The sequence below is a fragment of the Paenibacillus sp. Y280 genome (genome assembly GCF_056786335.1).
This window is the reverse complement of record NZ_JBXCIW010000032.1, coordinates 1-54,355: the sequence shown is the minus strand read 5'-3', so window position 1 is coordinate 54,355 and position 54,355 is coordinate 1. Positions and strand designations below refer to the sequence as shown.

At 40.1% G+C, this 54,355-nt stretch carries 31 protein-coding genes and 2 pseudogenes; 22 read left to right on the top strand and 11 right to left on the bottom strand.

Annotated features, from left to right (window positions below):
- Window positions 1-717 precede the first annotated feature (717 nt).
- The 11 genes and pseudogenes from AC1TPC_RS25165 to dptH form a co-directional block, all read left to right on the top strand.
- Window positions 718-1,896 (top strand): annotated as a pseudogene (locus AC1TPC_RS25165) (family 8 glycosyl hydrolase); the annotation flags it as partial.
- A gap of 21 nt (window positions 1,897-1,917) precedes the next feature.
- Complete coding sequence (locus AC1TPC_RS25160) at window positions 1,918-2,562, top strand: galactose-binding domain-containing protein (RefSeq protein WP_482069482.1); 645 nt, start codon at window positions 1,918-1,920, stop codon at window positions 2,560-2,562.
- Window positions 2,563-2,920: 358 nt separating this feature from the next.
- Complete coding sequence (locus AC1TPC_RS25155) at window positions 2,921-4,195, top strand: family 8 glycosyl hydrolase (RefSeq protein WP_482069479.1); 1,275 nt, start codon at window positions 2,921-2,923, stop codon at window positions 4,193-4,195.
- A gap of 252 nt (window positions 4,196-4,447) precedes the next feature.
- Complete coding sequence (locus tag AC1TPC_RS25150; protein WP_482069478.1) at window positions 4,448-5,842, top strand: amidohydrolase family protein; 1,395 nt, start codon at window positions 4,448-4,450, stop codon at window positions 5,840-5,842.
- 114 nt (window positions 5,843-5,956) lie between these two features.
- Window positions 5,957-6,769 carry an XrtA system polysaccharide deacetylase gene (locus AC1TPC_RS25145; RefSeq protein WP_482069481.1) on the top strand — a complete coding sequence of 271 codons (813 nt, stop codon included), beginning with the start codon at window positions 5,957-5,959 and terminating at the stop codon, window positions 6,767-6,769.
- An 84-nt stretch (window positions 6,770-6,853) separates the two neighbouring features.
- Window positions 6,854-7,618, top strand: coding sequence for a class I SAM-dependent methyltransferase (locus tag AC1TPC_RS25140; protein ID WP_482069477.1), 765 nt, complete (start codon window positions 6,854-6,856; stop codon window positions 7,616-7,618).
- Window positions 7,619-7,923: 305 nt separating this feature from the next.
- Window positions 7,924-8,076, top strand: a pseudogene (locus AC1TPC_RS25135) (DNA/RNA helicase domain-containing protein); the annotation flags it as partial.
- Window positions 8,077-8,136: 60 nt separating this feature from the next.
- Window positions 8,137-8,328, top strand: a complete 192-nt coding sequence (locus AC1TPC_RS25130) for a phage antirepressor KilAC domain-containing protein (protein WP_482069476.1) — start codon at window positions 8,137-8,139, stop codon at window positions 8,326-8,328.
- 1,147 nt (window positions 8,329-9,475) lie between these two features.
- The gene (dptF, locus tag AC1TPC_RS25125) at window positions 9,476-11,737 is read left to right on the top strand and encodes a DNA phosphorothioation-dependent restriction protein DptF (protein WP_482069475.1); all 2,262 of its coding nucleotides are present in this window, start codon (window positions 9,476-9,478) and stop codon (window positions 11,735-11,737) included.
- A gap of 2 nt (window positions 11,738-11,739) precedes the next feature.
- The gene (dptG, locus tag AC1TPC_RS25120) at window positions 11,740-13,116 is read left to right on the top strand and encodes a DNA phosphorothioation-dependent restriction protein DptG (protein WP_482069474.1); all 1,377 of its coding nucleotides are present in this window, start codon (window positions 11,740-11,742) and stop codon (window positions 13,114-13,116) included.
- Window positions 13,097-18,499: a DNA phosphorothioation-dependent restriction protein DptH gene (gene dptH, locus AC1TPC_RS25115; protein WP_482069473.1), complete on the top strand. Its 5,403-nt coding sequence runs from the start codon at window positions 13,097-13,099 to the stop codon at window positions 18,497-18,499. Before dptG ends, dptH begins: the two co-directional genes overlap by 20 nt.
- 33 nt (window positions 18,500-18,532) lie before the next feature.
- On the opposite strand, the gene AC1TPC_RS25110 is transcribed toward dptH, so the two are convergent.
- The 8 genes from AC1TPC_RS25110 to dndB all read right to left on the bottom strand — a co-directional run bounded on the left by AC1TPC_RS25110 (window position 18,533) and on the right by dndB (window position 27,333).
- Window positions 18,533-18,895: a hypothetical protein gene (locus tag AC1TPC_RS25110; RefSeq protein WP_482069472.1), complete on the bottom strand. Its 363-nt coding sequence runs from the start codon at window positions 18,893-18,895 to the stop codon at window positions 18,533-18,535.
- Between the two features lie 7 nt (window positions 18,896-18,902).
- Complete coding sequence (gene dndD / locus AC1TPC_RS25105; RefSeq protein ID WP_482069471.1) at window positions 18,903-20,918, bottom strand: DNA sulfur modification protein DndD; 2,016 nt, start codon at window positions 20,916-20,918, stop codon at window positions 18,903-18,905.
- Window positions 20,893-21,111 carry a DNA modification system-associated small protein gene (locus AC1TPC_RS25100; RefSeq protein WP_482069470.1) on the bottom strand — a complete coding sequence of 73 codons (219 nt, stop codon included), beginning with the start codon at window positions 21,109-21,111 and terminating at the stop codon, window positions 20,893-20,895. The genes dndD (AC1TPC_RS25105) and AC1TPC_RS25100 overlap by 26 nt, the downstream gene beginning before the upstream one ends.
- Window positions 21,112-21,234: 123 nt before the next feature.
- Window positions 21,235-22,353, bottom strand: coding sequence for a cysteine desulfurase family protein (locus AC1TPC_RS25095; protein ID WP_482069469.1), 1,119 nt, complete (start codon window positions 22,351-22,353; stop codon window positions 21,235-21,237).
- Between the two features lie 15 nt (window positions 22,354-22,368).
- On the bottom strand, window positions 22,369-22,740 hold the full coding sequence (dndE, locus tag AC1TPC_RS25090) for a DNA sulfur modification protein DndE (protein ID WP_482069468.1): 372 nt from the start codon (window positions 22,738-22,740) through the stop codon (window positions 22,369-22,371).
- Complete coding sequence (gene dndD / locus AC1TPC_RS25085) at window positions 22,741-24,735, bottom strand: DNA sulfur modification protein DndD (RefSeq protein ID WP_482069467.1); 1,995 nt, start codon at window positions 24,733-24,735, stop codon at window positions 22,741-22,743.
- Between the two features lie 14 nt (window positions 24,736-24,749).
- The gene (dndC, locus tag AC1TPC_RS25080; RefSeq protein WP_482069466.1) at window positions 24,750-26,243 is read right to left on the bottom strand and encodes a DNA phosphorothioation system sulfurtransferase DndC; all 1,494 of its coding nucleotides are present in this window, start codon (window positions 26,241-26,243) and stop codon (window positions 24,750-24,752) included.
- Complete coding sequence (dndB, locus tag AC1TPC_RS25075; protein ID WP_482069480.1) at window positions 26,233-27,333, bottom strand: DNA sulfur modification protein DndB; 1,101 nt, start codon at window positions 27,331-27,333, stop codon at window positions 26,233-26,235. Before dndB ends, dndC begins: the two co-directional genes overlap by 11 nt.
- Window positions 27,334-28,028: 695 nt before the next feature.
- Between dndB and AC1TPC_RS25070 the strand changes: the two genes are divergently transcribed.
- Both AC1TPC_RS25070 and AC1TPC_RS25065 read left to right on the top strand, forming a co-directional pair.
- Complete coding sequence (locus AC1TPC_RS25070) at window positions 28,029-29,957, top strand: 3'-5' exonuclease (protein WP_482069465.1); 1,929 nt, start codon at window positions 28,029-28,031, stop codon at window positions 29,955-29,957.
- Window positions 29,958-30,109: 152 nt separating this feature from the next.
- The gene (locus tag AC1TPC_RS25065) at window positions 30,110-30,487 is read left to right on the top strand and encodes a hypothetical protein (protein ID WP_482069464.1); all 378 of its coding nucleotides are present in this window, start codon (window positions 30,110-30,112) and stop codon (window positions 30,485-30,487) included.
- Window positions 30,488-30,568: 81 nt separating this feature from the next.
- On the opposite strand, the gene AC1TPC_RS25060 is transcribed toward AC1TPC_RS25065, so the two are convergent.
- Entirely contained in the window at window positions 30,569-32,959 is a 2,391-nt protein-coding gene (locus tag AC1TPC_RS25060) for a lamin tail domain-containing protein (protein WP_482069463.1), read from the bottom strand.
- A 269-nt stretch (window positions 32,960-33,228) separates the two neighbouring features.
- Between AC1TPC_RS25060 and AC1TPC_RS25055 the strand changes: the two genes are divergently transcribed.
- Genes AC1TPC_RS25055 through AC1TPC_RS25040 form a run of 4 tightly spaced genes read left to right on the top strand, consistent with a single transcriptional unit; the run spans window position 33,229 to window position 40,927 of the window.
- Window positions 33,229-34,275, top strand: coding sequence for a Wadjet anti-phage system protein JetD domain-containing protein (locus tag AC1TPC_RS25055; RefSeq protein WP_482069462.1), 1,047 nt, complete (start codon window positions 33,229-33,231; stop codon window positions 34,273-34,275).
- Window positions 34,263-35,786, top strand: a complete 1,524-nt coding sequence (locus AC1TPC_RS25050) for a replicative DNA helicase (protein WP_482069461.1) — start codon at window positions 34,263-34,265, stop codon at window positions 35,784-35,786. Before AC1TPC_RS25055 ends, AC1TPC_RS25050 begins: the two co-directional genes overlap by 13 nt.
- Window positions 35,773-36,528 (top strand): DUF6063 family protein, encoded by a 756-nt coding sequence (locus AC1TPC_RS25045; RefSeq protein ID WP_482069460.1) that lies wholly within the window; start codon window positions 35,773-35,775, stop codon window positions 36,526-36,528. Before AC1TPC_RS25050 ends, AC1TPC_RS25045 begins: the two co-directional genes overlap by 14 nt.
- Window positions 36,512-40,927, top strand: coding sequence for a coiled-coil domain-containing protein (locus AC1TPC_RS25040; RefSeq protein ID WP_482069459.1), 4,416 nt, complete (start codon window positions 36,512-36,514; stop codon window positions 40,925-40,927). Before AC1TPC_RS25045 ends, AC1TPC_RS25040 begins: the two co-directional genes overlap by 17 nt.
- Before the next feature lie 353 nt (window positions 40,928-41,280).
- Here AC1TPC_RS25040 and AC1TPC_RS25035 read toward each other — a convergent pair whose 3' ends face one another.
- Window positions 41,281-46,623, bottom strand: coding sequence for a M4 family metallopeptidase (locus AC1TPC_RS25035; RefSeq protein ID WP_482069458.1), 5,343 nt, complete (start codon window positions 46,621-46,623; stop codon window positions 41,281-41,283).
- Between the two features lie 387 nt (window positions 46,624-47,010).
- Here AC1TPC_RS25035 and AC1TPC_RS25030 point away from each other — a divergent pair, with 387 nt between their 5' ends.
- The 5 genes from AC1TPC_RS25030 (at window position 47,011) to AC1TPC_RS25010 (ending at window position 53,999) form a co-directional block, all read left to right on the top strand.
- Window positions 47,011-47,715, top strand: a complete 705-nt coding sequence (locus tag AC1TPC_RS25030; RefSeq protein WP_482069457.1) for a response regulator transcription factor — start codon at window positions 47,011-47,013, stop codon at window positions 47,713-47,715.
- A gap of 14 nt (window positions 47,716-47,729) precedes the next feature.
- Window positions 47,730-49,160, top strand: coding sequence for a sensor histidine kinase (locus tag AC1TPC_RS25025; protein ID WP_482069456.1), 1,431 nt, complete (start codon window positions 47,730-47,732; stop codon window positions 49,158-49,160).
- A 96-nt stretch (window positions 49,161-49,256) separates the two neighbouring features.
- Window positions 49,257-50,015 (top strand): ABC transporter ATP-binding protein, encoded by a 759-nt coding sequence (locus AC1TPC_RS25020; RefSeq protein WP_482069455.1) that lies wholly within the window; start codon window positions 49,257-49,259, stop codon window positions 50,013-50,015.
- Between the two features lie 5 nt (window positions 50,016-50,020).
- Window positions 50,021-52,432 carry an ABC transporter permease gene (locus AC1TPC_RS25015; RefSeq protein ID WP_482069454.1) on the top strand — a complete coding sequence of 804 codons (2,412 nt, stop codon included), beginning with the start codon at window positions 50,021-50,023 and terminating at the stop codon, window positions 52,430-52,432.
- A gap of 256 nt (window positions 52,433-52,688) precedes the next feature.
- Complete coding sequence (locus AC1TPC_RS25010; protein ID WP_482069453.1) at window positions 52,689-53,999, top strand: anti-phage deoxyguanosine triphosphatase; 1,311 nt, start codon at window positions 52,689-52,691, stop codon at window positions 53,997-53,999.
- A 72-nt stretch (window positions 54,000-54,071) separates the two neighbouring features.
- On the opposite strand, the gene AC1TPC_RS25005 is transcribed toward AC1TPC_RS25010, so the two are convergent.
- Window positions 54,072-54,355: hypothetical protein (locus AC1TPC_RS25005; RefSeq protein ID WP_482069452.1), on the bottom strand; the 284-nt coding region annotated here is incomplete at its 5' end.

The following is a 54,355-nucleotide window of genomic DNA, read 5'->3' as shown; positions in this document are numbered from 1 at the left end:
TGGCGGAATTGATGATGTTACGTTTACAGCTAAAAGCGGAAGATATGTAAGAGTACTTGGAACAGCAAGAGGCACCGCATATGGATATTCACTCTTTGATTTCGAAGTATATGGTTCTTAATTAGTAAAATAGTGCAAGGCCTGACGGGATAACCCGTCAGGCTTTTTAAAACAGAAGAATGTGGAGCCCCCCTTGCAGGCTTGGAAATCTATTTATATCAAGTTTATTTGATTTATATAGCTGAAATACTACTTCCACTAAAACTTTAATACCAAAATAAGTAAATATTTTTCGTGAAATTTTTCTGTAGACAGAAACAAAATCAATGTGTTACATTTACTCACATAAGAAGTGATGTAAATATCTCAATGAAATTTGAGGGTGATAAAGTAAGTTGGTTGATGCAGATGCGTACCATATGCACTCCGTATCATCTAAAATACTTTTTTCCATAAGCAACTTACTTTTTCCACCCTAAAAATTAAAACGATTAAACTTTGGTTATCTGAACGTTTAATTGTTTTAATGATTATTAATTGGGAAAGGAGCAATTAGTAGCGTCGAAAATCGTTGAATTATTATTAAAGGAGGAGTTTTATTTGAACACTTTAAAATCAAACAAAAGTACGACGAAACTGATGGGCCTCATTCTTCTCTGTCTAGCAATGCTTGTTACACTGCTGGGTGCGCCTGCTAAATATCAACCGACAGCTCATGCTGCAGGTGAATTGAAACCATTCCCTCAGCAAGTTAGCTATCCAGGTATTATTAAGCCTAATCATGTGAGCCAAGCATCTATGAATAGCTCGGTTGCATCATACTATGACTACTGGAAATCCGCACATCTAAGAAATAACCTAGCATCATTGCCTGGCGGTTACTATGTAAAAGGCGATATAACTGGTGATGCTGACGGATACAATCCACTTGGTACCTCTGAAGGACAAGGATATGGAATGATTATCACTGTTCTGATGGCGGGCTACGATTCAAATGCTAGAACGATCTACGATGGTCTATTCAAAACAGCAAGAGCGTTCAAAAGCCCGAACAACGCTAATCTAATGGGTTGGGTTGTAGCGGATAGCGCTGGTGCACAAGGTCATTTCGACTCCGCAACTGACGGAGACCTCGACATCGCTTATTCTCTGATTCTTGCTGATCGCCAATGGGGATCTGCAGGTACAATCAACTATTTGGCAGAAGCGAAGAAAATGATCACGAACGGAATTAAAGTTAGCAATGTAACGACTAACAACAGACTTAACCTTGGTGACTGGGATACGAAGGATGCTTTGAACACTCGTCCTTCTGACTGGATGCTTTCCCACTTGAGAGCTTTCTACGATGTTACAGGCGATCAAACTTGGTTGAATGTCATTAACAACCTGTATACCCTGTACAGCCAATTCACAGCATCTTATTCGTCAAGCACGGGTCTGATCTCTGACTTTGTTGTTGGCAATCCGCCACAACCGGCTCCACAAAACTATTTGGACGAGTTCCCTGAAACAAATGAGTACAACTACAATGCAAGCCGTGTTCCATTAAGAATCGTTATGGACTACGCTTTGTACGGAGATGCTAGAGGCAAGACTATCGCTGACAAAATGGCGGTATGGATTAAAGGCAAAACAGGCGGTAACCCGAATAACGTAAAAGACGGATACCAACTGAATGGTAGCGATAGAGGAACATATGCAACTGCGGTATTCGTATCGCCATTTATTTCGGCAGCTACTACGAGCAGCGCTCACCAAGCATGGGTAAATGCTGGTTGGGACTGGGCGAAGAACAAGCAAGAATCTTACTTTAGCGATTCCTTCAATATGCTTAACCTGCTCTTCATTTCAGGAAACTGGTGGAAACCAAACTACAGCGCCTCCGATACACAAGCACCAACAGCTCCAACTGGTCTGACTGCAACAGCAGCATCAAGCAGCCAAATTAACTTGAGCTGGACAGCTTCGACGGATAACGTTGGTGTAACAGGTTACCGCGTATTCCGCGGCGGCGTTCAAGTTGGCACTCCAACAGGTACTACTTTCAGCGACACAGGTCTAACGGCATCCACATCATACAGCTACACGGTAAAAGCTGTTGATGCAGCAGGCAACCTATCAGCTAACAGCAATACAGCAAGCGCAACGACAAGTGCAGCTTCATCCGGCACTAACTTTGCTCTTGGCAAGACGGCTGTAGCAAGCTCAGTAGAGGGAGCAGGATTTGAAGCTTCCAAAGCAACTGACGGCAATTCAACTACAAGATGGGCAAGTATTGAAGGAAGCAACAACCAATGGATCTATGTTGACCTTGGTACAACAAAAAGCGTTAACCGAGTGAAATTGAACTGGGAAGCTGCTTACGGCAAAGGCTACAAAATCCAAGTCTCCGCAGATGCAAGCACTTGGACAGATGCTTTTACAACAACTACCGGCAATGGCGGAATTGATGATGTTACGTTTACAGCTAAAAGCGGAAGATATGTAAGAGTACTTGGAACAGCAAGAGGCACCGCATATGGATATTCACTCTTTGATTTCGAAGTATATGGTTCATAATTAGTAAGATCCGATTAAGCCTGACGGGTAACTCCGTCAGGCCTTTAAAAACAGAAGAATGTGGAGCTCGTTTTGATTTATAAAATAATGATATAGAACAGAAAGTTTGCTGAAAGATATTATAAATCTCTCAATGAAATTTGAGGGTCATAAAGTAACTTGGTTGATACAGATGCGCGTTATGCAGCCTTGTATCATACCAAATGCTTTTTTCCATAAGCATGTTATCTTTTGACCAAAAGTTAAAGCGCTTAAACTTATAGTGTTTAAAAGTTAAAGCGCTTTAATAATCAAAAAAGGGAAGGAGCAATTTTTAGAGTCAAAAAATTTTGAAGTATAATAAAAGGAGGAGTTTTCATTGAATATTTTAAAATCAAACAAAGGTATTATGAAATTAATGGGCAGTATTCTTCTCTGTACAACTATGCTGACGACAGTACTGGGTGCGCCTGCTCAAATTCAACCTACGGTGCATGCAGCTGGAGAAAAGAAACCTTTCCCTCAGCAAGTTAGCTACCCTGGTATCATTAAGCCAAACCATGTAAGCCAAACATCTCTTAATAACTCAGTTAAAGCTTATTATGACTACTGGAAATCAGCACATTTGAGAAATAACCTGACATCATTGCCTGGCGCTTATTATGTAAAAGGCGATATTACTGGTGATGCTGATGGATTTAAGCCGCTTGGTACATCTGAAGGACAAGGATATGGAATGATTATCACTGTTCTGATGGCTGGCTACGATACGAATGCTAGAAAGATTTACGATGGTCTATTCAAAACAGCAAGAGCTTTCAAAAGCCCGAACAATGCTAACCTGATGGGTTGGGTTATAGCGGATAACAAAAACGCTCAAGGTCATTTCGACTCCGCAACTGACGGAGACCTCGACATCGCTTATTCCCTAATTCTTGCAGATCGCCAATGGGGATCGACGGGAACAGTCAATTATTTGGCAGAAGCGAAGAAAATGATTACAAACGGAATTAAAGTTAGCAATGTAACGACTAACAACAGACTTAACCTTGGTGACTGGGATACGAAGGATGCTTTGAACACTCGTCCTTCTGACTGGATGCTTTCCCACCTGAGAGCTTTCCATGCAGTTACAGGAGACCAAACATGGTTGAATGTTATCAATAACCTGTACAGCCTTTACAGCAAATTCTCAACTAAATACTCGCCTAGCACGGGTCTGATCTCTGATTTCGTTGTTGGCAACCCGCCACAACCGGCTCCACAAAACTTTTTGGACGAATTCCCTGAAACAAATGAGTACAACTACAATGCAAGCCGTGTTCCGTTAAGAATCGTAATGGATTACGCTTTGTACGGTGATACTAGAGGCAAGGCTATCGCTGACAAAATGGCAGTATGGATTAAAGGCAAAGCAGGCAACAATCCGAACAACATCAAAGACGGATACCAATTGAATGGCAATGTTAGAGGATCTTATGCTACAGCTGTATTCGTATCGCCATTCATCTCCGCTGCTACAACTAACACTGCTCACCAAGCTTGGGTAAATGCTGGTTGGGACTGGATGAAAAATAAGAAAGAATCATACTTCAGTGATTCCTTCAATATGCTTAACCTGCTCTTCATTTCAGGAAACTGGTGGAGACCATAGGTTAGCGGTAAGACAGAGACATCAACTGTTTCTGTTAACCTGATTGCAGCAGCCTGACGGCGTAGTTCCGTCAGGCTTTTTGCTTCTTTTTAAAAGAGCTTTCCTGTTGTTGTGTCATACACCTTTTGTGAAAAAAGCTCATATACTGGGTCGAATACCTAGGGGGAAAGTATGACCGGATCATGTTGAGATCTTCTTAAAGCGCGTATTAATCGCACCGGGATCGTTTTTGTCGAGAAAGTAGGTTTTGTTATGGCGGGAATAAAAATAGAAGTGGATAAACGCATTTTAATTTGTGGCGCAACGATTGTCACGATGAACCCTAATCGAGAAGTCCTATTGGATCAGGATGTTCTCATTGTGGGAAATCGTATTGAAGCGATTGGCGATTTGGATGAAATTGTTGACAAAGCTGACGAAGTTGTTCATGCCGAAGGCCAAATACTTATTCCGGGGCTTATCCAAACCCATATCCATCTTACACGGACGCTTTTTCGAAATCTGGTGGCTGACAAAAATCTCAATCAATGGCTTGACGAAATTCTAAGCCTAGAAGCTGCACATGATAGAGATTCAAATTATTGGTCCGGTATGCTGGGAATTGCGGAGCTATTTCTTGGCGGCACTACAGCGATCTACGATATGGAGTCCGTTAACTATACAGATAGCGCCTTCGAGGCAATCGCGCAGACAGGAATCAGAGCCTTCTCGGGGAAAAAAATGGCAGATAGGAAGAGCCCAGGAGGAATTGATCAGAGCGACATGGTTGAGCCCACCTATATAGCATTCGAAGAGAGTCTGAAGCTGTTTGAAAAATGGGAAGGACGCGATGGGGGGCGAATTCGGTATTGCTTCTGCCCAGCCTCCTCCTTGACTTGCACGATGAAGCTTCTGAAGCTAACGGCTGACTTTTCCTATAAATACAACGCTCGTGTTCATATACATGCATCGGAAACGAAAGAGGAAGAAGCGATCGTTATAAAGCAGACAGGCATGCGGGTAATCGATTATTTGGATTCTATTGGACTGGTAACTCCAAGGACTGTTTTGGCTCATTGCGTTCACGTGAACGATCAGGAAATCAAAATCATAGCGAAGCGTGGTGCCCATGCGGCTCACTGTCCTACAGCCAATCTGTATCTAGCTTCCGGGATAGCCCCCATTCCAAGCATGATTGAACACGGAGTCAATATTGGCGTTGGGGCAGACAATGCGGCAGACCATACCAATATGGACGTTTTTCAAGAAATGAAGCTGGCTGCTTTAGTTCAAAAAGGTCTTCATCTCAATCCGACAATTCAGCCTAGTGCGCAAAAGGCATTCGAAATGGCAACTCTTGGCGGAGCCCGTTCCCTTGGATTAGAAAAAGAGATTGGCAGCATTGAGGTTGGAAAGAAGGCGGATATGGCTATCCTTGATTTGAGAAAGCCACATGCGTGGCCGAGTCAAGCGCAAGTGAATACCGAACAAAGCATTTATACACGAATTGTATACTCAGCAAAATCTTCGGATGTTGTTCTGACAATGGTAAACGGGCGTATCGTCATGAAGGATAGGCGATTACTCACCATGGATATAAACGAGGTTTTGAAGAAATCAAACGAAGCGATCACACGATTGTTACAATCCACAGCATTTGCGAGGTAAGGTTAGCTGGCTTTCATGCATAATTCGCTGAATGGTTGTACTTTACTAGTAAATACAAATCTTGCCATATGATAGAGATTGATGAATAATAGATAAGGGGGGATGTCTTTGAAAATGGCATTTACTGTTGATGTGGAGGATTGGTTTTGCAGCCCGCAATTATCACTATCGAACTGGGAGAACTACGAATTAAGGCTGGAGCAGCCTATTCATCAAATTTTGGATTTGTTGGACGAAAATGATTCGATCGGAACTTTTTTTGTCCTGGGATGGATCGCAGAAAAAAGGCCGGATTTGATTAAAGAAATACATCGAAGAGGTCACGAAATAGCTTCGCATGGTTATTCCCATCGTTTGGTTTATCAGCAGTCACCTGAGCAATTTAAACAGGACATTATAATGTCAAAGGACATCTTAGAACAATTAGTCGGTTCAAAAGTGCATGGCTATCGGGCACCCTGTTTTTCGATGACGGAGTGGGCGCTTGAAATTTTAATAGAAGAAGGTTTTTCTTACGATTCCAGCATAATTCCAAATACATATAACAATCTATATTCCAAATTCAATTTGGATGCATCCGTTTCTCATTCTTTTAAAATAAAAGAGGAGCTATGGGAAATACCGCTGCCTGTATATCGCTTAGCTGGAGTTAATTTCCCATGGGGAGGAGGCGGTTATTTTCGCATATACCCTTATCGTTATTTTCATTTAGGAGCAAGCCGAATTATAGGAAATAACGGTTCCTTTGTGTTTTATATTCATCCTTATGATTTAGACCATGACCAACCTCGAATCTTTAACACTTCTTGGTCAAATAACATTAGAAGATACTATGGGCTCGGGGATACTTATACAAAAATAAAAAGCTTGCTGTCTGATTTTAAATGTACTTCTATAAGCAAATATTATCCTCAAATTGGGGGATAGGGTGAATTGAGCATAAAAGCGGACATTATTTTTAATAAACGGTTGCTGGGATGCGCAGCTTATCTTTATTGCAGAGAAAATGGTATGAGCAGAACAAACATTCAACGACCGACTGCTGAGGAAATGAATACTATGATTTCGCTCGGTGTTGTATCTAGTGATCTGAAGATTATAGATAATCAGTTTGGCTATGCCTGTTACGAGCATTATAGGCAGGTATATGATCCTGATTTTTTTGATGCACTTCTATTGAAGGAAGCCAAATACCAAAAAAATATACTAGATTTGTGTTGCGGCGGTGGGGCGACGATAATCTCTCTCCTCCAAAACGAACCTGACATCATATATGGATTTGATTCAAACGCAAATCAGATCGAGCTGTTAGAATCGCTAGTTGGACAATTAAAGGATGTTAATTGCAACATTATGGCAAAGGTGGCAGATGCACATCATATCCCGCTTGAGAGTCACTCCGTCGATTTTGCGGTGTGCAGAGTGGCGCTGCAGTATCTAAACGCAGAACAGGTGCTGAAAGAAATGAATCGTGTGCTTTCCCTGCAAGGGAAGGTGTTTTTGCTCGTTCATGGTTCAGGATATATATTTGATTATTTGTTCTCTAGAAAAGGAATATTTAGAACAAAATATATCCAATATGCGGTTCATAAGCTTTTTAATTCGAGCAGCTCGAATAATAAGTTCAACCGCTCACAAGCAAATTATCTATTCATGAAGGATGTAAAGAAAAAGCTGGAAGACGCAGGGTTTAGAGATATTAAAGTGCATACCTGTAATAAGTGGTTGAAATTCGGGATATTCCCCGTGTATTTCGCGGTAACTGCAGAGAAGTGAGCGTTCGTATGTACAAGACGTTAGAAGCCGGTACCTTAATCAACGAGGGTATTGGTTTTTTTTAATTACTCGAAAAGCAGGTGGGATTAGGTGAAGTATGTTGAGGGGTTTCGGGCTTTTGGTCGATAGGAGTGGGGTGGGATTTGTTTCAATTTAATTGTCGAATAAAGGAATTTATAGGACTTTTGTAGAATAAGACCTAAGCACTATACAAGGATGGATCCTGAATCCGTGACACCACAGTAATCTCAACCGTATGGCACATGGATCATCTTCCAATCTGACCCAAGAAGGCACTTAAAAACAGTCCTGATCTACTTAATGTTCTCGTTAAAAATATATACAAGATTTTAATATCTCGTGGCATGAAGGGTTGTTACGTTTTCTGTAGAGATCAAGTGCTTCAAAGGTATTTTATTGAGAGATTGGGTAAAGTAGTAAGCAGTGAATGTAGATAAGGACAAGAAGGAACAGTCAAAATGTAGGGCTTAAATGGGAAAGATAACTAGGAGGTCCAAATGAGCGAGAAGCAAATATCAACTACAGCTTTAGCAAAGGAATTAGGTATACAAGCAAAGCATCTATTTCAATCCTTAATGGACGCAGAATGTATTCTGAGAGAAAATGATTCTTGGGTCTTGACAGATAAAGGAATTGACTTAGGTGGAACAATCTGTTCATCGCTAACGGACTTGCCGTCTTATGTATAAGAATAACCAGGTGCGGGGTGAGCGACCCTTTGAATATGTTTTTTGGGTCCTGTTGCTCTCAAATCACTCGGGCATAATACGTGGATCGTTCGACCTCTAATACACGCAACACAGAGCTGATGTTATGACCTTGTTCAGTATATTTCTGGGCACTCTCTATGTTATCCGCAAGTGCAGGTACGTTTTTTTAGTAGGTCTTTGAGAATGTCCCTATCTAAGGCTTGCTCTGCAAAGAGCTTCTTAAGTTTTCAATCTCATTCACCAGTTGTGCATAATCATCTGCAGTATGAACAAACGGAGCTTGTTTAACACATTCTCATCTAACTGATCCAGTCCTTACGGTTCAGTTCTCTGGACCACCGTAGGGATATCAGCTCATGTTGATGCGCCGCAGTCATATTACCAATTTCTTTTCCTTTGGCTACAACCTTTTTCTTGAAGGATAAGTCATTGTTCCCCTCCGTTTGATTTCATTTTATCTAAGTAAGAGGTGTACTGTCCAAGTCTTAATAGGGGCTAAGAGTGCAAAATGCAATAATGATCGTTACATAGAGAAGCCTTATTAAAAGTTAAGTTAGTACGCCGCTATGATAGTTCTTCTTCTCAGCTCCCTATATCCGCAGTTAGAATGAGCACAAATCTGCCCTTTTTCTTTCAGACGTGCTGATTGATAACAAATTAACGAAGGAAGTCGAACTATATCTTTTATAGAGGACTTCTCAGCAATTATCAAATTTTAATTTTTGATGTAGTGGGTATCCCGAATTGAATAAGGAAGTTTTACTAGGAGAGGGTACTTCAATCGTAATACTTTTGCCCTGTTAATTAAATAAATTGTTGATCATAATAATAAAAGGAGTAAATTCAAATTTTATTGAAGATAGAATAAATAAAGTTATCTGATGACTATTACATAGTGACACGAAGATGATTGTTGTTGAATAGTTTTAATAATTAATACAATAAAGTTTATAGGTGACATTCATTATTCCTGATATTAGTATGTTGGAATTTTAAATTAGTAATAATCTATATAAAAAAGGATTTTATAATTGTATGATAGAATCAGACTTATGAACTATGAAATCTACGATTCAACAATAGTACTTTTGACTAGAAAAATAGAATTTATTTAGGAGGGTTAAAATTGAGTGATCAATTTTTAGTGTTTATAAAAGAACTTTCATCTAAAGCAGCTGATAATGCACTAGTTATGGAACAACTACTTTTTCAAGACCCAGGAAGCGCAATGGTTAAAGCGAGGAACTTCTTAGAGGAAATAGTAACTACTATATTTGAACTTGAGAATTTGAAAACGCAAGAAGTTCAATATAAAAGTTTATTTGACAGAATTGGATATTTATCAACTGGAGGATATCTTGCAGCCGATATTCAAATGAATTTGCATAGTTTGAGGAAAATTGGCAATCGTGGCGCTCATGAAACTATTCCAGATTTAGAGCTAGCGGTTAAGGCGCACAAGCTAATGTATAAAGTTGCATTGTGGTTTTATGAATCTTACTCCAAAGAAAACAAGCTCGTACCAGAATATGAATACCCAAGACCCAAAGATAATATAGCAGAACTTAAGGATTACATCAGCAAAATGTTCGGCAGCATTTTAGTTAAGCCTACAATCCAAGAGGATGAAGTAAGTGAGCAAAATGAAGAGTCAGTTCCAACAGACTTATCAATTGACATTGAGCTAGAAAGTGGCGAAAGTTACCTTATTGGTGAATTAAAACGTCTACAAGATTCATCAAAAGAGGCCATTGAAAGTGCACAAGCATTTACAGCGTTTAAAGATTATTTGCATGTAGATCGAAAAGTTCAAAGTGATCTTGTTGATATTCTTAAAAATAAAGAGGGGGGTACAAAATCAAATTTGATTCTAATTTGCGGTAGTGTCGGGGACGGTAAGTCTCATCTGCTTGCATATCTTAAATCTAAACATTCTGAATTAGTCAATGATTACTCGATTATAAATGATGCTACAGAGAGCTATTCACCCAATATGAATGCTTTAGAAACATTAAAGCTCTCTTTAATAGGCTTTACAGATAAACAAATCGAGGAGTCTGGTCAAAAAACGTTATTAGCAATAAATATGGGGGTACTTCATAATTTTATACATAATGACGAACAAAATGATTTTAATGGGTTAAAGCAATTTATTAATAAAAGTGGTCTCTTTTCACAACAAACAACTCAGTATTATTCATCTGATAATTTTGATTTAATTTGCATTGGGGATTATCATCCCTATGAGCTAACTGTTAATGGAACACAATCAGACTTTTATTCAGGACTAATGAGTAAAGTATTTGAACAAAATCAAAATAATCCATTCTATCAAGCTTATCGAGAAGATACTAAAAATAATATATATACGATCAGTCATTTTAATTATGATTTTATGCAGGATGTGCAGGTTCAAAATACAATTATTAAATTGATTATAGAAAGCATTATAAAGTTCAAACTCGTAATTTCTGCTAGATCGTTTTTGAACTTCTTGATTGATATTTTAGTGGTGGAGGATATGACACCTTACAATTTATTAGATGAGTTTACAAAATTAAATAATTCATTACCACATTTATTATTTAATCGAAAAGACCGTTCTTTCATATTGAGACATATGAATATGTTGAACCCAACGTATTCAATTCGTTCAAAGTACATTGATCAACTTACTATTGATTTATATACGCTAAATGATGTGGAAAATGTGGTGTGTATACATATTCAAAATACTAAAGGTAGGGAGCTACTTGGGCCTTTATCTAAAGAAACAGATATGCAAAATGCTCCTTTTTTAAAGTTTGCTGAATCAGTAATACTAACTGCATTTTTAACGAATGATGAATTTTACAAGTCTATAAGTGACAGCACTTTTGATTCATTTATTTATCGTTTGTATGGATATAATACAGCCAATAAAGAGATAATAAGAGATATATATAGTGAAGTTAAGGAATCAATGTTCAGGTGGAAAGGTTCTCCACGGAGAGACTATATTTACATTTCTAATGAGCAAGCAAAGTTTAGGCTTGCTCAAAAATTGCAGTTTAAACCTTCTATGCAACATATCCAAGTGAATAAAGGCAATGTGCTTGATAACTTTAATAATAAATTTACTGTAGCGTATGAACTTGGAGATAACAATGAGATTGCTGAGATAGAAATCGACTATTCCTTATTTAAGCTATTAAGAATGATTATGAATGGTTATGTTCCTAATCAACAAGATTATGAAGATTCCATAAAATTTATAGAGTTTATGGACAAAATGATGACTAATGGTGCTAAAAATAAAGAATTGCTTGTTCATATTCAAAGTGAGAAAAAAGTGTTTTTAATTTCAAAAGATGAATTTTATGGATTTATGTTTGAGAAGGAGGCTTAATAATGAGTTATACTTTAAACATTTATGAATTAGAAGAATTACTTAAACATAAAGTACACAAAACGGGTAAGGTTAATGCAATATTGCCTTTTACAACACATGCAATGAAAGAATTAAAGGATGCTTATTATAAATTAAGTGGCAACATAGTCCGGGAGATTTGTAATGTCAAATTGGGTAAAATAATCTCGGACCCCTTTGAAGAGAATCCGTTAATATCAGCTATAAAAAACGATATGAATTATGAAGCAACATTAGAAACTGATCTTGAAAGATTCTTACAGGATTATTTGTATGGATACACAAACGAGATGAAAATTACACATCCTTATTTATATAATTATTTACCTGAAGAAGATAAAGAAATCTACAGGAAAATATCCAAATTCACTGCTGATATTTTGGTGGGTTCCAATAGTGATGTGAAAAATATCTTTTTAATTAAGACAACGGATAATATCCTCGATGAACTGATTTTAAACAAGTTAGATGTAAGTTTAAGTGAAGAATCTATTATGATTTATCAAAATAAATTACCATTTCTACAAGATCTCTATTGTTCAGATTTAATGTTCTTAAGTAAACATAAAGACTACTTCATTAATACATTTCTACTCATAACACGTTTTTATATTTTTAACTATGTTTGTCAACTTTTATTGAAGTTTGATGTGTTCGAAAAAGCTGAATATAATCGCTCTACACCATTGTACTATGCTTTAGATTGGGAAGGGAATATTGGTAAACGTAGAAAAGCAGCAGATGAGACTGAAGGTTTTAAACGTGTTAGAGAAAAATCTAAGTATTTATTTGTTCATATGCACACTTTATCTCAATTAAGTTATAGTAATTCTAATCAAATAGATGAGAATTATAATTTCCTTCAATACAAAGAAATTTTTGAAAAGTTTGAGGAGATGGAATTGAATGATAAAGCAGATTACTTGCAGAGTCTGCAGGAATGGATCGAAAAATATAGATTAATATTTGATAAACGCGTCACTGAAAAAGAAAAACCATTGACAATACAGGAAGCGTTTCAAGTGTTATTTAAGAGTATTTCAGAAGGCATTTCGGAAACAGCGGCCAAAAAATTTGGTGGGTATATTGAGGACTTAGGTGGTAGTGACTTTTTAAAGGTTAGAGGGAGTTCGGGTACTGTTCTAAATTTAAGCCATGAAATGCTTATATTATTAACTGCAGTATGTGTCAAAGACTCGAGAATTCCGTTAAATCAATTATTTGAGGAATTCGAAAAACGAGGAGTTAAATTAGACCGAATATCCAAAAAAACAGTTATTGAGTTGCTTGATAGTTTAAACTACATCGATAAAAAAAGCGATAGCGGGGATGCACAATATGTTAAACCAATTTTATAATTATGTTACTGAATTACTTATGAAATATTTTAAAGATTCTAATCTTCGACCAGGTGATAGATATTATCTTCAGGTTGATAAAGAGGATGATGTAAAAGAAATTATTAGTTCTTTTAAGTTAAATAATCTAGCAAATCCATTTTGTTATCGCCACCAATTAGGTGGAGAATACGAAACATTTTTCTTTCAATTAGGAAATGTGAAACTTGTAATTGCAAATACTTCCGACACTGTAAATCCAGACTTCCTAGTAACTCTACGAAATCAAGTTGGTGACCAGAAGAATGAATGGGAGGGGGCAGCGTTATTCAGTATTGTATCTAACCCCTTGGATTCTATTTCGGGAGGGAGTAGTGATTTGCAAAAAGAAGGTATGCCACTCCACCCTAAATCTTTTGTAAAGAAGTTAAAAGCTGATATTGAAGAGAAAATAATTACTAAAGTTGAACAAATTATATTATTTGAACGAATGGATCAGATTTTAAGTGAGTTAGTTTTTCAACAAATAACCTTTTTTGATTTTGAGGAAATTTTTGCTGCACTATCAAAAGGGACAATTAATTCAGATGATTATAAACATTTTGGGCTTTTTAAAGACACTGATTTAAGTACATTTAGTATTAAAGAAGTCAAAAATAGACTTGAACGAAATAGAGAATTATTTGATTTTGTTAGAAAGTATCATGAGTTAGGCTTTGAGGAAGATCATATAGAAAAGAAAATATCATCTAAATATTCAAGAGAGTTAAAATCGAGTAATTGGGAAGATGTAGATTTTACAACTGTCCAAAAAGGCTATGAGGAAGCCGTAAAAGAAAAAGGTGATGCAAAGTTAGAACTAGTTGAAGTTAAAGTTTCGGAGAAGTTATTGATTTGGAATAAACCGCAAAAAGAAACAACAAATGCTGGAAATCGAAAACGTCATATTATTATATTCAATCCGGAATGTCTAGAGAATATTCAACTTACATGTAATTTTTCATTTGGTGGTGTAATTAAAAGTTTGGATCCTTCTAGTGTGTCATATGATAAAAAAAGTAAATCATTTGTTGATGTACATACAGGAAGAGTAAATATGACAATAAATATTAAAACAAAAACAAAAGAAGGTGCATTTTGCAAAGTTAGTTATAAACATGATGGGAAGGCAGCTCTTGGTTGTGAACTGTATATTGCGGTGCTACCAATCGAGTCCGAAATGTTTAAGGATTTTGAAACTAATTATCTTGTAGATCCTTCAAATAAAGCAATAATTTCCAATTTGGAAAGCGAAACGAAATTAATTGGAGATGGATTATACACAGAGAACATAGAAATAACCAAGCATGAACAAACTATAATTATATTAAAAGAATATCTTTATCATCTAGAACTTAAAAGCGATACATTTAATGATGACAATGAACTTTTGATATTTTTGAATTATAAAGATGTTGAAGTAATTGTGCCTGTTCTGTTTAAAAATGAGCATCCAGAAACAGTACCAATAACTACATCTAGAATTTGGAGATTAAAGAGGGAAGAAAAAAGAAGTTTTCAAAAAGCACTTTCAAGTAACAAGCTGGTCTTTGGAAACCGTGAATTTTATGCAAATCATGAACTAAGTACATATCTTAATTGGGAGCAGACATGGGTTGAACAAGGATTTAAAGCTGGAATTCTAGAATCAGGGACGATTATTTCTGTGGATATTGAGGTTAGCATTCCTTTACGTGAAGCCTATAATCGTTATGTAAACCGCTTTAGAGTAATTGGGAATATTCCAAGCTTAACATATATGGACGAATCATTAAGACAACTGGGTATTGAATATATATCTGCGTATATTAATGAAGTAGATAGTTTTACAGATGGTGTTGCAGCAGGGTCTAGAGGACTTGATATTTTCAAATTAGGTGCATTACAAGCGAATGAAGAGGTAATGTTTACTCCATTCCATCCGTTAAATGTTGCGTATCAAATTGAAATCATAAACTCTTTAAATGATGAAATTGTTGAAAATTCAGTACTAACTCGTTTACGGCCAGATAGTTTGGTGCCTTATATTTATCTAAGTGGTGACTCAGAAAAGTTATATAAATCCGATGTGCAAGCTGTTGCTACTGAATGGATAACATTTAAACCGGTAAAAAAAGTTAGTGTATCAGATGCAAATAAATATTTGGCTAATATTATCCAAGATAAATTAAAACAATTTGAAGAGCATTTTTCGTATTTATTTAATACTTACTCCAAATCACCATTAAAAGTAAATGTTATCAATATTGAAAATGATCATGAGGTAGTAAGAGGCATATTATCATGGATGATAGATACAATTAAGAAAAGGGAACTAAATTCTATAAGGACAATTGAAGTTACCATATATCGCGAGGGAAACTTTGAAAGTTCATTTGACTTGTTAAGTAAAGCCCCAACACCTCAAGATTTCCAAAGAATATTTAACTTGAATATAGATAAACTTGATGAATATGATTCAACAGATGTTTTACGTATTTTGCACCAATCAATTGTTTTCTATAAGAAGGAATCTACAAATGAATTTGAGTATGCACACATATCCTATTATAGAATGAATCTTCAAGAAAAATATGCTATTCAACCTATGACAGAAATGTCAACAGGGATTGCTTTAAAAGGACTATATTCAGTAGTACCATCTATGAAGGGGTTAGAAAATTATAAAAGTGGATACGGTCTTAAAAACTATAGGCAAAACAATAACGACTATCTTGTACAAGTAGCAAGTATGGTCAATGAGCTTGCTGCTAACTTAAAGAATGATGGCAATGATTCATATCGTAAAGGAGAGGTCATTTTCTCTAGGACAACGGCCGCAGAAGAGGCTTATCTTAATGCAATATTTTCATCTTCTCATTGGGTTACTTTTATTGATTCAAACTTAGATTTAGAGTATTTTAATAATCTAAGTGAGAATTTGGTTGTCATTCATTATAATGATCAATATTCGTCGTCTAATAAATACGATGCAATAACAGTTACAAATAAATCCGATCAATATTTTGAGGTCATAAAAGAATTTCTTAAAAGTAAAGAAGTTATCTCTACTAATGAGACAGCAATTAATACAATTAAGGCATTTAATACTTTTAATGGAGAGTGGTTGCTTAGGATTGTTGGAAGTAAGGGACATTATTCAAGGGAAAAATTAAGTATAATATCAGCTATTAAGTTTGCATTAGCCTACTTTGATCATTCAAATATTAAATGGGTACCAATATCGTTAGAAGAAATATTAAGAGTTGCTGGTAGCGTTAGCCTTAACAAGACGGAAGGGTTATTTACCACAAAAAATCTAGGTCTAAAGGGTTCTCATAGCGACGATTTATTACTGATGGGGATTGAGGAGAAAGATGAAAAACTCATAGTTCATTTTTATCCGGTTGAAGTGAAAATAGGAGTGAATTCTAAACCTGTGTTGGATAAGGCGAAGATACAGGTGACCAAGACAAAGAAAATCTTTAAAGAAGCGTTATGTAATAAAGATAAACCTTTTACTTCTAAGTTTTATCGTTATTTCTTTGCACAGCTTTATCTAGTAAATGCAGCTAAATTACATTATAGTGGCTTTTGGCCTGAAAAAAACTATGATATTAGCTTATCAACAGTAAGTAAACTACTAAGTAATGAAATGATAATTTCATTTAAAACTGATCAAGTGTTAGGGGAAGGTGCTGTTTTATCGTTTCAGACTAACACACACATCAGAGAGTCAGAATTATCTGATGCAGTGACTTACGTGAATTTACCAGAATCAGATGGATATACAGGATTAACTAAATCAATGAATGATATGTATAATTGGATTCAAAATCGTGAAAACGATTTTGTAAGAGAAACAATGTTATCCTATTTATATAATGTAGAAGATCGTGAAGAAGAAGACTGTCTTTCAGAACTTATTAGTAGTAAACAAAGCAAAGAAGATGTCATAATAGAACATGAACAAATTAATAATAGTACTGAGTTTATATACAATATGGATCAAAAAATTAAAGTAAATAAAAAAGATGATAAAGTTAAAATAGAACTTGAAGAAATTATTGAAGAAATTATTGAAGAAATTATACCAATTCAACAAAAACATTTATTTCAAGGTCAACAAGAAGATCAGAATGAAGTTACTAGAGAGAATATAAAGGATGATGCATACGAAGGAATTAAAGAGCAAAAAGAAATTTTCGATGATATAAATAATATTGAATTAAAGACGGTTGTAGTGGAGGAAAAAACTCAGGATCTTAATAAAATAAGAATATTAATCGGACGGGCTGAAAACAGTAATAAAGATATTTATTGGGAGTATGGTAATATTGGACTAGCAAATAGACATTTGCTAATATCAGGAAAATCAGGACAAGGAAAAACGTATTTTATGCAATGTTTGCTTTTAGAATTTTCTAAACAAGGCTTACCAAGTATTGTAGTAGATTATACCGAAGGATTCTTGCCAAATCAGTTGGAGCCTGAATTCACTAAATTCCTTGGAAATAAGTTAGAACAACGCGTAGTTTATAATGATAAGTTTCCTATAAATCCTTTTCGAAGAAATGTGAGAGAAATTGGAGGATTAACTCTTCCTGAGTCTGATACTGATATTGCTGAGAGAATAAAATGTGTATTTTCAAGTGTGTATAGTACCCTTGGTATTCAACAACAGAATTCTATTTATGAAGCAGTCCTAAATGGTTTAAATAAGTATGCTGATCAGATGGGCTTAGAAGCATTAAGAGAAATGCTGGAGGAGGATGGTAGTAATTATGCAAAGACCGCACTATCCCAAATTCGTCCATTCATTGATCGCAAAGTATTTGCACAAGACAACATGTTCAATTGGAATAATATATTATCCTCTGACGGAGTTGTTTTTATTGTACAGCTTACAGGATACCCACGTGAAATACAACTAATAATTACTGAATTTATCTTATGGGATCTGTGGAACTTTACTTTACGTTTCGGAAACAAACTAAAACCTATACCAGTTGTATTAGATGAAGCTCAGAATTTGGATCATACTGAACTGTCTCCATCTTCAAAAATATTGACTGAAGGCAGAAAATTTGGATGGTCAGGTTGGTACGCTACACAATTCCTTAAATCACAATTAGGAACGGATGAGCTAGCAAGACTTCAGAATGCATCACAAAAGATTTATTTTGGACAACCTGAACAAGAATTATCCTATATTGCATCTAATTTAAGTAGTGAAGCACAAGAAAGAAAGAAATTAGAAACAAAAATTGCTAATCTAAGGAAGGGTCAATGTATTATACATGGACCATTACTTTTGGAAACAGGGGAACTATCCTCTCAAACAGTAGTTACTGTGGATATTACGCCTTTAAGTAAAAGAATTTAAAAAGTGTGGTCACATTAAATGTGACCACACTTTTTAGTTTAGTATTAATATTCTAATATCATCTAGAGAATTTCTATCCCTGTACAGGTTTTCAAATATGAATAAACCAATCTCGATATACTTTAAGATCTCTTTAAATAAATCTATTGAGCTGATCTCTATTTCTAACTTATTAATAACAAGATGTTTAAATAAAAGGATTTCTTCGTCTGAAAAGATATCAGGTATCTCCCAGCCTTTTTCATCACTATTATTTGATACTTCAGTTGAGGATGACACATATCCTTTTGCAAAAGCAAGGCGAAGTACCTGAGGTCTATTAAGTGATAATATATCTACAAAATTATCAAGAGTTTTCTTTCCACCTGGACTAAGTACCATTCTCTTTGTGGACATAATTTATTCACCTTTTCAATTCAAAATAACCATCACGTATGATAGTATATTTAAGTTTTTCATTATATTCTAATACAAATTGTTTATATGAGTTTTGAGTAATAGTGTCAATATATTCCTGTGTAATTTCTGTATCAGTTGAGAGTATGATGACCTGATCACTTAATTCTTTATAGTATTTATTAATTAAATGATTACGATGATAGCTATCTAGTCTTCCTAAAGGTGTATCTATTAGCATTGGTAATGTGAATTTACTTGATTTAGTTAATGCCCAAATAAGTGCTGAAGAAATGATTTGCATTTCTCCCGCAGATCTATCTTGTATGCTAATTTCTTGGTTTCTATCATTAAATAAACGTATAGTATATGTAGAAATATCAAAATGAATACTTCCGAATTCATCTTGTTTTCTTATTAGTTCATTTAACATTTTTTTAAATTCATTATGAATGAATTCTGCTTTAAGTTTTGTAACTTCAGCAATATATTGCTTTGTAAATGAGATCATTGCATTGACTTGATCAAGTTGTGCTTGAAGTTGTTCTGTATTGGAGTTGGTATTATTAGTACGGGTTATTAAATTATCAATTTTAGTCTTATCTTCTTTTAAAACATTACTTTTGTTTCTTAAATTTCTAAGTCGCAGTTCTACTTCTCCAAGCATCTTTGTTAGATTATCAATTTGAATGTTCTCTTGTTCAATATCTATTGAATCAGGTGCATTTCTAATTTCTTCTTCGAATTGAGATAGATCTGATTGAAGCTGAGATATACGTTGATACAAAGTATATAATTCTGATTTTGATCTCACTGTCGTGTTTATTAGTAAGTTAAATTGTTGCTTATTCAAATCATGAAGTATTATTAAAGTTTCTTCAGATTTACTATTATTATTATTATTATTATCGATCCACATTTTCTCCCCATTGGAAAAAAGCTGTTCTTTCTGAGTTATTGTTAGTTCTGGTTGAATAGTACTATTGAACAATTCATGTAAGAAGTCTTTATAAGGAGAATAAGTATTGAGACTTCTTAGTTGTCTATCTCTTTCTTTTTCTTCTGAATTAAGTCTATTCTTTAATTGTTGAATTGGGTTTGACAATATATATAGATAAGCGAAATCTTTAAACTTCTTATCGAATTCAGTTTGATTTTGAGAAAGGGCTATTTCACAGGTAGTTAGCTTCTTTAATATTGTATCTCTTGACTTTGAGTTTTGTTGGATCTTTCCTGATCTAGATTGCTTTAATTGATTAATTTGTGATTCTAAATCAATTTTCCTTTGATTTACTACCTTGATTTTTTGGATGTAATCTTCCAACTCTCCTGCAACACGGCTAAGCTCTTGCGGTAAGTTAGCATTCTTTGCGCTCCCCATTGAGGTTACTACTTTTCTTTCCAGAAAACTTTTGGCATCATTTAGGTCTTCCAGCAATACTTTGTAAGTCTCAAGTCCACTTAGTTTCTGGATTGCAGTTTTCATTTCATCACTATTTTGTCTAAGAATAGTTTCTTTAATTTCTTCACCATCAAAAATAAAAAATGGAGCGACATGGTAAGGGATTTTTCGGTCAATAAATCGATTGAATGTATCAATATTATTAACTACAGAATGCTTACCGATATTAGCACCTGGTTTACGTATTGTAATATCACGCGTCTCATTAACCACTTTTTTATTGTGATCGAAAATCCATTTGATTTTTAGTTCCCATTCTTCTAAATTGTCATTTTCAATTATAAGTGTAATAAAACACTCTCGACCGCCTTCATCGAAAAAGTGATTGTTAATTACATTGGAAAATAATCTTCTATATTCCTCTTCCTTCATCGCTCGTTTACCAAAGAGAGCATAATGAACAGCTTTTAAGATTGTCGTTTTGCCTGCACCATTAAGGCCGCCAATAAGAATAATATTTTTGTTTTTCTCAGCTCTTGTACTTTGGGGGATATAAAGGTTTAACTCTTGATGTCCATAGAATGTTTTATAATTATTAAGTATTAACTTTTTTAATATCAATATTATCACCCTGATTTCTATTATAGAAATTAATTAGATCTATATAATCTGTTCTACGTTCATTTGTTGACTTATTTGAATAGTTGTTTTCTTCTGCAGCGCGTAAGAGTTTTTTTACTAATTCAGCAGAAACCCCGTGTTGCCTGCATAAGTTTTTTAATAATAGATTTTCCATTTCATATAGTTTTTCCAAATTAATCACCTCATTGGATTATTGATTATATATATCCCAATTCCTATATTTATAATAAGCCATAATACCTATGAGGTAAAGAAATAGATAAAAGGACGTTCATCACGTCCTTTTCATGAAATATTATAGATTGTGGAAAAACGAAATATCTTTAGTAGAATTAATATTAGATAGCGATATCCTTATTGTTTGTCTGATTTCGTTCAATGTTAATCCCATTGCTGACAGAACATGACTAGGCTTACTTGAACTGCAAGCTGAACCTGAAGAGACAGCAAGATAGGGGGCAAGCTTTTTAAGCAATAATTCATTATTTAATCCAACAAATTGAACACTTAGAATACCCGGTATTTTATTGTTAGTATCATTATTAAATTTAATTTTCTCGCCGAATTTAACTTTAAGTATTTCCATAAGCATTAATTCAAGTTCAGTTAACTTTATTCTTGTACTGTTCAAATTTTGATTTGCTAAATCAGCTGCTTTGCCTAAACCAATTATATTGTGAACGGGTAGAGTTCCACTTCGATAATTATTTTCTTGTCCTCCACCGTGAAGAAGAGGTGTGATTTTTGTGTAAATTTCCTTTGTCTTTTTTCTAATGAAAGCTACACCAATCCCTTTAGGGGCATGTAATTTATGTCCAGATAGAGAGAGAAAACCTATACCAGGTAGAGATTTTAAATTAATCTCCACTTTTCCAACTATTTGGGTTGCATCTGTGTGTAGAAATGTTTCTTGCAAGTGACAAAGTTCAGCTATTTCAAAGAGTGGGTTTAGACTTCCTACTTCGTTATTTCCCCATATAATACTAAGAAGAGTTGGATTACTGATTAGTTCTTTTTTAACATCTTCTAGATTTACCCGTCCGAAATTATCCACCTTTAGATAGTCGATTTTTGTGCTTTTAGTTTCCAGATAGGAACATGTTTCAAGTACAGAAGGATGTTCAACTAGAGATGTAACTATACTTGCTCTTTCGGCACCATAGTATTCCGATACACCTTTAAGAATCATGTTATTACTTTCTGTTGCCCCGCTTGTAAAGATAATCTCATCAGTGTCACATCCTATTAATTTCGCAACTTGTTGACGAGCCTTTTCAACTGCTTTATTTGCGTTTTCAGCAAGTGTATAGTATTTACTTGAGGGATTTCCGTACTCTTCTTTTAAGTAAGGAAGCATTACTTCAAGCACTTCTGGATGAATGGCAGTTGTTGCGCTATTGTCCATATATATCATTTTTTTATACACCACCTATAAATTCATAAGTGTTCGAAAGAATCGTTCACTATTTCCTGCAGCTTTATATTCTCCATTTAATTGTCTTATACCGCGTTCTAAATGAGCATTTAATAATCCAGGAAAATACTCTTCGTCAGAAATTATACGCCCTGCATGTTGGGTAATAAGGGCAAAGTATACATAATCAAAATCACCTGTTACTGTCGTACGATGTAAGGTAAGTCCTTCAGAAGATTCTTTATTTAACACTTGTACTTGTTCTTTATTACGGAGTGACATTGAAACCGCGTACCTGATTAATATATTTGGAGTTACATTTGTAGCAGAATGAAGTTGTTTAAGAGACTCTGCAACATATTTAGATGTTCGTATATTAAAATTCATTTACACCAACTCCAAATCGTATATATCAAAATAATGGTCTTTATTGATATCAATCATATTACGTGCAGTATTGAACTCTAAAGTATAGTAATGTGACAAATGTTGCTGTAAATCTTTGAATTGGGAAACACTTACCTCTGAGTCAGTTGCTAATATTATGACTTGTTCACCACAGTTTGGGATAAAATAGTTAATAAGTTCTCTCTTATGGTCTTGATCAAGACGACCAAGTAGAGTATCAAATACTAAGGGCAATTTCCAACCCGTTGACTTAAACATTGCCCAGATTATTGAAAGCATGAGCATTTCTTTTTCTCCGGCTGATAATCGTTCGTTTACCAAAAGTTCTTCATGATGATATATTTTTAATTCAAAAGATTCATGAGATATAAAAATGCGAGTGATGTAATCTTTTTTTCTAAAAAGACGATGAATCATTTTAATTGCTTCATTTTGTACTTGATCTAATTTTTTTCTTAATTGCATAGTTTGAAATCGTGAACTTACTTTATGAATTTTTTCTGCAAGAGCAAATGAATTAATTGTTTTTCTATTGTTCAGCCACTTTACTGTTTCGTGTTCTAGAGCAATCATAGTTGTTTTTATTTCTTCCGATAACATAAGCTCTTCTTGTTGTTTTTGCTCTATTGTTTGTTTTTTTTGCTCGATTAAAAGGGTTAAGTTTTGGATGTCATTAAGTAACAATTTAAACTCACTTGAATTATCATTGGTATCTAATTGTTGCTTTAATTGTTGAGTGCGGTCCAACAAGATTATGTTCTCATCATAGAGATTTCTATAATTATGTACATTAATCTTATCAAGTGTGTGATATAAATAATTAAATTCAGTTTTCTGTGCGAAAGAAGCTCTATGGAGAACCTTTTTATTTGTTGGTTCGAATACATCCATTATTTCCTTGTGGAGTTGTTTGCTATAGTTTTTATCAAAGTTCATTTGGAATTTTGATGAAAGATTATCAACAATCCGATTCAGTGTATCCGGTTCCAATATCGAGCCGATATATGCGTACGTCTCGATGCTTTCTTCTTCGTTCATTTGGATATTTGTTTCTGTTACGAGGTCTCGCACTAAATATAGTGGTAATAATTCAAATGTAAAATTTCTAATTTGATCATTATTTTGTTTTCGAATGCTTTCAAGACGACTAATTTCAAGAACAATATTGTCTCTATTGTCTTTATGTAAGCCCCCATGCATCTCGAAATCGCGTTTTTTTAGTATAAGAAATTCTTTTGTATTTATAACATCTTGATGTATTTCAACTAATTGCTTACTAATTTCACTTAATTTTATGCGTAGTGTAGAAAGCTTACTTTCTAAGTTTGCTTTGCTAGAATTTTCCCCCAATTCACTTTCAGTGATGTTAAGAGTATTTTTAAAGGTATGAAGGTCTTTATCTAAGTTAGTAAATAAATCAAGATTAAATAATATTTTAGCTGCATCATTTAAGTACTCAGATATACGTCCGTCTGATATGATACGTGAAATATCCTCACCATCAAATAGACATAGCTCAAATAACCGAGGAGGAATTTCTTCCCTTAATCGGTTTTGAAAGTTATCGGTTTCACGTTCATTTAGCAATCGCCCATCTTTATGAACTGAGAAGAATTCTTTTATCTTAGAGCCTTTCACAACCCAATACCTATTTAATTCATAGTTACTAGATAAAAAGTTTTCAACACTGTCATATTCAAGAATGATTTGGTATTGTGATTCATTTTCTCCTTTAGCCTTACGATTAAATAAAGATCCTATTCTAGAATAATATGCATCGCTTTCTGACATAAAACCATATGTTAATGAACCAAATAATGCAACACGAATTGATTCGAGTAGTGTTGTTTTTCCAGCACCATTCTTACCTCCAATGAGAATAACATTATTCTCAGGTTTAGTAGTTAAATCAATTTGATTGTCTTTGCCATAATATGCACCGATATTTCTTAAAACTATTTTCTTAAGTCGCATACACTAACCCCTTATTACAAATGTAAGAAATCTTGTCTTAGAGCCTTTTCGAATTCTTTGACAAGACCACGCCGGACTTTATAACCCGAATAATTTTTTTCAATTGCAATTAGTTTCTTCATTACTCCTAAGTTTACGTTCTCTTCCATGCACAAACGCTCTAAATCTGTCATTTGATCTTCAGCAAACGTAGGACGATCATTCTCATCCCAATTTAATTCATGACCAGTTTCTTCTTTATAAATCGTAGGTACTCGATCTTCCCAATCCAAATCATCTTCCCAATATTGTCGTATAATTTTGAGTTCATCAATTGAGATTAATTCTATCGTAGGATCATGTAGATCTTGTACTTGTTTCTGAGCTTGTAACAATTTTCTGAGGATTTCTTCACGCGCTTTAAGAGTGAATGGCCCAGGTCCTAGTTGTTTTAGTTCGCCGTCATGATCAATTATGATTAGATTCAGATCCTCTGCATTTGCTAGGTCTATGTTTTGTTCCTCCAAATATTTTCCAAGATCATTAATGTGAATTTGTACTGCCGTATTTATATCAATACCATCTAAATGATTGAGTAAGTATACTTGTCCGTTCATACGTTGTTTTTGACGAGCATTTCGATCATTACGAATATGATATAGGAAATTTCTGAATTCGTATAAGGGTACTAGCCAGCTTACACCGTTATTAATAAATCCACTTAGAGCTTTATCTTCAGTAACTACGGTGCAAGTCCAACATCCAAACCGGCTGTTTCCACAAGACCCAGCAGATTCTTTAATTTCTTTATCAACAACGAGTGGACATTCACTGTTAGAATCTTGATAAAGTTTCAGTAGTTCACTATTGTCTTCTCCCCAAGGTGATATGCCTTCTTGCAAAAGGTAGTTCCAAACATCATCTGTAGAAAAATTTCGAATAGGTGCAAATACATAAGCATTTGATAGAGTAGAGTGACGCATTAAGATTTTACCTTCAATGCTATGTTGCTTCATAACATTAGCTCTTGTTGCACTTTCATTGTCACGTACGCCTAGGACCATAATAACTTCCCCGAAATGAGATACTTTTTCTTTTATAAAACGATTTGCAGGTTCTATTTTAAGACGATCGGTACACCACCTGAATTTCTGCCGAGGAGAAGGGTAACCTTTTCCTATCAAAGAAGCCCAAAACGTTTGCTCAAGAGCCGGACGAATTTTATGCGTTTCAATTGGCAACCCTAATTCTATTGCTTTATCCTGAATTTTACCCAGTGTTTTTGTTATCTTATTTATTATTAGGGGAGTTTCAACTAATGTGTCAGAAGATATTATATAAACTTTTTTAGTAAGTTGTTCTGGTTGTAGTTCGCATAATGATTTGAAAATAGCTTGAACGACTGCAGTAGAATCTTTTCCTCCACTGTACCCTACAACCCAAGGACGTTCGTCAGAAAGATAAACATGTTTTATTAATTCAGAGGTTTCCTGATATTTATTATTTATTGAAAATATGTTAAGTTCCAACTAGATTTCCCTCCATAAATTTAGCTTCTATTTCACGCTCGTTTTCAGTAAGCTCAAGTTCAAGTTTAAATTTTATTAGATTTGAAGTTAATTGTATTGTCTCATTTGTTTTATTAATCCGGCCTGTTGGTCCGTAAGCTCGTCCGAGCCAATCTATTTTATTGTCACGATTCCAATCAATTTTCTTGAACTTATTTACATATTCTTTCCAAGAAGTTGGTTTATTTACATATAAGTAATGACCAACTACACCGACTGCTTCTAGAAAAACACCATGAGCAGCAATACAATTTTGCCGTAATTCACGAGGGGAAATTTCTTTGTTTAGTACATGATTCCATTCTGGTATAGAATCTATCAATAGTGTCCAAAACTCTGTTATGAATAAACGTTCTTGATCGGAAATTAATTCACCCTTTTTCTTTCCTATTAAGCGGCAATTAGTATTGAAAATATGATTCAGTGCAAATAATTTTGGAGAGTTCTTTGACAGAGATACTTTTTCTTTATCTGTATACCGTTCAAGAAGAGGGACCGTGTTAATTAGATCTTTTGTCAATAATGCAAATTGATCTCTGTGATCATAAAGAATTCCTATACTAGATGTAGTGTTGACTGCATGTCGATTTAAATCAGAGAAAATTTGTTGAGACCGTTGTAATCCGCGATCAAAGAAAAATACAACAGATATAGATTCGTCGCCTAGTTCTGGTGTTATCTTTAATGCTTCTTCAATAGCTGCTCTACGATGCTGACCATCATTTATAAGAAACTTTGAATCTAATGAAATAGTTAATTGTCCTATATCTTTATTTTCTTCTGATACTGGTACGAATTGCAATTCTCCATCTACGGACGCTGTAAGTGATGAAAAAACATACTCTTTAGGATTTTCTAGTATGTAATTCGTAATATCAGGTATTCTTGATTTATTCATTAGACGTTGTGCACGATGCTCAGGCGGAATTTCTTCTTCATCGAATAAAAAAATTTTTGGTATTAGACGAAGAGGACAAATTACGGTATAAAATTCTTTATTTGCTTGGATACCTCGAAGAGCAGGGAAATTGTAAGAGAAATTCAATGTAATCACCTCTATTTACGTACGTAATTTATTTTCATGATAACATTCAGTCTCCTCATAATCAATGTTGAATATTGAAAAGAATAGCGGAAAAAACGATTTTGATTAATGAATTTGCATAAGGACCTTTCACTTTAATTTATTATTAGTATGATTGGCAAGTTCGAACGGAAGAAATCGCATCTGACATCCCGATTACATAAAAGGAGAGTATAATTCTACTTTTTATTAAAAACCCGCATGTCTGCGATTAGAGTAACACAAACAATATCACCACCATGTTCATAAGTTATCACTATGGTGACTTAATAGAGATGGAGGTGGTATTTTATGAAAGCAACAGCAAGATTAAATAGAAAGACAGCTGTTATAAACATGATTGAAGTGCCAACCATTATCAAAGCCAGTTGCCAATCACTTTTCTCTTGGCTACAACCATTTTCTTGAAACTTAAGTCATTGTTTCTTTTTCATATCTTGTTCCCCTCCGTTTGATTCATTTCATCTAAGAGAGGGATGTACTATCCAAGTCTTAATAGGGGCTAAATAGGTATTACAGACCAGATAGAAGGGCGAGCCAAAATAGGCTGCGCCTTTTTTAAATTCGCTCATCTTTCCATTCCCCTATTTTCTCCTACCAATCCCACAAAGATCGTTTATACTTAAACGAGCTGAAAAAAATCGAAGTGGAGGTGACAAAGGATGGCGTATATGGTTCCGGAGGTTATACGGACGAGCGCGACTGCCGGGGAACGGCTATTGTTTCGGACGCTGAAGGAGCATTTGCCGAGCGATTATGTGGTTTATTTTGAACCAGAGATTCAAGGGAGCCGTCCTGACTTTGTCATTATAGGCCCCGATCTAGGATTAGTCGTTCTGCAGGTGAAGGATTATACGAGGTCAGACTTATTCGAGGTTGGCCGAGATGAGTGGCTGCTTCACGGTTCCGGCGGACAAATAGAGAGCGTTATGAACCCTTATCAAGAAGCTAGGGAGAGCATGCGCCATGTGGTGGGCGAGCTTAAGAAGGACGACAGTCTCATACAATGGGATGGCAAGTTTCAAGGAGAGTTAAAGTTCCCGCATGGCTTCGGAACGGCTTTTATGCGGATGAAGCAGAAGGATTTTATCGAATATAGCTTATACGAAGTCATTGCACAGCAATTTGTGCTTTGTCGTGACGAGATCGATTCGGAAGCTGAGAGCTTCTCCACCGATTCCCTGATTGAAAAGATTCATGGCATGTTTACGGCATGGAACAGCAAGCGGCACATTTTATCGCAAGAGGAAATTAAATCGATTCGCAATCACCTCATACCTGAGGCGAGGTTAAGCGCAGAATTTCGCCAGCCAAGTAATCAGAAGCATCAGGAGCAGTTTGTGCTTTCGCTTCAAAATATGAAGGTGCTGGATCTGCATCAGGAAAATATGGCAGAACAGCTCGGTGATCGCCACCGACTCATTCGCGGCGTGGCAGGAAGCGGGAAAACGCTTGTTCTCGCCAGTCGTGCCAAGCATCTGGCAAACCTTCATCCGGATTGGAAAATTCTTGTCCTTTGCAGCAGCATCGCTTTATCGCAAAGCCTTCGGCAAACGATCGACCGGAGGATGGAAGAACCGGAGGATCTGCTGGACTGGATTAGGCTGGAGGAGCAAAAGGAAGGCAAACCTCGCCAGCAAAACGTCGAAGTCTATAACTTTCATGAATGGCTGAAAAAAGCGCTGAATGCCCGGGATACAGATATCCCCTCTATCATTAGCAAACTTTTGAAGAAGGAAGCGATTTTTCCTACGTATGAAGCGATTCTGATTGACGAGGGTCAGGATTTTCAACCGGAATGGTTAAAGCTGCTTAGCTGCTTGCTTAATCCGGTTACGCAAAATCTGCTGCTGGTAGAAGATCGGGCGCAAACGTTTATGAAGCGCAAGTCGAGCTTGCTGCAGGACACGGGGCTTGATTTTCGCGGTCGGTCGCGTATTCTTTCTATTAATTACCGCAACACGGCCCAAATTGCCCAGTTTGCATGGGATTTTTATCAGCGGCATTCACTTTTCCAGAACAAGGTGAAGCTAGGCTCTACGAAAGGGGTCGAGATTATCCCTCCTCAAAGCACCCGGAGAATGGGTCAGGAGCCGTCGATGAGCCGGTGCACCAGCTTTCAGGAGGAGCTGCGGGGCGTGATGGCGCAAATTCGGTATTTGCATAACGACCATAGGGTTCCTTTATCTGAGATGGTCATTTTGTATCGCGTGAAAAATAACTATTACTCCTCCTATACGGATACGATCCGCAGAGCGCTTAAGGGACAAGGGCTAAAGGTGAATTGGATCACGGACAATGCGGATGCCGATCAGGAATTTAATAGTTCCGTAGATGCGATTAACGTATCGGATATTGACAGCGTGAAGGGGCTCGATTTCCGTGCGGTCTTTATCGTAAATGCCGAGAATATGCCTTTTTCGCTTGAAGAGGTCGAGGAACGCGAGGTGTCGCTGTTTTATATCGCTATGACACGTGCACTAGACTGGCTTTATATTTCCTACAGCGGGGATTCGAAGTTTACGCTTTATTTGGACGAGGTTCAGCAGAAGCATCAGGAGCAACAGCATGCCGTGAAGAAGATGGGATGAAGAAGTGGATCATTCCAGATGAAAAAACTGGCTGTCGAGATTATCTCTTGGCAGCCTGTTTCATTATATGCCCAGTATGGATGTCATCTCTAGGATATATGGACATAAGAGATTAGGAAATTTTAAATAGAATAGTAAAGAGGTGAATTCAATTGTCCAGCAGTATGACGCTGTATATCGCAGAATCGGTAAGCGAAGAGAAAATAACGGATATGATCATTCGAATAAATGGAAGAAAACAAGAAATAGCCGGTCAGAGACAATTTCTATTTAGCGCTGAAGAAGCAGTTATCTGGCTCTATTATCGTGATCAGCTCGATCTTGATCAAGAGGAGTACGAGATGTTCAAGTCGCAATATCATTTTGTACCAAGAACAGCTCTACATGCAGACATAAGCAGCGTTGATAACAGTGAAGCATTGGCGCTAACGGTATTAAAAAAACTATCAACAAACTTTGAATACTATGTTTTGTTGGATGAGAATTATCGAAATCTAAAATCGAAATCTAATACGAACATATCAGACTGAATTATACGGTTCCCCATATTTACTAGATGCCAACAGAGAAAAACAGGCTGTCGAGATTATCTCTCGGCAGCCTGTTTCAATTCAGTTGTAGATCTGAACATCATCGATATTGATTCGGCTGCCAGACGTACCGGATACGAGTATGCGGAAGCGAACGCTGGCATTCTCGTTTACAGTAATAGTCTGGACAGCTAGTGTAGAAGAGCTTGAAAAGGTTCCAGTTACATCCGTCCAGCTCGTGCCGCTGTTTACGGATTTTTGCAGCTTCCAGACTGCGCCTGTGTCTGTGCCGAAGGCTGCATGGCTTACTTTTACCGTTTTGGCACCTGCAGCATTGAAGTTCATCGAGATTGATCCTGCTGATCTAATACGAGCTGCTTGCAGCCCATTTTTCTTATCCGTGCTAAGGTTGCCGATTAATGCATTATCCATATTCCATGATCCGCTAGATAATGCGACATTACCTGCGGTATAAGAACCCTTGCTACCGCTCTCAAATGTTTCATTTAATATCACAGTAGAAGCAGCCGTAACCGTGACCGTAAAGGTTGTACTTACCGAGCCTCCGTTCCCGTCAGCGGCCGTAACCGTGATGGCAGCAGTGCCAGCAGCCAGCGGATTAATTGTGAGCTGTTTGCTAGCAACACTAACCGTTGCAACCGAGGTATTGCTCGATACAGCCGATAGGGTTAAGGCGTTGCCATCAGGATCGCTGAATGTATTCGTTGCATCAATAGTCAACGCGCCGCTGCCGACTGCAATGCTCCGATTCGCAATCGCATTGGCGACTACCGGCGGTTGATTGGACGAAGTGATCGTGTGGCTGCCGAGATTAGTGAAAGTATTATTCGCCAAAGCATCCCACTGTGCTGCAGCGTAAGTGGTTGTACCGGCTGTAATCGTGCTTTTGCGAACGAGCGTTTTGTCCGTACCAAACGAGATGCCTGCAGTACCGATCACATCGAGGTTTGTTCCATTCTTGCTCAATGTGACGGAATCATCGCCATTAAAGCTCAAATTATTGGATAGCAGATCGGCTTGCGACAAAATGCCAGCGGCCGCGCTTGGATTCGCTACTACATACACGTCGCCGCTGGCGAGCGTTCCGCTTAAATTAATAGCTGTTCCGACATTAGATGAGATAACGGAATATCCAGATAAGTTCAAGCTAGAGCCGGTACCGTTGTAAATCTCAACCGCTTTGTTGTTGCTGCTGCCTTCGATATATTCAGAGAAGAAGACTCCCGTACCTCCGCCCCCAGGCTCCCCACCTCCAGTGCCATAGCCGTATGAGCCAGCCTTGAACGTTGAAGGGTCATACCACTTGTAGCCCGCAGCTGGCGCAGACCAAGGCTCGCTTTGCGGCTCTGTGGATGTCTGTGGATTTTCTATCGCTAGAAGCGGCGTAGGTTGGTCAAGCGTAAGTCCGCTCACTTGATTCAAGCTCGTGTAGCTCTCCTGCAACGCAAGCCAGTTCACCACATTAACGAGAAGAGTCGCATCATCTTGCTCTTGAAAGCCGGCGTAGGTTGTTTTGGTACCGCCCGTTTCTTCCCTTTTGTACTTTGGTGTGGCGTCTTCTACCGGAGAGGAATCGCCAATGAAGGCAGCTTTGCCTGCGCCTACTTTGGACACTGCAGCATAAGGTCCCTCTGCAATTCCTCCTCCCGCATACACGCCCTGATCGACTGCCGGACCCCATTTTTCGGAGGTAGCAGGCAGGTATACAATTCCTTTAGCTTTATTAGGATCAATAATAGCGAGCGTTGAACCGGCATGCATGGCTACTGTAGAAACGCCGGCTGTAATATTGAAGGCTTGAGCTGGGGCTACAATCTGATTAGCCGTTACATTGCCAAGCGCGTTGTACCGGAAGCGGACTCCAAAATTAGAGCCTAGCCAATCCGAGCTGACTACGCCGCTCATCGCTGCGGAGCTGCTTTCTTCGGCATTCATTCCTTGTGCTGGATTGCTCCATGCGCCGCGGCGGTAGCCGTTAAACGCCTCCGAGGAATCCCAACGGTTCTTGTTGCGGTCAGCATTATAATGATCCGCTATAAAAAAGATACTTCCGCCATTTTGCACATATTGAAGCATCGCTGCTTGTTCCGTCGCCTTATATGGAATGTTGGCTTCACCGACGACGAATACATCATAATTGGAAAGGTCGCTTAGGACAATCGGCGTTGATTTACGCAGTTCCTTGACATCATAACCCTCATTTGCCAAAGCATTGCCAAAATCAGAGAACGCTCCATCGATTACCCAATCCGCTGCACCAGCTGTTTGAGCATGTGTATTATCGAAAAGCACTTTTTTTCCGTTAGCGGTGCCAACATGCAATATTTCGGGAGCCGGATCATTCGGACCCTCTGCATGGGCTTGTGGTACAAAACTGATACTGGAGAATAGAACACTGAAGCTTAGAGCTGTAGCTAGCAACAAACGAGACCATGGATGTCTAGCAATCATTAAACTCATCTCCTATCTAGTAATTTTTGCGTACCTTGTACACATGAACATTCTAGCATATGTAAATCTTTCCATATAATAAGGTTTTATGAATGAAGATAAAAGGGTTGGGAGAGTTGGTTACGCATCTCGAAGCTTTCAATCACTAGCTGGGATGGCTGTAATGAAAGATTTTTCAAACGATACAAGTCTTCCAGTGTTTATCCGTGTCGTTTGTGTATTAATTTTTGTTATAATAGATCTAAATTTGTCATTAAAGGTGTGGAAATATGCCTATCAAGCAGCGACTAGAAGATTATCTGAATCAGCATAAAAAACAGACGGTTACGTTATCTGAGCTGGAGGAGCTATGCTCGGATTTTTCCATTAGCTATCAGGAGTTGGGAGCTGTCCTTTTGGAGCTGGAGGCAGGTGAATCGCTGCAGATGGTGAAGGCGCAGGGACGAAACCGAAAGCAGCCGTCACTCGCTTATCACTATCGGATAAACAAGAACAAGCTCAAACGAGATATGCATAGGCTGCTGCAGCTAGCGAGGCTGCAATTGCATCCGCTTATTCGAATCGATGCTTATTATAGTCTGCCTATGGAAGCATGGCTGCGGGATGAGCCAGCAATCTGGCAGGTGGACGCATATTTGCGAAGGGAATCGTTGCCGCAGGAGCCGGTTCCTGCGCCTGAACGCAGCTTTGAACTGGTAGGGGATGAGAAGTGGATTACGGAAAACGGCGGCATGGAGCTGCTTGAGCGTATCGGGCTATGGGATTCGATGAGCATCATTTCGGTTGCAGACCCGTTGATGCTCGCCTTTAACCCGGAGCAATCCGGGCGAGCCGTGCAGTTGCATCTTATTGTCGAGAACAAAACGACCTATCAGGGACTGCTTCCTGTCTTGCCTTCTTCGGACTTTACTACCTTAATCTACGGCTGCGGGAAGAAGATTATTAAGAGCATCGAGCTGTTCGAGCTGCAGCTGCCCTTGCCGAGCGCTGAGCATTGTTTTTATTACTTTGGCGATATTGATCATGAGGGCATTAATATTTGGGCTTCGCTGAACGAAAGAGTGAGGTCGCTTTACCAATCAGAGGTTAGGCTGGCGCTTCCCTTTTACCAGGCATGTCTAGCAAAAGCGTATGTATTCGGCAAGGAAACTCACCGACGGGATGAGCAGGCAGCCGAAGCGTTTCTCTCCCGCTTTGCCGAGTCTGAGCAGCATATCATTCAGAACTGTCTGGCATACGGGGGATATTATCCTCAGGAAATATTGAAATCAGTGGAGCTGAAGGAGCTTTGGAGGACGGCCTCATGGAAAACATAGATATTCATCAGCTTACGAATGGCTTCAGTGACCGCATGACCAAGCTTGCTCTATTCGATCCCTTGTTTGAGCTGCGGGGCAAGCGAAGGACTGATCGACGGCAGCAGCCTGTCGATATGATGGAGCTGGGCTTATTGTCGCTGCTGTTCTTCTTCGAGCAGAAGCTGATTCGCAATAGCAAGGCTGGCATTAAGGAACTGGCACAGTATTTGTATCGAGCAACTAATAGCGTCTATGATTTTGGAGAGGTGGAGGCGGAGGAGCTTGCGCGGCATATTGTACAGGTGTTTCGGCCCGCATCCGGCAAGAAGCGGGATTTCTCGTATTTCAACTGGGAGACGAAGCAGACTGAGAAAGCGTATATCTCGATTCTTCGCGCGAATGCCTTCGATCTGAAGACGAATACGCAATACTATACGCTGGATGAGGACGGGCTAGAGCTTGTTTTTGCGACTAAAGAGTTTTATATGGAATTTCAATTATCCATTCATCAATTGGTTCTGCGCAAGCAACTGGAGAAGGGTGAGTTTCTTGGCGCCTTGCGTCAAATTAATGAAATGAGGGTGGATGTAGAGTCTCTACAGGAGCGAATGCAGAAGCTTGAGCATGAAATCAAACGCAACATCGTATCCGAGGAAACTTTCAACCGTTATAAATTGCTTCTCGACGACATTTATTCACGCCTGAACCGGGAAAATGAGGAGTTCGATGAGCTTCGGCAGTTTATTAAGGAAACGAAGGATCGTATTCAAGCGGAGGCTGCTCGAAGCAAGGATCAGAGGCCTTATGAGCTGATTTTGAAAATAGGAAATGAGCTGGAGTCGGTACATGGCGAGCATACGGTGCTGTTCCGTCAAAGCATGGAATTAAAAGCACATGCCTTATCCGCAGCAAAGGAATCTCTTTATTATACGGGGCTTAATTCCTTTAACTTCGAGCAGGATATAGCTTCGCTGATTTTTAGCGTGCCGCTGCCGCTTGAGAGCATGAAGGGGATCGTTGCGCCTTTATTGCAGGTAGAGCAATCAAAGCAATGGTCGCTTCTGACCGTTTGGGCGGAACAAAATATTCAAGATGAGCAGGTCGGCTCTGCCAGGGACAACAGCTTTATGGATCCTCAGACGGAGGAGCAGAGCGAAGCTTATGTAACAGAGCGGAAGCAAGCCTTTTCGTATTATATGGAATTATTGCTTGATCTGATGACAGAAGAAAGACAGGTAGATCTGTCGCGAGTCGTGGAACGGTTGAAGGAGCTTCGGAAGGAAAATATTTTTGAGAAGCGGTCCTTTTATGATTTCTGGCTCGTATTGCATCAGCGCAGTCCTATTCAACCAGGCATACAAGATTCAGCGGATATGGACAAAAGCCAGTGGTTGGAGTCTGTTATGGGCATGCTTGGTCAGCGGACTCTGTATGTGCGCGAGGCGAAGTCGTTATTGAAAGTGAATGACCGATTTACGATTCAGAATATGCTGATGTCATGGGAGGAGGATGAGAATGGCGATCGATAATGCTGTGGTGATGAAAGCTTTCCGCATGTATGTGCAGCTGGCTCGCGATACCTATGCAGGGAAAGAGCTGCTGCAGGAATATGTGGCAGATGATGTATTGCGAGGGATTGTGGATCAATTCGCGCGCGAGGTGGATTGCGTAACGGTGGTGGCAGGAGAACAGCTTTATATGATACCGGAGGCGCGATTATCCCCTTTTCATTTGAGCAATGATTATATTAAAAAACATTATATGCGAACGAATGCGGTCAATGCGGATCTTTATTTGATGTATGTGTGCATCATTGTTCTTATCGGCGCTTTCTATGACAGCTACCAGACGCTGGAGCCAACCCGAAGCTTCCTGCGGCTGGATGAATGGACGGAGCTGGTGAATGAGCGGATCGCCATGCTGGCGCAGCATCCGGAGGAAGAATTAAAGGCGATGGAGAAGGAGTTTTCTTACCACTGGACCTCCATTATTGAGAAATGGGAAGCGATGGATGATGTGAAGGAAACGGCGCAGCGCCAGAGCGGAAATACGATTAGCCGAGTCAGCTTTATCGATACGGTCAAGAGATTTATGCTGGCGCAGGAGCTCGTTCAGGATATTGGAAATCAGGAGCTTGCCTTGACGGAGAAATCTAAAATCGTTGTGCAGCGATATTTTATGGAACTGGAGTATAATCGCGGCGTTTTGGAGTTTCTCTATCAATTCGAGCATAGCAGAAAGGAGGCCTCCAGCCATGCCGGCAATCTCTAAAATTCGCTTTACGAATGTTGTCTATGAGGACGGCAATAAGCGTTACAACGACGAGGTGTTTCAGTTCGACGGTCATAATGGAGCGATATTGCTGGAGAATGGCGGAGGCAAAACCGTATTCATTCAGACGGCTCTCCAAGCGGTGCTGCCGCACAGCGATCTTGCGGGGCGCAAGCTTAAGGAGACGTTTTCGCTGGAAAACGGTCCGGCGCATGTGGCGATTGAGTGGATTCTTCATGAGCGGCCAAGGCGGTATGCGGTAACCTGCGTCACGTTGTTCTTGTCTGCGTCAGGTTTAGATTCGCTTCGCTATGCTTACGATTATGCGGCCCATGATGTAGATGCAATTGATGAGATTCCTTTTGTCCGGAGCGTACAGGGCAAGAAGAGGCCAGCCGAAAAGGGCGAAATGCAAGATTATTATCAGTCAATGACAGCTAAACGAATGAATGCTCATACATTTTCAACGATTAAGAGCTTTCATCAATATTTGGAGGAGCAACTGCAAATTATTGCAGCAGAATGGGAATGGATTGCAAAAATTAATCAGACGGAGGGCGGAATCGAGCATTTCTTTGATGAATGCAAGACGACGACTCTCTTATTCGACCGACTGCTCATTCCAGTTGTCGAGGACTCGATGTCCGGCTATTCCGAAGGTAAGTTTGCCGAAGCCTTTGAATCGCATCGCAAGATCTTCAAGCGGTATAAAGAGCTGAAGGAGGAGGTAGAGGAGAATGAGCGGATTTTGGCAGAGCTGGATATGTATGTGGCAGCCTACGAGAAGCTAAATGACAAGCAACAAACCTATGCGTTGCAGCAGTCGGAAGCCAAAGCTTACTGGCGCTCCGCCCATGAACTAGAGGATGCGCAGCGTAATTCGCTTTCGCAGCTTGATCAGCAGATGCAGCAATGGAGCAATCGCAAGGATCAACTGCAACGCCAGAAGGATTCCCTGCTGATCGCGAAGGAGCGTCAAGAGCTTGAGGCAAGCATGCAAATGGCCTCGCTGGTCGAAGACGACAAGCAAAGCGTGGATGATCAAAGTAAGAAGATAGATCAGCAATACTATTCGCTTCGTTATGCCGATTATCGTTCGCAAAGCTTGGCAGCTAATGAGGGTCTACGCTCGGCGGAGGAGCAATTGCTGCAGCTCGGGCAATCGGAGGATGAACGGGAGCTGGGAGCTGCCTGGGACAGTAATAACGGACAGCTGCGTTATGTGCTTGGCGTCTTGGAGGAGCAATTGAATTCAGAGAAGCAACGATTGGAGCAGGCCATTAAGGCTCATGGCGAGAAGCTTGCTCATGAGGAGCAGCGTTTGACGGAGCTGAAGATTGAACTGCGTGCTTGTGAGGATCGAAGCCTTGAGCTGAGGGCAAGCGAGAAGGAAAAGGAAATTCAGCGTACGGATATCTGCAAGGAGATTCTCGCTAATCCGGCGATGGAGAAGGTGGAAGACAAGCTGGCCTTCTGGATTGCAAGGCAACAGGAGCTGGATGAATGCAGCGTTTCTCTTGCTCAAAGAAACAGGGAGATTGTTAAACGTAAAAGAGAGCAGCAGGAGCTTGCAGCGCAAATACAGGCAGCTCTTCGGACGGAGGTTGAATGCCTAGGAGGCTTGGAGACAGAGCTAGCCTCACAGCAGCAGGCTCATCAAGCAGTGCTCTCAGAATTACGCAAGCTCCGCCCAGCCTGGGAGAAGCTGCAAGCCGTTTATGAACGACAAAACTCTATTGAACGACAGCTGGAGGAGGAAGCTGAGAAGCTGCTGAGCGACAAGGAGCGGCTATTGCAGCAAGAGCGTTTAACTTATCGTTTCGTGGATGATTATGCGGGGCAGGAACGTTTCTTTGCAGACTCCTTTATTGCGAATCTGATCCAGAAATGGTCCAATCAGTTCGCGGTGCTTACAACGGGTATCGAATATATAGAGAATATCCCATTGACGGAGCAGGAGCTGCCCTCCTCGTTGTGGGCGTTGACGCTCGTTACGCTTGAAGCGGATAAAGCAGCTCTGCGCAAGAAGCTTTCCTCCTTTGCGGCGCAGCTCCAATATCCGATACGAATCCTCTCGACGGAAGAAGCAGCGAGACTCGTTAAGGGCGATGATCTAGAGTCTATGCAGCTATGGGTGGAGCCTGAGCATTGGGCGAAGAATGCGGAGAGGGCTTCGTTCGAGCAGTGGCAGCTCGAAGCGATGCAGATGGCGGAGAGCGCTAGACAGGAGCGCATTGCGCAAGAGGAGAAGCTGACGAGTTGGCATGATGCGAAGAAGTTGTTTGCGCGCTTTATTCAGCAATATCCGTTTGAGCAGGTGCAGCAGTTGGAGAAGCTCGTCATCACGGCGAAGGAACGCGTTCGCCAGCTGGAGCGTGAGTATGAGCAGCTTCAGTCCTTGCTGGAGCAGGACGAGGCTGTCCTCGCACAAAATATGAGAAAAATCGAAGAGCAAAAGGATGAATACAATCAGCTTAGCCAGTGGCTGGCACAAGCTCAGAAATATATGAAGCTGGGTAAAGAAATGGCTGAGCTGAGTAAGCTGCTTGCGGACATGAAGGAGCAAGCTGCAGCTCTTGGCGTAAGGGCGGCAATGAGGGAGCGGGAATACGCAGCGCTGCAGGAGCAGCTTTCGGAGCTTAATCGTGAGCTTCAGCAAGTCGAGCATGAGCTGACTGGCTTGCGGGCACAGGAGCTGTATGCGGAGGTAAGCGAGTTTCTGCCGCTTGCAACGGAGCAGCGCCTTGAACGCTTGAAGGAGGAGAGACGTCGCCTGGTTCTGAGGAGACTGCAAATGTCTGAGAGCCGAAGAGAGCTGGAAGCTAAGCTGGAAGCCGCTAAGTCCAGAAAGGGCATGCTGGAGAACGAAATGGCGCGATTGCAATCCGAGCGGTCGGATTTATTGCTTGAGCTTTCGTTTCCTTTGAACGGCAAAGCGCGGATGGATGAGCTGCTCGGTGACATGCAGCAAATCAAGGATAAGCAAAAACGGCTAGCGAGTGAATATGAGCAAGCTTATCAGAAGTTTACGCGGCAGGAGGAGAGAGTGAGGCTTCTTCTGGAAAGGTATACAGCTCAGCATCGAGGTGAGCAACCGCTGCTGTTTCACGAGCGGTTGTCGTCTGTGGCGGAGGGGCTTGAAGCGGAGGAGGATAGCTTGTCGACAGAGAAGCGCGATCTTGATCGGCTTGGCAAGCTGCTTCATTCACAGCTTGAGAATATTCAGAACGCGATAAAAGAGCTTATGCCATTCAAGCTGCTGCATGGGTTCGAGAATCCTATTATTGCGGCAGATGACTTGACTGCTGAGGCAAATACAGAGTTCAGCTACAATCATGTCAGTATCGTTAAAGCGGTAACGGAACGGCTGGCTTTCTGCTACCAGGGAGTGGAAGAGGAAAGTGAACGGCTGAGAAAGGCGCGTGACCGATTTAAAGCTTTTGGCCGCAAGCATATTTTTAATGTGAAGCTGCGGGAAATGGCGGAGCAGGGCGTTGAGCAGGCTGCTACCTATGGAGAAATTGTTTCATTCCACGAATCGATGCAGAACCGGATTCACCATGCCAATCATATTGCCGAGGAAACGATGAGGACGGATAACCAGCAGCTTGAGCAATTTATTGTGCATGTCCATTCTCATGTGAAGCAGGTCGCAGTGGAGCTTAAGGATATTCCTAATAAGACGAGGGTGAAAATAGACAACGAATGGAAGCCGATTTATACATTCACCATTCCCGAGTGGGAGGAGCAGGACGGAAAGGGCGCCATTCGTCAGCATTTGGATTGGATTACCTCGCAACTGGAGAACGAAAAGTATTGGAATGACCAAGGACAAGCGCAGGATGCTGCGGTCAAAAAGGATTTGAGCAAATGGCTGGATACAAAGCAGCTGCTTCAGGTTATTTTGAAAGATAAAGCAATGAAAGTTACCTGCCGCAAGGTAACGAACGAGAACACGCTCACAAGGGCTGCCTATTCATGGGAACAATCGAATAATTGGTCTGGCGGAGAGAAATGGAGCAAGAATATGACGCTGTTCCTCGGGCTGTTAAATTATACGGCAGAGAAACGTCAGCATATTAAGTCTGGCATGAAGAGGCATCGAGCCGTTATACTTGACAACCCATTCGGCAAGGCTTCCAGCGACCATGTGCTGAGTCCGGTATTTTTTATCGCGGAGCAGCTTGGTTTCCAGATTATCGCGCTCACAGCGCATGCTGCAGGAAAGTTTCTTCAGGATTATTTCCCAATCGTCTTCAGTTGCAGGTTGCGTCAAGCAAGCGGAGCAGGCAAGCAAATCATCACGAAGGAAAAAACGATCAATCAAGCTTACTTCCGTGATCATGCACCCTTGTCTATGGAGCGCTTGGGTGATGTGACCCAAGTGGAGCTGTTCTAGCGGGCGCTCGTCCAAAGCTGGCCGTTTCAGAAGGCTTTAATTGTGTTTCTGCGGATGTTGAGAAATTCAATAAGTCTTTCTCGTTTAGCGTTGCTGATCGAGCTCTGTAGAGTAATCTACAGAGCTCTTTGTTTATCCGAAAGTTGACAAATTCTCTTCCTATGTATGGCTGCTGGGAAATACCGATCGAGAAATTTTTTATGCTCAATTAGATAGAAAACAGAAAATTTTGAAGATTCAGATAACATTATTGCAACGCTAGTGATGACAGATTTCATATTGGAAAATAAAGAACAAAAAGACCATCAGGGTTTTCATGAAGATCCCTGATGGTCTATCAAATCATTAGAGAATTAGTTAATAAATGCTAAATGCTGAAGCGTTCTGCGAAGCGCAACTGTCGCTTGGGCTCTAGTAACGGATGCAGCCGGCTCGAATGTACTTGCAGTGACGCCTTGCATAATGCCGGCTGCAAGCATAAGCTCAATATCCTTTGTTGCCCAACCAGAAATGCTCGCTTGATCGGAGAACGTAGACAGCTTAATTGCTGAACCGGTACTGGAGCTTGCTTTGTTCTCATGACTTTGAGCGAAGCTGATCGCTCTGCCGAGCATAACCGCCATCTCCTGACGAGTGATCGTGCCATTAGGTGCAAAACTGCCATTGGCGTATCCGTTAATTAACCCGGCATTAGCCGCAGCTGTTACTGACCTTGCATGCCAATCCGTAGAGCGGATGTCGCTGAAGCGATTACCTGCTATCGGCAGCGAGAGGCCTAATGCTCGAACAAGAATCGCTGAAAACTCAGCACGAGTGATTCGTTTCTCAGGCTGGAATTGCTGCTCCGTAATTCCGAGAACGATTTTTTTGGAAGCCATCGTTTCGATATCGGTTTTAGCCCAATGCTTGGATACATCGGCGAACGTCTTAGAAGCTTGTACCACTGTATATATGCTGTTGTGAGGAGACTTTATATCAACAATGGTTTTCCCGTCTTCTGTTCGAACGGTTGACGGTATGAAGCTTGTCTCTCCCGACTCTGGATCGAATACGAGCGCGGAAAGACGATTAGTAGACTCGGGTTTGGATAACGTTATTGACCGAGTCACATATTGTCCATTAAAATCAGTGATTTCTGTATACGATTCCGCGTTGCCAACCAATAAGCTAAAAGCAAAGGAATCGGTTACCGGTTTATAACCATCATCTGATAGGGACTGCTTAACTTGGCTCAAAAGCGTGTTGTCAGGTTTTTCAATCGTTAGCCTCACTGTTAGATTGCTCGTATTGACAGTATTTCCGAGTGCCTTCTTTAATGAATCCGTATGAAGGAGCTTGATCGGAAGCTCATAGGCAACTGAATTATTTCCTACGACGAGTACGGTCTCAGGTGCAGCGGTGTTAGCTTCAATGAATAGTGACGCAGGCAATTCAAGCTGCAGGTTATCCGCCAACTGACTGACCTTAAGCAATACTTTTGGAACAGTTGGTTGCTTTTGCTCTTTTTCAAATTGCTCTGCTCCCGCTTGGGCAGACTGAATAGCAGTCATCAGCTTGCTTACGTCAGGTTTTAATTGCAGAGAAGCTTCTCCTTGTGGGCTTGTTTTCAGATCAGACTGAATACTACCGGCATCAAGTGTAACAACTGGTGTACTATCAGCCGGTGCTTTTTCGGGTGGAATAGCACCACCACCTGGAGCTGGCCCTGAACCTGGTCCTGGCCCCGTACCTGACGCTGGTCCTGGTCCTGGGTTAACTGGACCTGTACCTGGCTCTGGATTAACTGGACCAGTGCTTGGGCTTGGACCTGGATTAACTGGACCAGCGCCTCCGCCTGAATCTGGCACTGGGAGACAAGCATTTTGTGTTGCAGGTACGAGCAATTGAACTATACCGGCTCCACTTGAGCTGGATTGTAGAGTGAAATCATTGGTCGATGGTATATAGAATTCCGATATAGTCGTACTATCGCCGCCATTTTCTCTAAGAACAACCAGTAGCTGGTTATCCGCTTGACCAGGTAGAATGTTGGAAATCTTGTGAGACAGGACCTGCTCATCAAGCAGCTCAAAGCTTGAATATTGATAAATACGTAGAATATTATCATTAATGGTATAAAACTTATTTTGATTTAGATCGAACACAACATCCTGAAATGCTGCAATCGATCGGACATAGGTCATATCCTCTAGCCTACTTTTACTGCTATTGAAAATTGTACCAGCACCATTAAATATAAATTTGCCATCCGGCGAGACGCGCATAAACGTTGACATCGAGTAGTCGCCATGATAAGGCGAGTCATAGTAGGCAGGCGTAAACTGGCCGGTGTTATCAATAGTGTAAGCAGAAATATCCCGTGGGGATACATCGGTAGTAATGGTATATAGTTTACTTTGTGACGGGCTCAATTGGACAAAAGAGGCATGTCGGATCATTGCCCTTTGAATAACCTTTCCTGTATCCCGCGAATAAGAATCAAAAAATGTCCATTGCCCCGATCCAGAAGTGATATATATAATCCCGTTGTTATCTACAGCAAGATCATAAGGATCGGTATTCACATTGAATTTTTCTTTCAGCTTAAGCAGGCTGGCGTCGAGAATAGCTATTGTTCCGGTTTGCTCTTCTTCCCACCAATAGGGACTGTGATTCTTGTGTATCAAGCAAACAAACAGCTCGTTATTCCGATAAAACAATCGCTCTGGTTGATAGTCTAACGTAATCGTTTTTATTTCACCCGTTTCCATATTAGAGGAGATGACCTGCTTGCTGTTTTTGAAAATCGCATAAATGACAGGTTGATCGGGGTGCTTAATCACCTGCTGCAATGACATTCCGAAATGGAACCAGCCATCCCCTGTAAGCGGAATTGCAGCTACAGTTCGATTAATAACGGGCTCATTATGGAAGCCTGTAATCGCATTGTCATTCAAGTCCCTGATTTTCATATCGGGATCAAATGGCTTGAAAGAAATAGTTACCTTATCGGAAGCAATTACTCGTTCAGCAATAGTAAGCGTAATTTTTTTGGAGAAAGTCTGGATGTTTTTAACATCAACTTTCCTGTTATTAACCATTACCTCAAATGCGGCTTGTGGGGTGAACTGGGTCCTGATATATTCATCAAAGTTCAGAACGAGCTGAGTGCCGGTAATTCTAGCTGTAGTCAATTTAGGAGGCTCATTATCATTAGCTATAAAATATCCGAAGTTCCAGTCTTGTCGAACGTTGTATCCGCTTGTGGATTTGACGTTTGATACTTTAATTCGGTAAGCATTGTGGGATACGAGCTTTGAAGTAGTTAATACTACTTTATTCGGTTGGAGGCAATCGATCAGTACGCCTGTAACGATAGGATTCGGTATTGTGGAATTGATAGATTGCAGCTCATAGTTTGCTATGTTGCTCAGTGATCCCACATTCATCGCATCATCAAAGGTTAGTTCAATAGCGGTTTCGGATTGCGCAAAGCCGTAATAAAGTTTGGGGCTTGCTGAATCACGAATACATGTTACCGTCCATTGCTGCGGTGTACCATCCTGCGCGGTAACCGTATAGACCTGTGGGCTAATGAAGTTAACGTTATCTGTTGGAGCTCCGCTTAGAGTTGCGCCTTCAGAGACACTAATAATAGGATTGAGAGAACTAATATCATCATCCGCCTCAAGATAGAAGGTAACCGTATGGAGAACCGGGTCTATGATGGCAGGTCCAGACTGTTTTTCCGCATGGAATTCCGTAATATCATTCATAGCACCAGGATCCTTGATCGAGCCGGAAATACTCCAAGGCTGGTCGACTCCGCTCGCTGATCTGACAGTATAAGTCACAGGCGTGGAAAAATCTTGAGGCACATCCACGGCTGGAGTCAGTGTTGCTCCGGGTGATACGCTTATAGCTGGAATTAAGCTTTGCAAGCTGCTGCCGTAACCAATTTCGAAGGCAATTGTATGTGATTCTTTATTGATAATGGGAGAACCGAGCATACCAGGCACTTGGAAGGTAACAATGTTATTTTCTCCATTTTCATTGTCTAACCCTACAGCCTTCCATGCGCTTTTTACGATCTGTACAACCTCAGCTTTTTGAATATCGTTTAGCTCCAAATCCTCAGCCGATAAAACAAAAGCATCTCGTGCATCGGCAAAATCAGAGGTCGGCGTTAAGTAGGAAGTCATGGCACGATAAGCGATTTGTCCAAGCAACGTTTTGCCATGACCTTGCAAACCAGAGACGTTCTCAATACCAGTACCAATTAAGTAGGCTGCATGGTTTGGAATACCGCTATTCGTATGAACACCGCCGTTATCATGCTCTGCATCCTCTGGCAGATTTACATAACCCTTCATATGCGCTGGCTGCGGTTTTAGACCACGGGCTGGGTTCTGAAGATCCCGCAGCAGCCGGCTTCCTTTAATAATACCGGTGTCTTCCCCGATTATCCAATCTTCCGAATCAACAACAACAGCCATAATATCAGCCAGCGATTCATTTAAGGCGCCGGATTGGCCTACATATTCAAGATTCGCAGTGTACTCGATAACGCCATGTGTCATTTCGTGGGCGACCACATCAAGTGCACAGGATAAGCATTCGAAGGTACTGCTTCCGCTGCCATAAATCATTTGGTATCCGTCCCAGAATGCGTTATCGTAAGCACCAAAATTAACAAAGTTAACGATAGAGGATCCATTGTTATCGAAGCTGTTTCGCTGCAGTTGATTAAAGTAGAAGTCGTAAACTAAACCGCTGTTGTAATGAGCATCTACCGCTTCAGGATCATTAAAGGTAGTGGAAGAGTTTGATATAGGACCGTTAAAATAACGCTGAAAATCATAAGTAGCAATGACGCCGCTATCTCGATCTGCTTTGTACATCGACTTCGTTTTATCCAGAAGATAGTAACGACCGTTATCTTTGGTTACGTTCAAGGTTCTAGTTTCATTATAATAGCCTTGCCCCGTCCCAATCTCGTTTGTAGCATGGACCATTTTGCTGAATTTTTTTAAGATAGTGCCTGTATTGGCATCTACGAATCCTACCCAGCGGTCAAATGACGGGTTGATATATTCGATTTCGATGCGATAGGCAAGAACATATGAGTCATTAAATGGATAAATGATTAGCTCGGTTTTTGGTTCATCCAGTTTTCTTGGTCCGAAATTTCCACCTAGAGAAATGGTTTCGCCTATCGTGCTTTCGATCTCTGCCTTTAAGGCGTCGATAGCTTGATTGGAATCAAGCGAGGGTGCGATGTCTAGCGTTAACTGGCTTAGTTCAGGAGAGGACTGATTGGTGATGGCGTATATTTTTTGACTTGTATCCAAATGTGTGCGGATATACATGCCATAAACGGGTATTCCTTTGTAATGCTGCTGAAGGAGGTAATGCTCATTGCCTTCGGAATCTTTTTCTTTATTGACTACTTGCAGGTCACTCTTAGGCTGCTCAAAGCCGAATAGATTTGTCTTAGAGGAAAAATAAGAGATCATTTCAGAGTTAGAGCTAATTTTACCAGAGAGATTTCCTTGCAGTAAGCCCGGCGGTTCAAGGGAGTCATTAGGAGCACTCGGAGAATCGCTGCTGATGAGAGAGGAATTATCTGCGGAAATAATAGGATTACTTGCACCAACTAACGTTAGAACGAGAGAAAGTACCATTAGCAGGGCGATTTTTGGAATAAAACGCGACAACGGTTAACAGCTCCTTTTTTTATAGAAAATCATTAATTAAGAAAACTAGGTAAAATTTACTAGTATTCTATCACTATATTATAGAGATGGTAGTATTTCAACGGATAATTTCAAATATTAGCTTTGTTTAAGATTATGAAAAATGAGGGATAAACACTAGAGTTTTAAGCCGAAAGAAAGTTGACAAATTCCTTTATCACCAGCAAGGACACAATTCATTCCAATCAGGCATCAGCCAAATGGGGATACTCTGTCTTCATTGTGATTCCCATCATGCATAATACGATTCATAAAGGATAATGCTGGAAGCTGTCGAATAAGTTGCATGATCTATAAAACGATTATTTGCTAATCATTCCTGATTGAATTCGTATGGGAGAGCAAACGATGAATCAACCGCGCAAAATACTTATTGTTGAAGATGAGCAGGATATTTCCCGTGTCATCAATGATTATGTAACGATAAACGGCTATGAGGCACTTATTGCTGAAAATGGGAAAGACGCTTTGCGTGCTCTAGATAGCTGGCAGCCGCATTTTATTGTTTTGGATATTATGCTTCCGGATGTGGATGGCATTGAGCTTTGTCGCCAAATTCGCCAAAAGAGCCACACCCCCATCCTTATTCTAAGCGCGAGAGGCAGCGATACGGATAAGGTTCTTGGCCTTGGCTTTGGAGCGGATGATTATATGACCAAGCCGTTCTCTTTGAGCGAGCTGATCGCTAGAATAAATGCCCATTTACGTAGAATGGACAGCTTCGGAACGCCGAGCCCTCAAGAAGACCGTCTGAGCTTTGGCAATATCGTGATCGACAAGAAGGCGTATAGGGTAACGGTGGATGGCAAGGAGATCGCTTTGTCTGCCAAGGAGTTCGAGCTGTTATTTTATTTGACTAAGCATAACAATCAAGTGTTCTCCAAGAGTCAACTGCTCGATGCGATTTGGGGCTACGCGGAGTATGGAGATGAAAGCACCATAACCGTCTATATTCGCAGAATACGAGAAAAGATCGAAGCAGACCCTTCAAACCCTTCCTATATTAAAACGGTTTGGGGTATAGGATATAAGTTTAGCCTAGATGAAGCGTGAGATAGGAGAAGCTGATGTATTTAAATAGTTGGTTTAAAACGTGGTTTACGGCCGTATTTATTTGTCTTGCTATCATAATCGGCTGTGGTGCTTCCTTGGTTATCGACAGCTATAGGAGCGAGGATAAGGCGGATTCTGTTTTCGTCATTAATCAAGTACGTTTAAAGGTTAGCGAAATCATGTTATATCTGGAACGGCATCATGCTGAACTGCAGGATGAAACAATTGGCGCTGCTTTGCAAGAGATGAGTAAAGCTAACGATCTATCCCTCTTGTTTGCGGAGCTGGACGGCGGCATTCGCTTCAGCACCTCTTCGGGCAACAATGCCAAATCGAAAGTTGATGTTAGAACGGCGCTTCACTATGATTTATACACCTCTAAAGTACAAAAAAATAAGTTTAAAATTGCTTTTCCAGTAGTAGATGAACAAACAAACCAACAAATCGGAAATGCTATTTTTACAATACCCGCAAGCATTATCGAGAATGAACAAGCCCACGAGGTACCGCTTATCCGTATGATTATCATCCTTTCGATTATGATCCTTTTAATCACCCTGCTAGGCTTACTTCATTTTAAAATCAACCGCCATATAATCCGTCCCGTTCATAAATTAAAGGATCATTCTGAAGCGATTTTGAAAGGCGAATACGAGCAGAGGGCCGAGTATGGAAGATTGGATGAGATCGGCGAGGTTTATGCGGTTTTTGACCAAATGCGTTTGGAAATTAAGTTCTTGAGCGAGCAGCGGGCAGAGCAAGAAAAAGCACAAAAAGAGCTTATTGCTAATATTTCGCATGATATTAAAACGCCGCTTACAACGATCAAAGCATACATCGATGCAATTCTCGAAGGCGTAAGTCCCAATATGGAATCGGTGATGGGATATGTTGAAGTGATGCAGACGAATACGGATAAAATGGCGCGGCTTGTAGAGGACCTCCTCCTGCATGCCTTAAAGGAGCTAGGCCAAATATCTATTCACCTGACCGAGCAATACAGTCAAAGCATGCTGTCGACCATTATCAAACCGATTAGTCATTATGTTCGCTCTACGGGTGTAGCTTTCATAGAGCCGCCGGAAATTGCGAATGTGCTCGTTCAAGTTGACGCTAATCGTATAGAGCAGGTTATTTCCAATCTCGTTGCGAATGCGTTAAAGCATACGACTGCGGGCGATTCGATTCGGATGAGCGTCGAGCTTGAAGAGGGGAGCCTGAATGTAACGATAGCAGATACAGGCAAGGGAATTCTTCCGCAGGACATGCCGTTTATTTTCGAGCGTTACTTCAAAGGACAACAAAGTACCAAGCCGCAGCAGGAGGGGAACGGGCTGGGGCTTTCGATCTGCAAGCACATCATTGAGGCGCATAGAGGAACGATTTCTTTTAAAAGCATAAAGGATCAAGGTACGGTATTTCGTTTTTCCATTCCCATTTGTTAAGCAGATGCTGTAATACTTTATTAATAACTTGATAAGTATTTATCTACAACGGCCCCTTACAATGACTAGATAACAGCAATAAGGGAGGGCTTAGCGGTGTCCAAAAAAGCAATTATTCGCGCAGCGAATCTATGCAAAACCTATTCGACCGGAAGCGAGCAGTTTCATGCGCTCCGCAACATTGATTTAGACATTTATGAAGGAGACTTTACCGTCATCATGGGCAATTCGGGCTCCGGGAAGTCGACGCTGCTCTATCTATTAAGCGGACTTGATCGTGTAACGGCTGGCGAGGTTTATTTTCGAGAGCAACGCATTGACCAATATAACGAGAAAGAGCTGGCGCAATTTAGAGCGAAGAAAATCGGTTATATTTATCAAAGCATTAACTTGGTGCCCGACCTTACATTGTTCGAAAATATCGTAATGCCCGGTTATGTTGCGGGCTATCGCAAAAGTGAATTGAAGAGCAAAGCGCATCTCCTATTAAAGCAGCTGGATATCGAGGCATTAAGCAATCGCATGCCAGCGCAAGCCTCTGGCGGACAGCAGCAAAGAGCAGCTATATCCAGAGCGCTAATTAATTCACCTGACGTTATTTTTGCAGATGAGCCTACGGGGAGCTTGAATTATGATCAAGGCGTGGCAGTGCTCGATATTTTAACGAATATGAACCGTCAAGGCCAGTCGGTCGTCATGGTGACCCACGATATTAAAGCAGCTTGCAGGGCAGACCGGCTTATATTAATTAGAGACGGCAAAATAGGCGGCATCCTATTGTTTGATAAATATGACCAAGCGAATATTTCGGAACGCGAGCATATCATTTTCTCCTATGTGGCGGGGAAGGAGTAAACGATATGTATGCCGTATGGTCGCTTTGTTACGCTCATTTAAGGAAAAAGAAGCTGCAGAACGGGATAATCGCTTTGTTAATCTTATTATCTACCCTGCTTCTTGCTACATCCGTTACAGCCATTTCAAATACTAAAAATGTGTTTATGGATATTCATCGCAAAACAAATGGCGCCCATCAAGTATTGACGTTGACGAATCAGCTGCATGACCCCCAAATGGTCAAGAGCTGGTGGGATAAGCAGGACGGAGTGCGAGCATCCGAGCTGCTGCCGTACAGAAATTTATCGGGAGCAACCTTTCAGGGGAAAGAAATTGCGAATTTGTTTTTGTTTATGATGAATACACCAGCGATTCCCGCGCAGGTAGAGAAGTTTGTTTTTGCGCAGGGCAACGAAGGGCTAAGTCCCGAGCAAGGGAGCATATGGATCCCTGCTTCGATGGCAAATACCAATGCAATTACGGTCGGAGACAGCATTGGATTTAAAACGGGCGAGCAGTTGTTTGAGCTTAAGGTATCAGCCATAGTGGTCGATATTCCATACGGCGGTCCCTTTTCAACCAGTGCACGGATTTGGATGAACAGCGCGGATTATCATAAGCAGCTCGATTCGATGCAGGGCGAAGACATGTTTATGCTTGGGCTCCGTTATGATGACTATAGTCAGCATAGCCGTTATTGGCGAAGCTTTGAGGATGCTCTTGGCACTCCTTACCTGGAATCCAAAAACGATTTTGAAGCGATCTCATCTTTCTATTTCATTATTAATAAATTGATAGGCTTTGTGATGATTTTTGTGGGCATCATCATGATGCTCGTTGCGTTATATACGATTGGATTTACGATTTCCGATGCCATTCTGTCGAATTATAAATCGATTGGAATATTAAAGTCATTGGGGCTGTCCTCCAAAAAAATGATCGCTATTTATGTGATGCAGTATGCGTTTCTTTCTATTGTTTCTATTATTCCGGGTTTAGCGGTCAGTCATTTTTTATCGAGAATGATAGTGGAAAGCTCGCTTTCATATTTAAAAGCAGGAGATCTATGGGTAACGATGCAAGGAAATGATAAAGCTATGCTGGTCGGAGTCGCTGTATTTATCGCCGTTCTGCTTTGCGTGCTGGTCTATGCAAGCAAAGCGCGTAATGTACAGCCGATGCAAGCTATTCGGTATGGCATGTCCGAAATGGAAAACAATAAGATGATCAAACGGCTTCAAGTCATAAGCGGTGCAAAAAGCGTCTTTGAGCGATTGCCTGTCCCCGTCGTTATTGGACTAAGACCGCTTTTGAAAAATGTGAAGGATTCCGTCCTCATCGTCGTGCTCACAACGATTACGTCAGCGGTGCTGGTTTTGGGGTTTGTTTTGCTAAATAGTATCTTTGCTATACAGCAAACGGCCCCATTGTGGGGATACGATTCCTCTCATGTTGCAGTGACGATCTTTAACAAGTCGGCTTTTTCACGGGCGGATTTGGAGAAGGAAGTGCTGGCTGATCCAAGAATCAAAAACATCGGATGGATGAGTTCGCTGAATGGGGTATTTGCTCCGGATCAGATGACGGGCGCTGAACGAGCTAAGCGCGAATCCATAAACGGGAATATAGATGTCCTTGACGGAAGCTTTGAAAATATGGGGATGGCTGTCTTGAAAGGGTATAACCCGCGGAACAGCAACGAAATTGCGCTTGGCGTCAACGTTGCCAAAAGTCTTGATAAGGATGTTGGCGATGTTGTAGACGTGTATATTGAAGGACATAAGCATACTCTTACCATTACAGGTGTTTACCAAGCCATAGCGAACATGTCTTATTCAGCAAGAATTACGGCGGATGTGGTTAAAAAATACAATCAAAATTATAATGCAGCGGAGCTCTGTTTCATTAATTTGGCCGATAGTAAGCTAGCAGATCAAATCGTTCAGGAGCTAAATACTAAATATAAGGATTCTATTACAGCGGTTACCCAGCAGACTTTATTGGATTCCGTCTATAAGGACGCAGCGACAATTTTAATTTTGCCAATGAGTATCATGGGGCTGTTGTTTGTTGGAGTTACCTTCATGATTATTTATAGCATATGCCGGATGAGCATTATGAAGGAGAGCAAAACCTACGGGATATATAAATCTATAGGCATGACTTCGAATCAAATTAGAAAAGCCATCTCTGCAGGGATCGCAGCGTTATCTGCAATCGGAGTTGTGATCGGGATAGTTGTAGGTGTTTATGTGCTTCCGATTATATTGTCTGACCTTTTTTCGAGTTATGGCATTGTGCAACTGCCTCTAATTATGGAATGGGGAGGAATCATAGCAGTTGCTTTGTTTAGCGTAATTGCAGCTGGCCTTGGTTCATGGTTATCGTCAAAAGTGATCCGTCAAACATCGCCTAGAGTACTTGTTGTCGAATAACGATAAGGCCGAGCCTCGTTTTTACGTGAGGCTCGGCCTTATTTACACTTGCTTTTAAATGATCAGGATTTATCGGCTTCAATAATCGTCTTAACTTTTTTCATCGTATCGGTAAAATCAACGCCGTCATGATTCCAGACGATTACATCAATTTTTCCCAAACGATAGCGCTCCTTCGAATTCTTCATCTATTGCTTCTAATAAAGTGCATATATTGCTAAAATGTTTCTAAAAGAAACCAGCTGGGAGCGAGCCTATGATTCTCTATAAGCATTCGTTGAATTCATTTTATAATGATACGGATATTCAAAGGTATGTCGATACGGAAAATGCGAAGCAAAGGGTATCAATCCGAGATGATTTTGAACGCGATTTTGGCAGAGTTATTCATTCGGCTGCGTTTCGCCGCTTGCAATCCAAGACGCAGGTTATAGGGATCAGCGAAGGTGATTTTCATAGAACGCGCCTCACGCATTCTCTTGAAGTATCTCAAATTGCTAGAGGAATTGCCACAACCTTAAATGAAAAAAATAATATATTCAAAGAGTCGGAAAGCAAAATCGACATCTCGCTTATAGAAGCTGCCGCTCTAGCCCATGATTTGGGGCATCCGCCCTTCGGACATCAAGGGGAGCGCGCTTTGAACAAATGCATGAGTGCATTTGGGCTTAACTTTGAAGGCAATGCGCATACGTTTCGGTTATTGACGAATAGAGAAGGGGAATTGGAAACGGGACTGGATCTAACAAGAGCGGCATTATTGTCCATTTTAAAATACCCTGCCAGCATGAAAAAAGTTAATAATCCAGAAATAACGGGAAAACCGCCCAAATGCAGTGTGTTTGAAGAGGACGAGCCAGTGTTCGAGTGGGTGACCCAATGCTTTGCGCCGGAAGAGAGGGCCTGCTTCATGGAGGTCACTGATTTTCAAGCGGGCAAGCATCGGAAAACGATAAATAAAACATTCGAATGCTCCATTATTGAATTAGCTGACGATATTGCTTATGCGACCTACGATTTGGAGGATGCTTTTAAGCTGAACCTGATTCATGTAGATCATTTGAGCGAGATCGTTGAACGGCATAAGTCCATTTCATCAGATAGAATCGGAGCAGCCCTGCGTATCTTTACGGAAAATAGCGGTTATAAAAGTAAAACGAAGCCGTTTTTCGCGGATTTGGTGTCCGGTTTCATCAATGAGATTGATATCATAGAGCCGCAGCCTTCTTTCTCCTCTAATCGATTGCGTTACAAAGCGGTTATTGCTGAGGATGCGATGCAGTTATTAGAGGATTTGAAAAGTTTAGTTATAGATCATGTAATTTTCTCTCAAAAGGTTCAGACCTTTGAATGGCGCGGCGGCAAAATAATCGAGATGCTATTCGACGCGATGATCAATGATAAGAATCTGCTTCCAGAGGATAGAAAACGAAGATGGCATGGATCATGCGACAAAGTGAAAGCGAGGCTCGTTTGCGACTATGTAGCAGGAATGACGGACACTTATGCGTTAAAAATGTATTCCCGTTTATATGAAGCTGCGGGCGGCAGGCTGTTTGATATTTAATTGTGAAGCAGCAGTGAAAACTGTTGCTTCATGTAATAGATGCAGAGCATTACAACACTTAAAAATAGTTATTTAATTTTTTTCGAAAAAAACTTGCAATACTGGGCGAGTACATGGTATATTCTTATTCCGGCCAAGAAATACACCGGAACGAAAGAAAAAAGATTGCTCTTTGAAAACTGAACAACGAGTAATAACTGCCCTTGCAATTCTAGCGAATTGTAAGAAAAAGCGATAAAAAGTAATGAGCATTTCAAACACATGAAGCTTTTCTCTTCGACATCGCGTCGAAGCGAAAACTTCCATTTGGAGAGTTTGATCCTGGCTCAGGACGAACGCTGGCGGCGTGCCTAATA

Excerpts from the sequence above, each read along its gene's own strand:
- AC1TPC_RS25150 (WP_482069478.1), top strand. The coding sequence starts at position 4,448 with ATGGCGGGAATAAAAATAGAAGTGGATAAACGCATTTTAATTTGTGGC.
- AC1TPC_RS25040 (WP_482069459.1), top strand. The coding sequence starts at position 36,512 with ATGCCGGCAATCTCTAAAATTCGCTTTACGAATGTTGTCTATGAGGAC.
- dptG (WP_482069474.1), top strand. The coding sequence starts at position 11,740 with ATGAGTTATACTTTAAACATTTATGAATTAGAAGAATTACTTAAACAT.
- AC1TPC_RS25050 (WP_482069461.1), top strand. The coding sequence starts at position 34,263 with ATGGAAAACATAGATATTCATCAGCTTACGAATGGCTTCAGTGACCGC.
- AC1TPC_RS25095 (WP_482069469.1), bottom strand. The coding sequence starts at position 22,353 with ATGATATATATGGACAATAGCGCAACAACTGCCATTCATCCAGAAGTG.
- AC1TPC_RS25025 (WP_482069456.1), top strand. The coding sequence starts at position 47,730 with ATGTATTTAAATAGTTGGTTTAAAACGTGGTTTACGGCCGTATTTATT.
- dndE (WP_482069468.1), bottom strand. The coding sequence starts at position 22,740 with ATGAATTTTAATATACGAACATCTAAATATGTTGCAGAGTCTCTTAAA.
- dndD (WP_482069467.1), bottom strand. The coding sequence starts at position 24,735 with ATGCGACTTAAGAAAATAGTTTTAAGAAATATCGGTGCATATTATGGC.
- AC1TPC_RS25015 (WP_482069454.1), top strand. The coding sequence starts at position 50,021 with ATGTATGCCGTATGGTCGCTTTGTTACGCTCATTTAAGGAAAAAGAAG.
- AC1TPC_RS25055 (WP_482069462.1), top strand. The coding sequence starts at position 33,229 with ATGCCTATCAAGCAGCGACTAGAAGATTATCTGAATCAGCATAAAAAA.
- AC1TPC_RS25145 (WP_482069481.1), top strand. The coding sequence starts at position 5,957 with ATGGCATTTACTGTTGATGTGGAGGATTGGTTTTGCAGCCCGCAATTA.
- AC1TPC_RS25130 (WP_482069476.1), top strand. The coding sequence starts at position 8,137 with ATGAGCGAGAAGCAAATATCAACTACAGCTTTAGCAAAGGAATTAGGT.
- AC1TPC_RS25110 (WP_482069472.1), bottom strand. The coding sequence starts at position 18,895 with ATGTCCACAAAGAGAATGGTACTTAGTCCAGGTGGAAAGAAAACTCTT.
- AC1TPC_RS25045 (WP_482069460.1), top strand. The coding sequence starts at position 35,773 with ATGGCGATCGATAATGCTGTGGTGATGAAAGCTTTCCGCATGTATGTG.
- AC1TPC_RS25030 (WP_482069457.1), top strand. The coding sequence starts at position 47,011 with ATGAATCAACCGCGCAAAATACTTATTGTTGAAGATGAGCAGGATATT.
- AC1TPC_RS25060 (WP_482069463.1), bottom strand. The coding sequence starts at position 32,959 with ATGATTGCTAGACATCCATGGTCTCGTTTGTTGCTAGCTACAGCTCTA.
- AC1TPC_RS25140 (WP_482069477.1), top strand. The coding sequence starts at position 6,854 with ATGAGCAGAACAAACATTCAACGACCGACTGCTGAGGAAATGAATACT.
- AC1TPC_RS25070 (WP_482069465.1), top strand. The coding sequence starts at position 28,029 with ATGGCGTATATGGTTCCGGAGGTTATACGGACGAGCGCGACTGCCGGG.
- AC1TPC_RS25010 (WP_482069453.1), top strand. The coding sequence starts at position 52,689 with ATGATTCTCTATAAGCATTCGTTGAATTCATTTTATAATGATACGGAT.
- dptH (WP_482069473.1), top strand. The coding sequence starts at position 13,097 with ATGTTAAACCAATTTTATAATTATGTTACTGAATTACTTATGAAATAT.